The organism is Sphingomonas pruni NBRC 15498 (assembly GCF_001598455.1).
Lineage (GTDB): Bacteria > Pseudomonadota > Alphaproteobacteria > Sphingomonadales > Sphingomonadaceae > Sphingomonas > Sphingomonas pruni.
Genome location: NZ_BCYZ01000019.1, coordinates 1 through 55792 on the forward strand (window position 1 = coordinate 1; position 55792 = coordinate 55792).

A 55792-nucleotide genomic window follows, 5' to 3' on the forward strand; every position below is an offset into this window, starting at 1 on the left:
CGGGGAGGAATTCTGAGTGGCCCATCAAATCTTCCAGCCGCAATGGATCGCGACCAGACCGCCGAGCATCGGTTCGACCTTGGTCTGAACGAATCCCGCCTCGCCGATCATTTCCTTGAACCGCTCCATGTTCGGAAAGCGGCGGATCGACTCGATCAGATAGCGATAGCTTTCGGCATCGCCGGCGATCGCCTGGCCGACCTTGGGCACTACATGGTGCGAATAGGCGTCATAGACGTCGCCGAAACCCGGCCACAGGGTGGTGGAAAATTCCAGGCAGAAGAAGCGGCCGCCGCGCTTGAGCACGCGATGGGCCTCGCGAAGCGCCTTGGGGATGTCGGTGACGTTCCGGATGCCGAAGGCGATCGTGTAAGCGTCGAAGAAGCGGTCGGGCCATTGCAGTGTCTCTGCATTGGCCTCGCTCCACACCAGGCCGTCGATGCCGCGCTTGGCGGCACGCTCGATCCCGACCTCAAGCATCGCCGGGTTGATGTCGGCAACGGTGATCGCGGCGCCCGATTTCTCCATCCGGAACGCGATGTCGCCGGTGCCGCCGGCCATATCGAGGATCGCCTCTCCGGCACGCGGCTTAACGCGGCGGACGAACACGTCTTTCCAAACGCGGTGCAGCCCGCCCGACATGGCGTCGTTCATCACGTCATATTTGCTGGCGACGCTGGCGAAGACGCCGCCGACGCGGCGGGTCTTTTCCTCGGGGCTGACATCTTCGTAGCCGAAGGAGACTGTATCGGTCATGCGCGCGGCTCTAGCGGGCGCTTGTGGCGGGGGCAAACCCAACCTAGCTGGGTAATGTGCCTGAACTTCCAGAAGTCGAAACGACCGTTCGCGGCCTCGAGCCCGTCCTCAAGGGTCGGCGGCTTACCCGCGTCGTCACGCATCGCGGCGACCTCAGGCGGCCGTTCCCGCCCGATCTTGCCCAGCGGATGACCGGGGCGACGGTTACGGGGCTGGGGCGCCGCGCCAAATACGGGCTGGTCGAGACCGACCGCGGCGACACGATGATCTTCCATCTCGGCATGTCCGGGCGATGGCGAGTCGATCCCCACGAATTGCTGCCGCACGATCATCTCGTGATCGATACCCAGGAAGGACGCCGCATCGTGCTCAACGACCCGCGGCGATTCGGGTCGGTCGATCTGGTGCCGACCGAAGGCCTTGCGGACTTCCCCGCGTTCAAGGCGCTGGGCCCCGAGCCGCTCGGCCCGGACTTCACCGCGCCTTATCTCAAGGCTGCGCTCAAGACCCGGTTCGCGTCGATCAAGCAGATGCTGCTCGACCAGCGGATCGTCGCGGGTTTGGGCAACATCTATGTGTGCGAGGCGCTCTATGCCGCACGCATCTTGCCTAAGCGCGAAGCGGGACGGATCAGCCTCGCGCGGCTCGAACGACTGGTGCGCGAGGTTCGTGCTGTGCTCGATTCGGCGATCGCGGCGGGGGGATCGAGCCTGCGCGATTTCGCCCGGCCGGACGGCGAGCTCGGCTATTTCTCCAAGCAATTCGCCGTCTATGGCCGGGAAGGCGAACCATGCGGCTGCGGCGGCGTCGTTCAGCGCTATGTCGAAGGCGGCCGGTCGACCTTCTGGTGTCCTTCCTGCCAGACTTAGTCTCGCGTCGCTTCGAAAGAGATTCGCACAAAGGCGCGAAGGCGCAAAGAAGAGTGAGAGTTCGCGCTGGGGCGCCGAGATCGCGGAGATGTGAAATTGCGCGGGACAGCGAGCCCTTTTCCGACGGCCACGGAGACAGGCTGCTGGCGCAGCCAGCGATAGACCTCTGCGTTCCCTGCGCCTCTGCGCGCACAAAACTTGGCGCCTTCGTGCCTTTGCATGAGCCTCTTCCATCTCAACGCGGTTGACCGAATCCCTATCGCTCGCTAAGGGCCACCGCTTCCGGGCGCCGCCTTGTGCGGTGCCTGTCCCATTTTTGCGAGACTTAGAGGACTTTCATGGCGAACACGCCGCAAGCGAAGAAGCGTATCCGTCGCAACGAGCGTCGCGCGGAAATCAACGGCAACCGCGTCGGCCGTATCCGTACGTTCGTCAAGAAGGTCGAATCGGCTTTGGCCGCCGGCGACAAGGAAGCCGCCGCCGTTGCGCTGGCTGCCGTGCAGCCCGAGCTGCAGCGTGGCGTCGCCAAGGGCGTGCTCCACAAGAACACCGCGAGCCGCAAATTCTCGCGTCTGACCAAGCGACTCGCCTCGCTCTGAAATTACCCGATTTGGTAGCGGGGATGGCGCCCGCCGGTGAGAAATTCACCGGCGGGCTTTTTGCTGTCGGGCGCTCCCGCCATGCTGCTCTGCAGCGATCTCCATACCCGGCATTCGAACGAATCCCATAACCATGGGAAAACCTAGCGATTCGCAAATGTTTCACAGAAACGTCACGTGAAATTTACCCGGATTCAGTGGGTTATTTAGAGAATCCCTGATTTCTGCGGGTCAGGGCGAGTCAACGTTTTTATTTTAATATTTCTGTCATCGTCGGGCTTGATCAGGGGCGTCCGAGCTTCATAATCGGCCTTCGCAGCACCGGTCAGGTGCTCGCCGAATCATAGCAGTTCTCGCGGTCAGGCGGATGCGTTTCCGGCTGGGGGAGTCGTCTGTCTGAAAAAGGGCCGGTCGCGGGGGCGTTGGCTGGTGGAGAAGGGGTTGTTGCGGGTGGCGGTTTCGTTGGCAAAGGACGGTGTTGTGCCCGGGGAAGTTCTCAATGCCTGGGCGCGAATCCGCAAGAACCTGAGGGAATCGGCTGGTGCGCGTCTGTTCGAGCAATGGCTCAAGCCGATCGAGCTCGACGACAGCGACGACGAAACGACCGTACGCCTGACCCTGCCATCGGCATTCACCGCCAATTGGGTCCGCAACCATTATCAGGACCGGCTGGTCCAGGAATTTCGCGCCGCGATCCCGGCGATTCGCACCGTCTCGATCGAAGTGCGCCAGGCATCGGCGCCGGCGGTGTTGCGCATCGCCAGCGACGAGCCAGCCGAAGCGCCTGCCGCGCCCGTCGAAGCCGCCGAGCGTCCCACGCTCGACCCGCGCCTGACGTTCGAGCGCTTCGTCGTCGATCCGTCGAATCGCGTCGCCTTCAATGCTGCCAGGGCATTGGCGGAACCGGGCGTGCCTCGGTTCAGCCCGTTGTTCCTCCATTCGGGCACCGGTCTCGGCAAGACTCATCTGATGCACGCGATCGGCCATGCCTATCTCGCGGCGGTTCCCGATGCGCGCGTGTTCCTGATGTCGGCCGAACGATTCATGTTCGAATTCGTCGCGGCGATTCGCGCCAACGATACGCATGCCTTCAAGACCCGGCTGCGCGGCGCCGATCTGCTGATGATCGACGATCTGCACTTCATCTCGGGCAAGAAGCCGACCCAGGACGAATTCTTCCACACGATCAACGAGCTGACCGCGGCCGGCAAGCGCCTGGTGATCACCGCCGACCGTCATCCGCAGGGACTCGACGACGTCGAGGCGCGGATCGTCTCGCGGCTGGCGATGGGCCTGGTCGCCGACATCAAGACGCCGGACGCGACTCTGCGCCGCGCGCTGCTCGATCATCGCCTCGGCGAGCTGCCCGAGGTGAAGGTGCCCGAAGACGTGCTTGAGCTGCTCGCGCACAAGGTCACCGGCAGCCTGCGCGAGGTCGAAGGCGCGCTCAATCGGCTGGTCGCCTACGCCCAGTTGACGGGCGAGGAGATCAACCTGGAGTTCGCCCAAGCGACGCTCGGCGACGTGCTGCGCGGCGGTACCAAGCGAATCACGATTGACGAGATCCAGCGTGCGGTGTCGGCGCATTACGACCTCAAGCCGGTCGACCTGGTCTCGGCGCGCCGCGCCGTGGTGGTCGCCCGCCCGCGCCAGATCGCCATGTATCTCGCCAAGCGCCTGACGACGCGCTCGCTGCCGGAGATCGGCCGCAAATTCGGCGGCCGCGATCATTCGACCGTGATCCATGCGGTGCGCCGCATCGAGGAACTGCGCGGCAGCGACAACGAGATCGACGGCGCGGTGCGCAGCCTGATCCGCCAGCTGGAGGGCTGAAGTCTGGTCGTGGGTGCGGCGCGGCGATAACTGAAGCGCCTCCCCGGCGAAGGCCGGGGCCCAATTGCCAGGCATCCTCGACGGCGGGATGCCATCTCAACGACGTCGATACTGGGCCCCGGCCTTCGCCGGGGAAGCGTAAAGGCAAGGGCCGCTTTTCAGCTTTGCTGAGATGAACTCTGGGCAAGTATGCGAATTCTCAGCGTGGCTTGCCCAACGCCGCCACTGCGCGCTCGTGCAGCCGCGCGATCGCCGCGAGGTGGATACCGGGCGCGGTCGCGAGCACGCCGAACGCTTCGGCACGCGGCGTGTTGAATCGCAGCTTGCGCCCGACCGCGTCGCTCACCGCACAGCCAGCCTCGCGCGCGATCAGCACGGCGGCGGCGATATCCCATTCATTGCCCCAGCGGATCGTCGCGAGCAGATCGGCCTGGCCCGCCGCGACCATCGCTATGCGCAGGGCGATCGAGTTGGGCTTGGTGACAGCGACTAGATCCGCGTCCACGCTGGGCAATATATCGGTCGGGGTGCGTGCGCCGGTGAAGATCGTGCGTCCGCTATGCATTGTCGGCTGACCGTTGAGGGTCGTACCCTTGCCCGTCTCGGCGCGCCAGACCTCTCCTAGGGCGGGAGCATCGAGCACCGCCGCCACCGGCTGCTCGCCATCGACCAGCGCGATCGACACCGCCCAACCCTCGCGCCCGCGAATGAAGTCGCGCGTGCCGTCGATCGGATCGACCACCCAGCAGCGGCGATGGTTGAGCCGCACCGCATCGTCGACCGTTTCCTCCGACAGCCAGCCCGCATCGGGCGCGAGCGCGGTCAGCCGTTCGCGCAGCAGGGAATTGACGTCGAGATCGACCTGACAGACCGGGTTGCCCGGGGCCTTTTCCCAACGGGCGAAGTCGGTCCGCCACCGCGCAAGCGCATAGGCTCCCGCTTCGGCAGCGATCGCCGCAATGTCGTCGACCAGCTCAGCCACCCGCTACCGTCATTCCATCGACTCGGAGCGTGGGGACATTGGTCGCATATCGGAATTCAAGGTCGTCGGCGGCGGTCAGCTGGAGAAACATGTCCTTCAGATTGCCGGCAATGGTGAATTCGTCGACCGGCGTGGTGAGCACGCCGTCCTCGATCAGGAAACCCGCCGCGCCGCGGCTGTAATCGCCGGTGACGCCGTTGACGCCCTGACCGATCAGCTCGGTGACATAGACGCCGTTCTTTACCCCGGCGATCAAGTCGGCGCGGCTGACTTTGCCCGCGACAAGATAGGTGTTGGTGGTGCTGACTCCCGGTGCTCCGGCGCCGCCGCGTGCGGCATGGCCGGTAGGTTGGAGCCCGAGCTGGCGCGCCGACGCCGAATCGAGCAGCCAGGTCGTGAGGATTCCGTCGCGGATCAAGCTGGTCGCCGATACCGCCAGGCCTTCGCCATCGAACGGCCGCGAGCGCAGGCCGTGCGGGCGGAGCGGATCGTCGATGATCTCGATCCCGCTCGCGAAAATCTGCTCGCCCAATTTGCCGAGCAGGAAGCTGGTGCCGCGCGCGATCGCCGCGCCCGAAATGGCGCCGGTCAGGTGACCGACCAGCGAGGCGCCGACGCGCGGATCGAACAGCACCGGCATCGGGCCGCTCGCGACCTTGCCGGGATCGAGCCGGGCGACCGCTCGTTCGCCGGCCTCGCGCCCGATCGTCTCGGGCGAGGGAAGGTGCAGGCGGTGCCGCGCCGAGCGATGGCCGTAATCCCGCTGCATCGCGCCGCCACTGCCGGCCAGCACGCTGGCCGATACCGAATGGCTGGTCGTGGTATAGGCGCCGGCGAAACCGTGGCTGGTGGCGAGCGCCCAGGCGACGCGCGAGGCCGACGCGCCGCCGCCTTCGCTGTTGGTGACGCCGGGCACGGCGCGGGCGGCGTCCTCCGCGGCGAGCGCGGTTTGCTTGAGTATGGCGGGGGCGGGATCGTCGGCATCCTGCAGATCGAGATCGGGAATCGGCCCCGTCATCAGCCGATCCTGGGGCGCGAGGCCGGCCCATTTGTCCTCGGGCGCCTCGCGCGCCATCGCCACTGCGCGCTCGACCAGCGCGTCCATCGCGGCTGACGACAGATCGGAGGTGGAAACCGACGCCGACCGCTGCCCGACGAACACGCGCAGGCCCAATTGCTCCTCTTCGGAACGGCCGACATCCTCGAGCTCGCCGAGACGCACCGACACTTCAATGCTGGCGGAAGCGCCGAGCACTGCGTCGGCGGCATCCGCGCCGGCTTTGCGCGCGCGAGTGACGATATCGAGAGCGCGGTCGCGCGCGGCATGGGGAGTGAGCATGACCGGCACTTAGGAAGCGCAGGCGCGCCGGTCAAAGGGCGCCGGTAAAACGGATCGAGATTGGCCGCTGGCGGTCGTTCAAAAACTCGTCTGTCCGACGACGAAACAGGCGAGGAACACCAGCAGCCCGGCGAATCGGTTCGAGCGGAAGCGGCGAAGCGCGCTGGTGCCGTCGGCGGGGTCGAGTGTCGCGACTTGCCAGGCGAAATGCAGCGCGGCCGGCGCCAGCGCGACAAGTACCAGCGGGTCGGGCCGCAATTCCCACAAGGCCAGTGCCCAGCAGGCGACCGCCAGCGCATAGAAAGTGCCGACGCCCGATCTGACCCGGCTGCCCAAAGCGCGCGCCGAGGAACGGACGCCGACCAATGTATCGTCCTCGATATCCTGGAGCGCGTAGATCGTGTCGTAGCCGATGACCCAGAAGATCGACCCCAGATACAATATCGGCCCCGGCATCATCAGCGACCCGGCGATCTCGCTCCATCCGACCAAGGCCGCCCAGGAAAAGACGATGCCCAGCCACGCCTGCGGCCACCAGGTGATGCGCTTCATGAAAGGATAGGCGGCGACCGGCGCCAGGCTGACCAGCGCGACGATCGCGGCATGACGGTGCAGCTGGAGCAGCACGACCAGCCCGATCAGGCACAGGAACACCAGCCACATCCATGCCGCCTTGAGCGACACTGCGCCCGACGCGAGCGGGCGGCTCCGCGTGCGTTCGACCTGGCGATCGAGATCGCGGTCGACGATGTCGTTATAGACGCAGCCGGCACCCCGCATTGCGATGGCTCCGAGTGCGATCCACAGGATCAGGTCCCAGCGATCGATCGCGCCATGCGCCAGCGCGATGGCCCAGGCGCCCGGCCAGAACAGCAATTGCCAACCGATCGGCCGATCGAATCGCGCCAGCAGCGCCAAAGCGCGCGGATAGGGCGGCAACCGCCCGACCAAGCCGCGATATTGGGTGTCTGGGACGATCTCGGACTCGGGTGCTGCAGTCATCACTCATTCACTAGCGACGTGCGAATTGCCGCACCAGCGCCACGCCTTGCCCCACGACGGACAATTTCTATTTCTAGGTCGAGGGGGCGGGGGAGTGCGTTTTTGGAGTTTGCGATGTCGACGATCATGCCCCGACTTCTGGCCTGCGCCGCGCTGACGCTGACCGTCGTTGCGGCGTCTGCACAAGCCGGCCCCGAACCCGATCCGGCACGCGCCGGCGCGGCGTGGACGGGCACCTGGACCAACATGAACAACACGATGCACGTGCGTGCCGGGCGCTGCGGCGATGCGATGTGCGGCACGGTGATCTGGGCCGACGACAAGACCAAGGCCGATATCGCCTCGCGCGGCCGATCCTTGATCGGCACGCAAGTGTTCCGCGAATTCCGTCAGACCGGCCCCAACGAATGGAAGGGCAAGGTGTACGTTCCCGCGCTCGACCAAACGATTTCAGGGCGGATCGAACTGACCGATTCCGACAGTATCACCGCCAGCGGCTGCGCCTTATTCGGCTTCGGCTGCCAGACGCGGCACTGGAAACGGATACGCTAGGCCGGTTAACACGTTAAGGGACCAATCCATGGTCCATCTTTCCGTCGCCATTGCCCGGTTCGCAGAGACGCTGTTCTGGGGCATCGCCCAGGCGGCGGGGCTGGCGCTGATCGGCGGCGCTTTCGGTATCGCGGCGTTGGCGGTCGGCTGGCGGATGATGCGGCGGAAGCCGCGGCCCTGATCTAAGGCATCCCGCACATTCCCCCTCCCGCTTGCGGGAGGGGTTAGGGGAGGGCGTGTTCTGAGGCGATGTCCTGCAGAAACAAACCCTCCCCCGACCCTTCCGCAAGCGGGAGGGGAAAAGAGTGGCGCCGCTAGCTCCCGAGAGACGAACTCGCTAAGTCGCGGGGCATGGCAGCAACCCCCGCTTGGCCGCCGCGATCGACGCCGCGCTTGTTCGTCGAGACCCCGCTTGCCGAGGGCATGGATGTGCGCGTCGAGGGCGGACAGGCGCATTACCTGTTGTCGGTACTACGGCTGAAAACGGGCGATCCCGTCAAATTGTTCGATGACGCCACTGGCGAATGGCTCGCTATCACCAGCGCGGTCGGCAAGCGCGACCTGAACCTGACTATTTCGGCGCATCTGCGCGAGCGCGAGCCGGTGCCCGACCTGTGGCTGTGCGCGGCGCCAATCAAGAAGGGCCGGATCGACTGGGTCGCCGAGAAAGCCTGCGAGCTGGGCGTGGCGCGGCTGGTGCCGGTGCTGACTCGCCGCACGGTGATCGACCGGCTCAACCTCGACCGCCTGCGCAGCCACATGATCGAGGCGGCCGAACAATGCGACCGGACAGCGCTGCCCGAATTGGCGGAAGCAGTGAAGCTGGAGGCCTTGCTCCGCGACTGGCCGGCCGACCGCGCATTGTTCTTCGCCGACGAGACCGGCGGCGCCCCTGCGGCCGAGGCTATGGCGGCGCATCGAGGACCGGCGGCGATCCTGATCGGACCGGAAGGCGGATTCGACGACGCCGAACGCGAGGCGATCCGCGCGCTGCCCCAGGCTGTCGGGATCGGTCTCGGCCCGCGCATCCTTCGCGCCGAGACCGCGGCGGCGGCGGCAGTCGCGATCTGGATGTCCGCTGCGGGAGATTGGTGAACGTCCCCCCGGAAGACTAGCGCGGCGCCTATTGCGTAGCTACATGCGCGCCATGACGACGAAGACCGTTACGGACACGAACGCAGCGGTCATCGAAGACCGCCAGCAGCTGATCGATTTTTTCGCAGGAGGAGAGAAACCGGCCGAGCGCTGGCGGATCGGTACCGAACACGAGAAATTCGTCTATCGCACCGACGATCATCGCGCGCCGTCCTGGGATGAACCCGGCGGCATCCGCGACCTGCTCAACGGGCTGACCGAGTTCGGCTGGCGGCCGGTCGAGGAGAATGGCAAGATCATCGCGCTGACCGGCGCGGATGGATCGGTCAGCCTCGAGCCCGCCGGACAATTCGAACTGTCGGGTGCCCCGCTCGAAAACCTGCACGAGACCTGCGCCGAAACCGGCCGTCATCTGCAACAGGTCAAGACGCTCGGCGACCGGCTGGGGCTGGGTTTTCTTGGCATGGGCATGTGGCCGGACAAGGCGCGGCAGGATCTGCCGATCATGCCCAAGGGCCGCTACGCGATCATGCTGCGCCACATGCCGCGGGTCGGCAGCCTGGGGCTCGACATGATGCTCCGGACCTGCACGATCCAGGTCAATCTGGACTATGCGTCCGAAGTGGACATGGTGAAGAAGTTCCGCGTCGGGCTCGCGCTGCAGCCGCTGGCGACCGCTTTGTTCGCCAATTCACCGTTCACCGAGGGCAAGCCCAACGGCATGTTGTCGTTCCGCAGCCATATCTGGTCGGACACCGACCCCGCGCGCACCGGCATGCTGCCGTTCGTGTTCGAGGACGGCTTTGGCTACGAGCGCTACGCCGACTATGCGCTCGATGTGCCGATGTACTTCGTCTATCGCGACGGCCAATATCTCGACGCCGCCGGCCTCAGCTTCCGCGATTTCCTGGACGGCAAGCTCGACATCCTGCCGGGTGAGAAGCCGACGATCGAGGATTGGTCGGATCATCTCTCGACTGCCTTCCCCGAAGTTCGGCTCAAGACCTTCCTGGAGATGCGCGGCGCCGATGGCGGCCCGTGGGGGCGGATTTGCGCGTTGCCGGCATTCTGGGTCGGACTGCTCTACGATCAGGGCGCGCTCGATGCGGCATGGGACCTGGTCCGGCATTGGACCATGGCCGAGCGCGAGGAATTGCGGAACTCGGTGCCGGCGCTGGCGCTCGATGCGCCGCTACCGGGTGGCGGCAAGCTGCGCGACATTGCCGGCCAGGTGCTCGACATCGCCCATGCCGGACTGACCGCGCGCGCGCGGACCGATGCCGGCGGAACCAACGAGACCGGCTTCCTCGATCCGCTGCGCGAGGTCGTGCGGTCGGGCAAGGTACCCGCGCAGATCCTGCTCGACCGCTATAACGGCGAGTGGAACGGCGACATCTCCAAAATCTATGACGAGATGAGCTTCTGATGGCCCCATCGCGGCTGATCGCTGCGATGATTTTTGGTGCGGTCGCAATCGCCGGCTTGTTCGGCTCGCTGCTCTATACTGGCCGGATGGCCAAGGTTGTCGGCGCGATCGAGGGCAGACGGCTCTCCCATCGTCGGCCCGCGGTATTGACATGGTCGGATTACGCCCGGCTCTGTCCCGGGGGCCCCTATTGGGCGCGACTGTGGCAGGCCAACTGGGTGTTCGTCATCGGCCTGATCGGCTTCATGCTTTCTCAGGGATAGCGGCTTCGGCCGCGCCGGACACCGTCTTGCCGGTCAGCCAGCGGAAAAAGCGCGGCACCAGGCCGTTGCGCTCCATCCACTGATAATATTCCTCATAAGCCGGGTCGGCGCGTAAATGACGTTCCTCGGTCCGCGCGCGCCAATAATAGATGCCGGCGACGATCGCCATGATCGCGGTCGATCGCACCGCGTCGAGCCAGCTGCCGGTGGTCAGGAACGGCACGGTCGCGATCAGCCAGAACAGGTTCTTGGACAGATAAGCGGGGTGGCGCGAAAAGGCATAGGGTCCGTTGGTCAGGATGCCGCGATTGGTCAGGTTGGAAAAGCGGATGCCGAAGGTGACCGTCGCCCAGGCGTAGATCGCGGTGAGCAGCACCAATATGGTGCCGATGCCGACCAGCAGCACCGGGTAATTGGCGAACCAGGTCGACCAGCCGGCTTCGCCATAGGTCCCCGGATGATAATCGAGCGGGCCGTTATCGCCCATCAGCACGAAGGGCGGGTAGCAGATCAGCGCCGCCATCCACCCCGCGGCGTAAGGGTTGGCGGTGCGGATGTGCGAATCGAGCGGGCGCAACGCGAGCAGATAGCCTGCGGTCGCGAACGCGACATCGACCAGAAACATGAAAGTGATCAGCCAATTGGCCAAGGCCACCGGACTGGCGAGCACCCGGCTGAAATCGCCGCGCACGAAATCGCCGAACCCCGGCGGTACGATCGCGAGCATGAAGGCGGTGAAGAACATCTTCACGCCCCAGCTTTTGAGGTGGTTCCAGATCGCTTCCTGATCGATCGGCTCCTTGAGCCCCATCATCCAGGCGCCCAAGGCCCAACACCCGTCCTTCGGCTCGACCATGCGGCGATCAAGCCACAAGGTGTAGGGGATCGAGGCGACGAACAGGACCGGCGCAGCCCACATCAGGCACCACATCGAGAATTGGAAATTGCCTTCCCAATAGAAGCGCCCGACGGCGTAGAGACAGGCGATGCCGGCCCAGGTCAGCCACAGTCCGGCCAGCTTGGTGATCGAGATGTCGAGCGTATCGCGCCAAGGCTTGGGATTGGCCCAATCGATCCCGGTAGAAGGATTGCGGTGGACCTTGTCGACGAATACGGACCACAACACCATCGGCAGTCCGGTCGCCGCGACATTGGCCAGCGCGGCATAGGTACCGTCCATCCCGAACCAGCGCGCGATCGCGATCCACGTGAACAGCCCGGCCAGCCCGGATATGCCGGTCCCGGTGGACACGGCGGACTTGGGGCGCGGATCGGCCTTGGCGGCCGTGCCCAATGCTGGGTCGTGATACATACGCGCGGGGATACGCGCGAAATGGTAAGCAAGCCGTGAAGGATGTTGGACCGCAAGCAGCTAAAGCACGCACATCACTTGCAAAGCAGGCGCCTTGTACGGCCCTATGTGATCGGTTTTGGCCAGGGTCCGTTCCAGCATTGCTTGGGATCGCGAGGCCGAACCATTGCCGGCTCGTTTGGCCTGATCCAGACCGGCAACCGTGAGAGAGATGCTACATAGTCGGTAGCACCGCCGGGTACGACGCCGAGATAGCTGCACAGCGGCGCAGGGGACCGAGGAAAGAAGATTGCGCGGCCGATCTCCGTGGCCGGCGTTGCCAGGCCGATCAGGAAAGCACCAAGCACGATCCGACGGCCACGTCGGCCAGAGGCGTCAGGCGGGGTGCTGAACAGGTCGGCGATCAGCACGGAAAGAATGGCCAGTGCGGGTATCGAAACCCTCATCACGAAGTCGATCCCTCTGCCCACCTTTCCGAGCGGTGCGAGCAGCAGGATGATCGCGACGATCGCGAACGTCGTTCGGCCAAATCGGTCGGTTCTCGCCGCGAGTTTGAGCCCGACGAAGAACGGCACGATCTCTAAAAGCTCGATCGCGAGATATTGAGGAATCACGGGCGGCTCGAAATGTGCACCGACCGTATCCGCCGCAGCCGTAAGATAGGCGAGCGAAGGGAGGGAGAGCAGGACGGCGAGCGCCGGTGAGGCCAGTTCCCGGACGTGCAGTTCACGGCGCAAGACGACGCTCACCGCGGCGTGTGCGGCAAAGGGGAGCAGGCCCATGAAAGCAAGCGGCGACAACAGCGCCGACAGGGGGACGACACAGAACAGCAGTGCCGCCGGTGCCTTATCGTCGCGCCACAACAGATAGCACAAAGCCCCGATCCAGCCGGCCAAAGAGTGTTGGGGCACCCAGAACGCCTGGGTAATATGGGAGGAGAATTGGTAGATACTCCATTGTTCGATATGGCTGTAGATCGGGTATCCGGTGAGCAGCGCGCCGATAACGTCCATACCGCTGAAACCAAGGAATACGCCCAGCGCGATCAGGCGCGCGCGTGTGCCGGTGAACAGGGTCGAACCGAGCGCCAGCACGGCCGTCAGCAGCAGGGTGTTTTGCAGCAACTCCGCAAGTTCGGCAGCCGGAAAGCCATATTGTTTGCCGATCCAGGCCGGGACCAAATACATGCCTAGCGGCAAGCGCAGGATCTTCGGATCGGCTCCATCATAGACGACGGGCCAGGGGTAGTTGACGAGGTCGCGCAATACCGCGCCACGAACCTGCCAATCCACATTGGCGTAAAACAGCCGTCCTTCGCCGCCCAGGATATAGACAACCAGCGAAACGGCGAAGCAAATACCCAGGAGCTTCCACGGCAATCTTGCACTTGTAGCGGCGGTGCGTCGCGTCAGCGGCCAGAAAGCCACGGGCAAGGCGACCAGCGCCGACACGACGAGTATCGGCGGGACAAGGCCAAGGAAATGCCAGAGCATGACCTGGTCGAACACCAGGAACGAGACCAGCGCAGATGCGAGCGTGGCAGGGCGAATGCCGTACCCGACGATCGCTGGATCATCGCGCGCGTGAAGCGCCGGCCCGGGGGCAAGAACGGAGCGTCCCTTATGGTCCATACGGCTTAGTGCGGGGGTTTGGTGAACGATCCGTTAAGTATGAATGGTTGAGGCCTTCCAGGGCGCCTGACCCTTGCGCCTCGCTGATCGTCGCGCTAACCGGTGCGCCGCACCAGCCGGATGCGGGTATAGCACAATGGTAGTGCAGCAGCCTTCCAAGCTGAATACACGGGTTCGATTCCCGTTACCCGCTCCAACTTCCTCGTCGACGATCGAGCGACGTCTGCTGACGCCGGCCTTTTGCCGAGCGGAGCACAGTCGGCCATTCGCGGAATGGGCCGATAAGGGTCCGGTGAAATACGAACAGCCGAGGGTGCGCCACATCGTTCATGAATGCGGAGCGCGACGGGCCGTGCGTTCAATTGGCTCGATCTCGGCGAGGAGGGCAAGATGATCGACCATATCGGCATTGGCGCGAGCGATTTCGAAGCGTCCAAGCGCTTTTACGACGCGGCGTTGGCGACTCTGGATTTCGGCATGATCATGGAAGTGATGTCGGAAGAAAGCGGCGGCTATCATGGCATCGGCTACGGCAAGGACGGCAAACCGTTCTTTTGGCTCGGCGACGACGGCCCTCGCGGTACCGGCATCCATGTCGCTTTCTCAGCGGCTTCGCGGTCGCAGGTCGATGCCTTTTACGCCGCGGCGCTGAGCGCCGGCGGCAAGGACAATGGGGCGCCCGGCCTTCGCCCGCATTATCACCCCAGTTATTATGCCGCGTTCGTCATCGATCCCGATGGCTTGAACGTCGAAGCTGTGTGTCACGCGCCCGCGTGACGTTCCGACGAGCCGGCCGCCGCTAGCCCTTTTTCTCCGCCGCCGCCCTTAGCCCGTCCAGCGTCGCGGTGGGGGTGATCGCCTGGCTGTCGAGATGGCAATGCAGGATCGCGGGCTTGCCGCTGGCGAGCGCGCGTTCGAAGGCGGGGGCGAATTCGGCGGTGGTCGTCACCGTCTCGCCATGGCCGCCATAGGCGCGGGCAAGGGCGGCGAAGTCCGGATTGGTGAGGTTGGTTGCCGAGATCCGGCCGGGGAAGGTCCGCTCCTGATGCATGCGGATCGTGCCGTAAATGCCATTGTCGATCAGTACGACGATCAGCGGGATGCCGTGATGGACGGCGGTCGCGAATTCCTGGCCATTCATCAGGAAGTCGCCGTCGCCGGCGATGGTCAGCGCGATGCTTTCGGGCTTTTGCCGCTTGGCCATTACCCCGGCGGGCAGGCCATAGCCCATCGACCCACTGGTCGGCGCCAGCTGGGTGCCGAAATCGCGGAAGCGGTAATAACGGTGGATCCAGCTCGCGAAATTGCCCGCGCCGTTGCAGATCGTCGCATCGGGCGGCAGCCGGTCGCGCAGCCACGCCATGACGTCGCCATATTGAAAGTCGCCCGGCACCGGCGGTGGGGTGTCCGACCAAGCCAGGTAATCGGCGCGTGCCGCCTCGCGATTGGCGGACCATGTTGGATTGGCCTCAATGCCATCGAGCGCGGCGAAGAAGGCTGGCGGAGTGGCGTTGATCGCGAGCACCGGCTGGTAGACGCGGCCGAGTTCTAGCGGATCGGGATGGACGTGGACGAGCTGCTGCCCCGACGCAGGAATGCCAAGCAACGTATAGGATTGCGAGGCGATTTCCGACATCCGCCCACCGATCAGCAGGACCAGGTCGGCGGCCTTGATACGCTCGATCAGCTTGGGGTTGGGCGCGAGACCGAGGTCGCCGATGAAATGCTCGTCGGTTGCGGGGAAGAGCGGAGCGCGGCGGAATTGCGCGGCGACGGGCAAATCGAAGCGGTGCGCGAAGTCGACCATCGCGTCGCGCGCCTCTGGCGTCCAGCGCGAGCCGCCGACGATCGCAACGGGGTTTTTGGCGGTCGCGAGCAGTTCGCCGAGCCGGTCGATATCGGCCGGCGCCGGGGCGGTTTCCACGGGATCGACGCGCGGGGCGTCGGCCACTTCCGCCATCTCGTCGAGCATGTCCTCGGGGAGCGCGATGACCACCGGGCCGGGGCGTCCCTGCATCGCGATGCGGAAGGCGCGGGCGATGATCTCCGGAATGCGCGCGGCGTCGTCGATCTCGACTACCCATTTCGCCAGCGCGCCGAAGGTGGCGCGATAGTCGAGTTCCTGGAACGCTTCGCGATCGCGCATGCCGCGCTCGATCTGGCCGACGAACAGGATCATCGGCGTCGAATCCTGCATCGCGATGTGCAGGCCGGGGGACGCGTTCGTGGCGCCGGGGCCGCGCGTCACGAAGCAGATGCCGGGGCGACCGGCCAGCTTGCCATAGGCTTCGGCCATCATCGCAGCGCCGCCCTCTGCGCGGCAGGTGAGCAGGTCGATTCCACTGCCGATCAGCGCATCGAGCACCGACAGATAGCTTTCGCCGGGCACGCAGGTCGCGCGGTCGACGCCCTGCGCCACCAATTGGTCGACGAGGATGCGTGCGGCTGTCCGTCCCGAAGTCTGGCTCATGCGATGTGTACCGCCTTGGTGGTCAGATGCGCCATGATTCCCTCCGGTCCATCCTCCGAGCCGAAGCCCGATTCCTTCATCCCGCCGAACGGCGCGTCGGGCCAGGTCATCCGGACCTGGTTGATCGCCAGCATCCCGGCCTCGACCGTCTCGGCGAGCAGGTTCTGGCGGCGGCCGCTCTCGGTGAAGCAATACGCCGCAAGGCCGAAGGGCAGACGATTGGCTTCGGCGATGGCGTCTTCGACCGTGCCGAACGGTCGGATCAGCGCGAGTGGGCCGAACGGTTCGTCATTCATCGCCTTCGCTTCGAGCGGGATGTCGGCGATCACGGTCGGCTGGAAGAAGAAGCCGCCATCCTTCGCCTCGCGCTCGCCCCCAGCCAATACCCGCGCGCCGCTGGCCCGGGCGTCTTCGACCAACGCCGCGATCGTGTCGGGCCGGCGAGGATTGGCAAGGGGCCCCATCTGGCTGGCGGCATCAAGGCCGCTACCGATCTGCATCTTCTTGGTGCGCTCGGCGAAGCCCTGGACGAACTTCTCGTAGATCGTTTCCTGGACGTGGAAACGAGTCGGCGCGACGCAGACCTGGCCGGCATTGCGGAACTTGTGCGTCACGAGAATATCGAGCGTCTTTTCGAGATCGCAGTCGTCGAACACCAGCACCGGCGCGTGACCACCCAATTCCATCGTCATCCGCATTACGCTATCCGACGCCAGCTTCATCAGATGCTTGCCGACAGGCACCGATCCGGTGAAGCTAAGTTTGCGCGTGACCGGCGATGCAAGCATGTGGCGCGAGAGCACGTCGGGTACGCCGAACACGATCTGCGCGACATTGCCGGGCAGGCCGGCATCCTGGAAGCAGCGCATGATCTCGACCGCCGAGCCCGGGGTCTCTTCGCTCGGCTTGAGGATGATCGAGCAGCCCGCGGCGACCGCCGGCGCGATCTTGCGCACGACGTTCAAGGCGGGAAAGTTCCAGGCGCAGAAGGCGGCGACCGGGCCGACCGGGTGGTGCAGCACCATCGAGCGCATACCCGGCGCACGCATCAGCACGCGGCCATAGACGCGCACCGCTTCGCCGGCATGAAATTCCAGCATCGCGGCGGCGGCCATGACTTCGCCCTTGGCCTCTGCGACCGGCTTGCCTTCTTCCATCGTCGCAATGCGCGCGATCGTATCGGCACGTTCGCGGACCAGGGCGGCGGTCTTGTTGAGCAGGGCAGCGCGCTGCTCGGGCGTGACCGCACGCCACGCCTCGAACCCCTTTTGCGCAGCGGCGAGCGCCCGGTCGAGGTCGGCTGCGGTCGCCAGCGGCAGGTCGGCCTGGCCCGCGCCGGTCGCCGGGTTGAGCACCGAATGCGTGTCGCGGCCGTCCCCGCTCAGCCACTCGCCGTCGATATAGAGGCCGAGTTTGGCGGAATAGGTCATGGCGGACTCCTGAAGGCGGGGGATTTGCCGCCCATCTAGGGTTCCGATCCGTTCGGGGCAATCGTAACGCTGGCGGTCGTTTTTGTTTTCAGCGGAGCTGAAAGGATTGCGGCACCGGCCCGCTCCCCCACCCGGCCTCCCATACAATATCCTGATTGGGAGGCCGGGTGGGGGAGCGGGCCGGTGCCGTTCCAGCGAAGCTGGAAAAGTCTCCGCCGTCAGGCAACAGGTGCCGGATCGTCCTCGACCAGCTCGCGCCATAGCATGACCAGCACCGCCATCGTCGCCGGTCCGACGAACAGGCCGAGTAGTCCCAGCGTCTCGACGCCGCCAAGGATGCCGACCAGTGCCCAGAAGAACGGCAGGCGCGTCGCGCTGCCGATCAAGGCGGGGCGGACGAAATGGCCGGCGATGAACTCGGCCGCGAAGCCGATTACTACTACGGCGATCGCGGCGCCGGGCGATCCCTGACCGAGCAGCAGCAGGGCAGCGATGCCGAAAGCGACCGGCGCGCCGAACGGGATCATCGCCGCGATCGCGGTGACCGCGCCGAGCAGGATCGGATGCGGCACGCCCAGGAAGAAATAGACGATGGTCATGACTACGCCAAAGCCGAACCCGACCAGCACCAAGCCGTCGATCGTCCCGCGTACCGAGGCCAGCGCCTGCTGACCCATCCGTTCGCCCTGCGGACCGAGCAGCTTCGCGCTGGCGGTGCGAAACTGGGCCGCCAGCGCATCGCGGTCGCGGATCAGAAAGAACAAGGCGATCAGGGTGAATCCGAACACAACCGCACGATGGATGAGTCCGAAACCGAGCAGCCGCGCCTGCGCGCCGAGAAGGCTGTGGCTCAAGGTCTCGAAATGATGATGCGCCGCCTCCGGATCGGACAGGTTGGTGCGCCACCAATCGGTCGCCTCGGCGCTGAACGGGAGGTTGGCGAGCCAGCCGGGCGGCGACACGCCATATTCCTGCGCCGCCTTCACCCAGATCGCGACGTCATGCGCCTCGCGCGCCGCCTGCGCGATGCCGATCGCGATCGGCGCCAATACGATCAGCGCGAAGCCCAAGGTGAAAGCGGCCGCGACCAGATTGGGCCGGGGGAACCGCCGTTCGGCGCGCTGGACGAGCGGATCGACCGCAACGGCGATGACCACCGCCCAGACCAGAACAGGGAGGAAGGCGTGGATGACCCACAGGCCAAGCAGCCCGAGCAGGATGATCAATGTAAGCCGCGCTGCGGATTGGCGCTTGGGCGGTAAGGACGTGCCGGTCATTCGGCTATAGCCTCCAGGCTGAATCCGCGCGCGAAGCGGCGTTGTTCGATCCGCCCCGCGTCGAGCACCCCGGACAATGCTTCCAGCGCGGCGTCGAGATCGTGGCGGCGCCCGCACAGGAACATGTCGACCGCGGCGTATCCGCGCTCGGGCCAGGAATGGATCGAAATATGCGATTCGGCGAGCAAGGCGATCCCCGTCACGCCCTGGCCGGTGCCGAACCCGTGGACCTTGAGGTCGAGCAAAGTCGCATCGGCCGCGGTCACCGCCGCGCGCAACGCCGTCTCGATCCGCGCCTCATCGTCGAGATGATCGCAGTCGAACAGGTCGGCTAGAAGATGCGTCCCGCTGAAATCCACGATGCTGTCTACGTCAGCACTGACCGATAGGGAATGGAGAGATGCGTCATCGCATCCTCGGCGGCGCGGATGCCGCGATACTGCGCTTCCTCGAACAGGGACAGGCCGCTCAGGTCCGAATGCGCGAAGAACAATGGCGGGCGCGGGGCGGCGGCGGCTTCGCGGCGGCCATCCCAGAAATAGCCCGGGACGGGCCGGATCATGGCATGGCCCCAGCGCCATACGTCGATCCGCCGGATTGCGCTCCTCAGGTCCGGATTGGTGCGGAGCAAGTCGTCGCGGACCATGTCTTGCCAATAGGCCAGCGGGCGGTCGAGCAGCTCGCGGCGCGCATCGGCGGGTGGCATGTCGGACAAAGGCAGATACCAGCTCAGCACCGTCGCGCGCGGCACGCGATCGAGCGATTGATGCGTGTCGACGACATAGCCGAGCGATCGGCTGGTCCAGGACACATTGTCCCACGCGACCTCGAACCCCGGTCCCGCCGGCATCCGGTCGACCGTGACCGCGGCGACGACCCAGGGCGCATAGTCGAACCCAGTTGTGGGCGGCGCATCTTTGGTCAGCCGCGCGCTGACGAAATGCGGAGTCGCCAGCACGACCGCCTCGGCTTCGACGCGGAGGCCGCGGCCGCTCGCGACGTCGAGTGCGTCGATCTGTACGCCTTTATCAGTGCGAGCAACCCGGTGGATGATCTGCCCGCAATTGAGATGATCCTTCAATCGCGCCGCCATGCGGCCGACGAGATGGCCGTTACCCTCGGGCCAGGTCAGCATCGTGTCGGGATCGGCATTGGCGGCATGGCCGCGGCGGCTGGCGAAATAATGCACACCCGCCCAGGCCGAGACCTGGTCTGGCTCGGTCCCGTAATCGTCGCGGCAGGCGTAGCGGACGTGCGCGCGCAGTATCGGTGATTTCCACCCTTGCTGGTCGAGCCATTGGGCGAAGCTCAGCCGGTCGAGCGCGAGCAGATCGGGATCGCGCGAACTCAATTCCATCGGGATGGCGAAAGCAGGACGTCCCTGGGAATCTCGTCGGTCCTGATAGGACTTCATCGCGGCGAAGAACGCCTTCAAGTCGTGGACGTCGGCCTCGCTCAGCCCCTTTTGCGGGACCAGCCCCTCCTGCCATTTGCCGAGATAGAGCAGGCGCTCCTCGGGGTCGGCAACGAGCTGATAGGGATCGTAGACCGGCTTGCCGTCCTGCCAGCCGGTGATGATGCCGAGCTGTTCGAGCAGATGGATGACGCCCTTCGCCTCGGCATTGGGCAACGGCAGATAATGCGCGCCGAGCGGATAGGCGGAGACATTGTTGCGCCCGCTCCGCGCATTGCCGCCGGTGCGGTCCTCGAGTTCGAGCAGACGGAAATCCTGCACGCCGGCATCGGCCAGCGTCCATGCCGCTGCGAGCCCGGCGACGCCGCCGCCAACGATCGTGACCTTGGTCCGCACCGTTTCGCTGGGTTCGGGGAATTTGCTGCCGCGCAGGCGGTGTCCGCGGCGGAAATCGGCGCCACCCAGCGCGCCGGGGATCGTCTCGTCGTGTGGGGCGAGCGCGATCGCGCCGGCGCCGATCGCCGCTGCGCCCGCGACCGATCCGGCGATCACATTGCGGCGCGACCAGCTCATCAGCCCTCGAACACCGACCATTCGGCGTCGAATTCGCGGACCAGGGCCTGGTTGTCGAGCCGGTTCACCGGGGTCGGGCGCCGCGCCATGTCGGGCGGGAAGAAAAAAGCGAGGGTATCGACCCTGGGGGTCAGGAATCGCAGTCCCGCAGGCAGTGCGCCGGGCGCACCGATCGGGCCGTTCGAGGCGAGGACGAAGCCCCATTCGCCGAAGCTCGGGACATAGACGTGATAGCCGCGCGTGGTCAGTCCGGCCGCTTCCAGCGTGGTGGCGACGGTCCAATAGGCCTTTGGCGCGACCAGCGGCGAGGTGCTTTGGACGCTCAGCATCGCGCGGGGATTCAGCGCGCGGGCCAACTCGCGATAGAAGCTCACCGTGTAGAGCTTGCCGATCGCGAAATTGGTCGGATCGGGGAAGTCGACCAGCACAGCATCGAATTTGCGCTGGTTGGTCCGCAGCCAGCTGAAGGCGTCGGCGGTGACGACATGGACCTTGGGCGACAGCAACGACCCGTGATTGAGCGCCACCAGCATCGAGCTCTTGCGAAAGAGCGTCGTCATCGCCGGGTCGAGATCGACCAGCGTCACCGATTGTACGGTCGGATATTTGAGGATCTCGCGCACTGCCAGGCCGTCACCGCCGCCGAGCACCAGCACGTCGCGCGGGCTGGCGACGCGGCTCAACACGGGATGCACCAACGCTTCGTGATAGCGATATTCGTCGCGCGACGAGAATTGCAGGTTGCCGTTGAGGAAGAGACGGAGGTCCTCGTTGCGCTTGGTGATGACGATGCGCTGGTACGGCGTCGCGTCGGCGTAGATGATCGGGTCGCCATAGGCCGCGACCTCGGCCGTGCGCTCGATCTTCTCGGACGCGACGAAGCCGGCGGCGAGGGTGATCGCGACCAGAACCGCGACGAGCAGTTCGATCGTCATCCGGCGCCGCTGCGGCAGCATCACGATCACCGCGATCGCGACGCCGACGTTGAACAGGCCGAACAGGAAGCCGGTACGGATCAGGCCGAGATGCGGGACGAGCAGCAACGGGAACAACAACGAAGCGGCGAGCGCGCCGACATAGTCGAAGGTCAGCACTTTCGAGACCAGGTCGCTGAACTCGAGCCGATCCTTGAGTATGCGCATGAGGAGCGGGATTTCGAGCCCGACGAGGAAACCGATCGCGAGCACCAGGCCATAGAGCGGCAGGCGGAAGTCCTGGACGCGATCGAACAACAGGAACAGGAGCGCCGCCGATGAGCCGCCGATCGCGGCGATCAGCACTTCGACCCGGACGAAGGTCGCGAGCTCGTTCTTGCGAACGTAGCGCGAGCACCATGAGCCCATGCCCATCGCGAACAGATAGGTCCCGATGATCGTCGAGAACTGGGTAACGCTGTCGCCGAGCAGATAGCTCGCCAAGGTTCCGGCGAGCAGTTCGTAGATCAGGCCGCAGGTCGCGACGACGAACGCCGAGGCCAGCAGCAATGCACCAGTACCGGAGGGGATGGCGCGGCGGCCCTGTTGCTCGATCATATTGGTTCAGCCGTCATGCCGGACTCGTTCCGGCATCCAAAGTACAACAACGGCTGGATTCCCTTGTGGAGGGCTGGTGTTCGAGCGGGATCGTGTCCCCCGGACACGATCTTGGCTTGCCGGGGGCAAGCCAAAGCTCGAACACGGAACACGTCCGGGGTGACGAAGCGCGTCGTTTGACTGGAAAGATTCGATCCTGCCGTTCAACCATGAATGGCGGCGGCGATGATCATGGCGACGGCGATCGCGATCGATCCGGTGAAGATCGCCAGCGCGACGTTCTTTTCGCGGCAGATCTCTCCCCACATGTCGACCGGGCTGATCTTGTCCCACAGCCAGAAGCCGCCGATGAAGATCACCAGGCCGATCGCGGCATAGAGCAGCGTTGCGACGAGCACGGGGATGGAAATCATGGTCCAATCCTTTCGTTACTTGTGGGTGGGGCCGAAAGAATGGTGGCGGCCGGACCCGCCGAACCAGCCCGATCCGCTGTAGCCGCCATCGCTGCAGTCATCGTCGCTGCAATCGTCGCTGGAGCCTGAATAATAGCCGCCGCCGCTGGGGCTCGACCCGACAATCGCCGATACCGGCGGTCGCGCGCCGGCGGCGACGAAGGGGGAATAGCCGTCGCTGATCGCCTTGCCCGCGAAGATCAGGACGCCGAGGCAGTAAAGGCCGTACAGGAGGACATGCCGGTTCATCAATTCGCCGTTTTCCCTCTCATCGCGGCTTCAGTCGTCACTTGCGTAGCCGGGCGCCTTGCGGCGCTTTTCGAATCCGAAATGCTTGAACAGCACGATTACCGGCCAGGCCACGATCATCAGAAAAGCAAGAAACGACACGCCGCCGAATGCGCCGCCGCGTTTGACCGTGATAGTGACCGGCGCCGTTGCGGCGCCGGGGTCCGCTCCCGTCGTGGCGATGCGGTCGCCGGGGTCTCTGGACCTGTGGGCGAAAAAGGCCCGCTCTTCATCCGTCGTCGGTACCGAGTCGCCGCCGCGCCTGTTCCAGCGGTGCGCCACCAATGTGACGCTCAGATCGTATCGACCGCCCGGCATACTCGACAGCGCCACCTCGTCACGCGGATCGCCATGACTCCAGGCCCCGTTGCTGTCGTTGCCGGCGTAGTGTTCCACGGTCGTGTAAGAGCGGACGCTGCGCTGCGTCGCCTCGTTGGTCAGCGTATAGTCGACATTGACCCAGGCATTGTCGATCGATCCCGCATCGGCCTCGATCGCGACGCGTGACCGACCCGCAGGCAAGACGATCCCCCGGATCACGACATTTCGTCCCGCAGCGTCGAATGCCACGCGGGACGTGAGCTGGATGATCTGCTGTTCGTGACCGCCCGCGTTGGAAACCATGCCGAGCAGGAACAGGGCGACCAGGCCGACAACCACCGCTTCGGCGAATTGCCGCTTATAGGGGGATGGCTCATGCGGGGCGGGGTAGCGGTAATTGCGGCGGCGCGGGGGTATGCCGAACGCCTTTTCGGCGACGCCCCAATCGAGCATGTCGAGCCGGGTCCAGGTCCGCTCCGTCTCATATTCTTCGCAGGACAGCATCGTACCCGGACGGACGAAGTCCGTCTCTGTGACGGTTTCACCTACAGCGATGCGCCAGTAGAACTCGCCGACGACGAAGGTGACGCGCACCGGATAGGGTCGGCCAAACCGTGAATAAGGGCGCCGATCGAGCAAGAGAAGGCTGCCGAACATCGTCTTGGGCAATTGGTCGAGCATGATACCCAGGCTGAATCGGCGTCCGTCGTCGACCAGAAAAGCATAGCCCTCATACGGATTGAACAGCAGATATTCGGCCCAAAAGACGTCCTCGTCCGTCCGCTCCATATAGCCGACGACTTCCCACACGTGGCCGTTGAGCGTGCCGCGGGTGCCGAGCGGGATTTGCGGTTGCTTGAGCGCGTGATTGGCGCGCGCGATGACCTGGAGCTCGGGGCTGGTCGCGTCGAGCGTCGAGCCGCAATGTTCGCACAATATGCTGACCGTCAGACCTTGCGCGCGCACATTGACGATACCGCCGCAATTGGGACAACTCAGCGCCCGGACGGTCGAGCGCGGCGGCGCTGGCGGCGCTGGCGGCGCGGGCGCGACGGGCACCGGCGACGGTTGTCCGGGAACGGGCACCCCATCGCTCATGCGGCGAATGCCGGCATTGGCCAGCCCTCGAACGACCGCAGGCCGGTGACGTGGAGACCGTCGAGCGCCGTGTAGCGGCCGGTATAGATCTCGACCTCACCGTCCGTATCCTTCTGGATGCTCGCGCATCCGCCGTCGGGAGTCATCAGGTCGACGCTGACGGCGGACAGGCCGAGCGGCGCGTGGAACGGCAGCTCGCCTTCGCTGGCGACGCACGTCACTTGCTTGGCATCACTCGCGATATATTCGATGCCGTTGATGGTGATCGGCGTGCCGACCGCGATCAGGCGGCCCGATTTGACCTGGTCGACCAGGACTGACGCAATCGCGTTCTCGGCGACCTGGCGGAGCATCATGTAGCGCCCCGAGGATTCGCCGACCCAGCCGGTCGATCCATCATCGAACAACGCGAGCCATTCGTTCCACGCGCCGTCGGCATAGCGCCAGCGGACGCGGCCGACCAATTCGAAGCGACGGTCGCCATCGCGCCCGCGCACGCCCAATTGCAGCGGACTGACGTCTTCGGGCACCTCGGCGACCTTGCCGATCGCCTGAAGATTACCGCCGGTGCGTAACACCGAGCTATGGCAATAGTCGCACACCTTGACCGGCAGGTCGTTCGACCCGAACCGAATCGGGGCGCCGCAATTGGGGCAATTGGTTTCGATCACTACGTCGCGATCAAATCTTGGCGAGCAGGGCAGTCTTCTTGGCGTCGAACTCTTCTTGCGTAATCGCGCCCCCCACCATCAATTTGTGCAGCTTCTCGATCTGTTCGTACGGATCGGCTTCGGGCGGCGACACGCCCGCTGCGCCGACGCCGCGCAGTCCGCTCACCATTGTCTGGCTGAGCGCCAGGCCGGCCGCGGCGCTGGCGCCGATCCCGCCCAGCCCCCCTGGATTGGCCGCCGCCGTCTGGATCGAATCCGCCGCCTGGAACTTGGCATATTGATCGAGGTTGCCGAGCACCCGCATCGAGCTGCCCTTGTCGAGATATTCCTGGACGTCCTCGGGAAGCGACACGCTCTCGACGAAGAAGGTGCGGCACGTCAGGCCCCATTCCTTGAACCCGGCATCCACCTCGGCCTTGATCTTCGCCGACAGCGCCTGCTGGTTGCCGGCCAGGTCGATGAACGCGATCTCGCTGCCGCCGAGCGCGGTCGCGATCGCGGTATTGATGACGGCACGCAATTGCTGGTCGAGGTCGGTGACGGTCAACCGGTCGAGTGAGCCCATCATCTTGACCGCGAACGTCGCGACATCCTCGATCCGGAACGAATAGCTGCCGAAGGCGCGGATGCGCAGCGGCCCGAATTCCTTGTCGCGCACGGTGATCGGCTGCGGCGTGCCCCATTTCAGCCCGGTCTGCTCGCGCTGGGTGAAGAAATAGACGTCGGCCTTGAACGGGGATTTGAAGCCCTTGTCCCAGTTCATGATCGCCGTCAGCAGCGGCAGGTTCTGCGTGGTCAGCGTATGCTGGCCGGGCTCGAAGGCGTCGGCCAGCTTGCCCTCGTTGTAGAACATCGCGACCTGGCCTTCGCGCACGGTCAGCTGGCCGCCATTCTGGATCTCGCGGTCCTGCATCGGATAGCGGATGGCAAGGACGCCGGGCTCGTCGACCCAGTCGATCACGTCGACCAGTTGCTTCCTCAGGAAATCACCCAGACCCATCGCGTATCCTCCAAAGATACCCCCAGTTTATCAGGCTTTGGCGTCTTCGCGAGAGCCGAATTTTTGGCGAGCGGGAGTTCCGGACACATACAGCCGATCCACGTCGATAGCGCATGTGTCGATTCGAAGGCCGGATGCCCCGTTCGTAACAATACGAATGCCCGGAGGGATAACGGCCTGACACGATAGTGGGCATGTCGAGCTCTCGATCCCTCAAGCTCTCGCGTCGCTCGCTGATCGCCGCCGGTGCGGCCTTTGCCGTAGGCGGAGTGTTTCCAGTCGCGCGGGCTGCGTCCACCTCGGGGCGCTTGATCGAGTTGCCGGCCATCGCGTCGGCGCATGCCGCGCCGCGTCGGATCACTGCCTGGCTACCGGCAGAATACGATCGAGTGAGTTGGGGATTTCCGGTCATCTACCTGCATGACGGCCAGCTGATGGCCGACCCGAAGGGGGGTACCATCCAGGCGGCGATCGCCGGCACGCTCACGGACCTGGTCGAGCGACGGACCGCGGAACCGGCGATCATCGTCGGAATTTGGAGCGGCGCCGACCGTCTTCGTGAATTCTGCCCCGCGGCATTCATGCCGGCGCTGCCGGCGACCACGCGAACAAGCGTCGAAGACGCGTGCCGGGGCCCTGCTTTGTCCGAAGGCTATGTTCGTTATCTGGCCGAGGAGTTGAAACCGGCGATCGACCGCTTGTTCCGCACTCGTCCCGCCCCGGCCGATACGTCCGTCCTCGGAACCGGAATGGGCGGGATGGCGGCGCTTTATGCGGTGGGCCGGCGCCCCGATCTGTTCGGCAATGCCGCCTGGATCGCCGGTGCGCGCCCGCTCGTTCCCTATGGGGAGGCGGCCCTGTCCGACGAGGAAGTCACCGGCGTCGAACGTGCGTTCGAATACGCTTTCGACCGCATCATCCCCGAGGCGGGACGGCACCGCTTCTATCTCGATTATGGCGACTGCGGCACCGATCTGTTCGCGTACCCATTCCAAGCGGCGGCGGACCCCGTACTATACGATCGCGGCTACCGTCGGGGCAGGGACCTGCTGCGCGAAGGCGCCCCGCATCCTGATTTTCGTCGCGTTTCCGATGACGAAAAACTTCGCGCGGCGCTTTCGCTTCTTCTTCGCCCTAGCGGCTGTTCGCCGCGTCCCGGCCAAGATTAAGCGTTGAACCGGCCCGCGATCAGGAGCCTTCCCGGGCCCATCCGCGCGAGCACGGCCGCGAGATCGCTTTCCGACACGGCGAAGCATCCCTCGCTACGCCCCAGCACGCCGGTACCGCGTGCGATCTCGGCGCTGACATATTTGGCCGAATGGATCACGATCGCACGCGCCTCGGCATTATTGTTGGTCTCGTCCAACCCAGCCAGCCGCACCGACCGGCCATGCTTGCCGTTATAATAATCGACCGTCCGATAGGCGCCTTCGGAGGTGCAATAGGATCCGGGATCGTTCGAGAAGCGCCGCAGCCAGCCGCTATGCGCAGGGTCCGAGCCTCGGCCATGCGCGACCAGGAAGCTTTCGACCGTCCCGGACGCCATATTCACCAGATGAAAACGCTCCGCCGAGGACGGCGTGGAGAAATCGGCGATCGCCACGATGTCGGTCTGCGTGATCTGTCCCGCCCTGCGGCGCAGTTCGGCGTTTGCGATGCCGATCCACCGCTTGCTGGAATCCGCGGCGAAAGCCCGCGGCGTAACGAGGCCAACGGCCGCCGCGCCGGCGGCAGATGCCAGAAATGTTCGACGATCCATACTCAACTATCCCGCTCAAGAGCGAGTAATTTAGGGTCCGGGGCGGCCAATTCGCTAGGGTCGAGATTTCTGCCTGCCCTACTTCGGCAACGCTTTGTCGGGCGCGCTTTCGAGTAGCGCCCCGCGCGACTGCGCCGTTGCGGCAAGGGAATCCGGAAGGATGAGTACGGTAGCGCCAGGCTCCAGAATGCCCGCGATCGTCTCCTTCATGCCCGCGGGCAGCGTCACATCCTGCCCGGTCTCGGAGGCGAGCGGCTTCGCCGGATCTTGTCCGGGCAACGGCAACCGCATCCAGTGATCGCCCGCGGCATCGCGTGCCTGCAGCATATAGGCGGCGGGCCGCTCGACCGGATTGGCCAAGCTGGCCGGCGCGGATCCGATCTCCTTGCCGTTGCGCAGCACGATGAGCTTGCGGTCGCTCGCGCTGATTACCACCGTGACGGGGCCGCCAGGAGCAAGCTCGGGAAACCAGGTCACGCCATCGCCCGCCGGCGCCACCTCAGGCGATTGCGTTCCCAGCGTCGGCGCCGGGACGAAGCGTGGCAGTTCGGGGCTGTCGGTGATGACCACCACCGTTCCGAGCCGTGTCTCGCCATAGAGCAATTTGGCAAAGGGGTGGGGCAGGCGGATGCAACCATGCGAGGCGGGGTAGCCGGGCAGGGTGCCGCCGTGCAGCGCAACACCATCCCAGGTGAGGCGCTCCATGAAGGGCATCGGTGCGCTGTCGTAGAGGCTCGAAAAGTGCGTTACCTGCTTTTCGAGGATGGTGAACACGCCGGTCGGTGTGCGGCGCCCGGCACGTCCGGTCGATACGGTCGACACGGCGATCGGCACGCCGTTGCGATAGACGACGAGGCGCTGGGTGGTCCGATTGATGATGATCAGCATCGGTCCTGCGGGGGCGAGTTGCGGCGCCCATAGATATTGACCCGCCTTCAACGCGCGGACGGCGTCCATGACGGTGCCGCTCTCCAGCGATTGGGCGCGCGCCGGCGGCACGATTGTCGAGCTCAGCCCCGTCAGCAGAGCAAGCGCGCAGATTGCGCTCATCCCTGTGCCCCGCCGTTGGCTGGACCATGATTGCCACATTGCGAACATCGCCTCAGGCCGCGAGCTGATCGAACGCCTCCAGGGCGTGCGCCGCATACATAACCGACGGCCCGGCGCCCATGTAGATGGCAGTCGCCATCGTCTCGAGTATCTCCTCGCGGCTTGCCCCTTTCTTGGCGGCGCCTTCGGCATGATAAGCGATGCAGGGCGAGCAGCGCGTTGCCACCGCGATCGCCAGGGCGATCAGTTCCTTGGTCTTGCCGTCCAGCGCAGTGCCGCCATGTGCTGCCCTGGCCATCTCCGAAAAGCTCTTCATGACGTCGGGCGCGCCATGGCGGAGGTCGCGCACGCCGCCATTCATGTTTTCGATCAACTCACGCCAGTCCTCGATCACATCAGCTCTCCGGTAAAAGTCGTCAGGCGTCGCCGCCGGCCGCCAGGGGAGGTCGGCCGACGGCGACATTCGGCCCCGGGGATCGCAGGTCGGGGCCGATGGGACATTCAGGCCTTGATCGCGATCGTCCGCTTTTCCGCGGCCGCCTTTTGATCCTTGCCGATCGTGACGGTCAGCAGGCCGTTCTTGAAGGACGCGGAAACGGAGTCGCGATCGGCATCCTTGGGCAGCGTGATCTGGCGGCTGAACGCGCCATAGCGCCGCTCGCTCATCAGGCAGCCGCCTTCTTCGCTGTCCTTGCTTTCGGATTTCTCACCCGCGATGCTCAGCACGCCGGCCGTGAGTTCGATCGTCACGTCCTTGTCGGTCATCCCCGGCAGTTCGGCGGTCAGGCGATAGGAATCGCCGCCATCGACAAGCTCCATCGGCGGGACTGGCGTGCCGCGCGATCCGAAATTGAAGATGCTGCGCGCCGGTTGCCCGAAATCCTCGAACAGGCGGTCGATCTCTCCGCGCAGCCAGGTCATCGGCGTCTGATCGAGAAATGGCGATGCCGGTGCCTGGCGGGCGGCGATGGGCTTGGTGATCTCATTCATGACGGGTCTCCATTCTTCGGGTCGCTCAAGCGAAGACATTCTTCTTGGAATCGACCCCGATCGGTTTGGACGGGACCGGGCGCTGTTCCGGAGCGATCGTTCGCGCGTGCAAAGTGGGGGTGCCAGCTGGTGGGCACGATGAAAGCGTCCCACCAGGCCGTCAGCCATTCGAGCGGCTTCAGCAACATCTCGTGACATACCAGCCAGAGATCCTCGGCATTATCGCGTCGCGCCTGTCGGGGCGGCTGAACCATCGCTATTTCTCCGCGTCGAGCAGGCACTGGGCTACGAGGGAGCCTCGGCCGCCACCATTGGGAATGGTACTTAGCGGCGCGGCTGGCTGGATCGGCGTCAAGGAATCAGAACGGCGGCGCCTTCCAGACGACCCTCGCGGACCGCTGCCAGCGCCTCGTTCGCCTCTTCCAGTTTGAACCGGGTGACGCTGGTTCGAACGGGGACCTTGGGAGCGATGTCGAGAAAGACGAGTCCGTCCTCGCGCGTCAGATTGGCAACGGAGAGGATCGATCGCTCGCCCCACAGGTCGGCATAGGGAAAGCTTGGAATGTCGCTCATGTGGATCCCCGCGCAGACCACGCGGCCGCCTTTCCTGACCGCCTTGAGCGCGATCGGAACGAGCGCGCCGACGGCCGCGAAGATGATCGCCGCATCGAGCGGTTCGGGCGCTGGTTCGTCCGAACCCCCGGCCCAGCGGCAACCGAGCTTCAGTGCGAAGTCCTGGGCTTGCCGGTCGCCCGGTCGGGTGAAGGCATAGACAGCGCGTCCCTGCCAAACGGCGACCTGCGCGATGATATGCGCCGCCGCGCCGAACCCGTAGAGGCCGATCGCCTTGCCCTGGCCGGCCATGACCAGGGATCGGTAGCCGATCAATCCCGCGCAGAGCAGCGGTGCCGCTTCCGCGTCATCATAGGCCGGGGGTATCGGCAGGCAGAAACGGGAATCGGCGAGAACGTGGCTTGCATACCCTCCATCCCGCGTGGCCCCGGTGAAGGTCGGCTGGTCGCAAAGATTCTCGTGCCCCGACCGGCAATAGGGACAAATACCGCAGGTTCGCCCGAGCCAGGGCACGCCGACCCGATCGCCGATGTCCAAATGGGTGGAACCCGGGCCGACGGCGATCACGCGCCCGACGATCTCGTGGCCCGGAACGACCGGGTAACGCGCCGTGATTTCGCCGTCCGCCACGTGCAGGTCGGTGCGGCAAACACCGCAGGCGGCGACCTTGATCAAGACGTCCGTGCCGATCGGTTCGGGAATCTGACTGGTGGTTAGCCGAAGCGGTCGACCTGGCGCATCGATCACCATGCGAGTCATATATGCCATCGTCGTGCCTCGACATTGGCTCGGGGCATTCGACGACCGGTCATGAATGCTTCCGCGAGCTAAGGCCTACTGTACCTCAATGCGAGCGAGGGCGGTGTTCGTAACTTCCCTCATCGCCCATGCGTAGAACTACCAAGTTCTCCGCCGGCCTGCCTCGCCTAACGGTTGGCGATCGGGGCACAGGAGCCAGAACCGAGTGACGACAACTCCAACGCTCTCCTTTCACGGTGCGGCGCACACCGTCACGGGTTCCTGCATGGAATTCTGCCATGCGGACAAGCGTATTCTGGTCGATTGTGGCCTTTTCCAGGGGTCCCGGACGTTGGAAACGTTGAACCGCAGCCCCTTTGCGTTCGATGCGAGGCAAGTCGACGCCGTCATCCTGACGCACGCACATATCGACCATTGCGGACTGCTGCCGCGCCTGGTGGCTGAGGGCTTCGCCGGCGACATCTGGTGCACCGAACCGACGGCCGCGCTGCTCGAATATATGCTCGCGGACGCGGGCCGTATCCAGGAAGGCGATGCCGCGCGACGCAATCGGCGCAAGGATCGCGCCGACCTCCCAGACATCGTGCCGATCTACACCGAGCAGGACGCGATCACCGCATGGAAGCAGACGAGGGAAGTCGCACTTGAAGAATGGTTCGAGCCCGTGGCTGGCTTCAAGGCGCGGCTGTGGAATGCCGGCCACATCCTGGGCTCGGCGTCTGTTGAACTGTCGGTCGGGGACACGCATATCCTCTGTTCGGGCGACCTCGGGCCGAAGAACAAGGCATTCTACGCCGACCCCGAAAGCCCGGCGGCGTTCGATCATGTCATCTGCGAATCTACCTATGGCGACCGCAGGCGCGACGTTGTGACGCTCGCCGAGCGCAGGACCTTGCTGGAAATCGAGATCAAAGCCGCGCTGGCGCGGGGCGGAAACCTGATCATTCCCGTTTTCGCGCTCGAACGAACGCAGGAATTGCTGCTCGACCTGGCCATGCTGATCGAAACGAAGCGCATCGCGTCGGTTCCGGTGTTCATCGACTCGCCGCTCGCCACTCAGGCGACCGGCGTGTTCGCAAGATATGCCGACACGCTGGAGGATTTGGGTGGCGAGAACATCTTTCGTAACACCGCCTTTCATTTCGTCGACGCAACCGCGGAGTCGATCCGGCTCAACAGCGTATCTGGGGCAATCATTCTGGCGGCGTCGGGCATGTGTGAAGCCGGGCGCATCCGGCACCACCTCAAACACAACCTTTACCGGCGGGACGCGACAATCCTGTTCGTCGGATTCCAGGCTGAGGGCACGCTGGGCCGCGTGATCCTCGATGGCGCCAAGCGGGTAAGGATCTGGGGTGAGGACATTGTCGTGCGCGCGCAAATCCGGCGGATCGACAGCTATTCCGCGCATGCCGATCAAGGCGACCTCATGGCCTGGCTCGAAGCTCGTCAGCCGATCGCCGGCAGCTTGTTCCTCGACCATGGCGAAGCCGCGTCGATAGAGGCACTTCGACAACTCGCTTCGACACAGCGGCTCGCGCCCGTCGTCATCGCTCCCGAATTGGGAGAGACCTATAGTCTCGCGGCCGGCCAGCCGGCCCGGCGCACGAAGACGGGCGACCCTCATTTGCAGGAGGCGATCGGACGGGATTGGCAGAACAGTTATGCGGACTTCGCGGCGAACCTGAAGCGCGAACTCGCGGAGATCGCGGACGCGCGATCACGCGAGCGCGCCGTCGCCGACATGCGAAAAGTACTCGACAGCTACAAGGAAGCCCGCGCCGAGCAGGCGTTTCGGCGGCGCGGCCACTGATGCATATTGTTACCCTGTCAGGCCGCGCGCGGCCGATGAGGGTGGCGGCGGCTGCGATGCTTCGATTAGCGCATGCCGACGGTAGAGGTTTGCCTTGACCGATCTGCTGATCTTCTTTGCCATCGTTTTTGGAGTGAACCTGCTCCCGGCGTTCGGGCCGCCGACCTGGTCGATCATCGTGCTGTATTGCCTGAACACTCGACTACCCATCCCGGCTCTCGTGATCGTCGGTGCCTTGGCGGCTGCGAGTGGTCGTTTCCTGCTCGCTCAGAGCTTCCGGCTATTGGCCGGACGCCTGTCCGACAGAACGCGGCGCAATCTTGCCGCCGCGCACGCCGCGCTCATGCAGCGTAAACGAAACCTCGTCCTGGGTTTGGGGCTTTTCGCGCTCTCTCCATTGCCGTCGGCCCAACTCTTCGAAGCCGCGGGGTTGGCGCGAATGCGGATTCTCCCGTTCACCGCCGCCTTCTTCGCGGGCCGACTCGTTTCCTACTCGATCTATGCGCTGAGTGCTGGGCAAATCCGCGAGACCAGCATTGGTGACGCGTTCCGCCGCCACCTTACCAGCCCGGTGGGCATCCTTCTCGAACTGGCAATGCTCGCAGGGCTCGTTGCCCTCGGCCGAGTCGATTGGGAGCGATGGTTACGTCGTTCCGGCTAACGCGCCGTTTTGGCCTCACTCCGCCCCTGCTTTCGGCGGTCGCGCTTTCTCGAAACGCGCGGCCACGTCAACCCTATACCCGGCGAGATTTGGCACGCTGAAACGCGCCGATGTGCCTATCGGGAACGCAACGGGACGATGCGGAACGCGATCGTGCCGGATGGCACGCCCTCGGGCAGGTTCAGCGAGAGATTGCGCGTGACGACCCGGGCGCCGTTGGATCTGTCGATCCGTGTGGTCCCCGATGCGTTCAGCGGCACCTTGTGCCCGTCGATCGACAGGCTCGCCTTGGCCAGCGCCGGCGCATAATCGGCATAAACCTCATAGCCAGCGGGATTGTTGCAGAATTCCTTGAGTGCGCCGAGGGACACCTCGCCCGGTCCGGTCGGGGTGACGGCGATGTCGGTTTCGGCACGGCAGATCACCGGCACGACGCCACTGATCTCCACTGCGTAGCCAGACGTCGTGGAGGTTTGCGGCGCAGTCTTCGCCTTCCCGCTCGTCGCGGCGCAGGCGAGCGCGGCGACCGCGGCGCTCAATGCCTTCCCCATATCGGCAACCCTTGCTTGTTATTTTCTTTTTGGGCGCCAACCACTCCCGCACGATTCCGTTCCCCGATATGTCGCTAAAGATCGAAAAATATCATTTCGATACCGACATGTAGACGGCCTTTCTCGGATGGAGTGCGGGCAAGGAAGGCCGTCTGCCCCGTCGATCGGCTACGAATATCGCCGGCGTCCGCTGCCTCTCCTGCGGTGGGATCAACGCTGCGCCTCCCGCCTCCCCGAGGCCGTGGCAGGGGTTATGGCATCAGCCGTTTACGCCCCTGCGAAAGGTGCCAGCGCATCGCGAGCGCTGCGCCGTCGGCGTCCCGGGCCCGGATCGCTTCGACGATCGTCCGGTGTTCGGACAGCATCGCCTCGATTGCCTCTGGAGGCCGCGACCGGGATATGTCGATGCCCGCCTTCATCACCCGATCCATGTCCGCGAACATATGATCGAACGCCGAGACGAAAGCAGGGTTGGATGTGCCGAGCGCGATCGCGCGATGGAGTGCCATATCCTCCAGATGCGCCGGTCCGCTCGACAGCAAGGCCTTTTCCAGACGTGCCATCTCCTGCTCGATGACCTGCATCTGCTCCGCCGAGCGGCGCGCGGCCGCGAGCCGCGCGGCCTCCGCCTCCAGAACGAACCGTACCTCATAGCTGCCAAGCGTCGAGGAGAGTTCCTCCATCGGCATATGCGCGACCAGCCGCTCCGACGGGCGCCGCTTGACGAACGAACCGGCGCCTCGCCGCGCTTCGGTGATGCCGTCGGAGGCCAGCCGGACCAGGGCTTCGCGGACGATCGTGCGCGAGATGCCGAACATCTCGGCGAGCGCAGCTTCCGACGGCAAGCGGTCGCCGACCTCCAGCCGGTTCCGATTGATGATCTCGACGATGCCCGTATAGGCGCGGTCGGCCAGGCGGCTCTCGCTCATCTTTTGGCTCTTCGGGCTTTTGACCGTGCCGCCGCTGTGGACCCCCAGTGCATCACAGCAGGTAGCTCGCGCCCAGCACGCAGGCCAGACCGACCACCGACACGACCGTCTCCAATACCGACCATGTGCGGAACGTGTCCGCCGTGCTGGTGCCGAGATATCCCTTTACCAGCCAGAAACCCGGATCGTTGACGTGCGAGAATAACACCGATCCGGCACCGATCGCGAGCACGACCCATTCCGGCGACGCGCCGCTTTTCGCGACGACTCCGCCCATGATGCCGGCGGTCGTGATCGTCGCCACCGTGGCGGAGCCAGTCGCCAGCCGAATGCCCACCGCCACCAGCCAGGCGAGCATGATCGGCGATAAGGCACCGCCCGCTGCGACCTTGGCCAGCAAATCCGACAGTCCGGCACTTACCAGCACTTGCTTGAGCGCGCCGCCCGCGCCGATCGACAACAGGATCGTACCGGCCGGGTTCATCGCGTCCGTCCAGATAGTCCTTTGCACCGCCGCATCGCCGACGCGGCGCCCGAACAGGAGCGGCAACGCCACGATATTGGTCAGCAGCAGCGCGAAGACCGGGTTGCTCGCGAAGGTAAGCCAGCCGACTGATGAGGCGGCATGGGCTGGCAACAAGGCCGGTATCTGGCCGGCCGCGATCAGCACGACCGGCATCAGGACAACCGCGAGCGATATTCCCAATGCCGGCGCGGCTTGCAGAGGTTCGCTAAGTTCGATCGACGGAGCGCTCAGCGTAACTCCTCGCGCGGTCAGCCGTGACAGCAACGGGCCGGCGATGACCGCTGTCGGGATCGCCACGACGAGACCATAGAGAATGGTCCGCCCGAGATCGGCATTGAGTGCGGTGACGGCCAGAAGCGGTCCCGGATGCGGTGGTACCAAGGCATGAACGACGGAAAGACCGGCGAGGGCGGGAAGCATCAGCCGCAATTTGCCGGCATCGCCGTTCGGGCCGTTGGGCAGGTTCGCGGCGGCGGTTGCGAGGATGGGCAGCAGAAGCACCAATCCCGTCTCGAAAAACAGTGGCAGCCCGATGATCAATGCGACCAGCAAGCTCGCCCAGGGCGCACCGGCATTGCCCGCCAGCCTCAAGCCGCGGCGCGCCAGCGACGCGGCGCCATCCGACAGTTGAAGCATCGCGCCCAAGGACAGGCCAAGCGCCACGACCAGACCCGTTCCGCCGAGAATATCGCCGCCGCCCTTTTGAATCGCTGCCGCCGTGGCGACGGGCGACATGCCAGCGCCCAAGCCGGCGACGAACGCACCGCATAGCAACGCGATGAAGGGGTGAAGGCGGCCCTTGACGATCAAGACGACCGACAGGCCGATGCCGAACACGGCCGACAGGATCAGGCGGATATCTTCGGGCGTCATGATCGGGCGCGCCCGCATCGGGTCGGCGAGCAGCCCGCCCTTCTCGCGCGGGCAACATCCTTCGCCATCCTTCTTCCCCTCCGATATGATGTTTGGTCGCGACTGCCAGCTTCGATCGAAAATTTCTGTATGACAGATTTCGCCTGGTCGCTACGAAAAGGCGCTGTTTGATGACCAAAAGACCCGGAAAGAGGTTGAATCTGTCCAACCAATCATGCTCCTTGCCCCAAAACTGGGAAGATCAAGGCCAGACAAGTTCACCCAAGGAGCCGATGTGACCGTACGACCTGTGACTGCTCCCGCATTGCTATTCTCCCGGCGCGCGCTCGTCGGAGTTGCGATGGCGCTTGGCACGCTTCCTTCCAGGCTTCTGGCAGAGAAGACCGGCGAACTGATCGCCGGCACTTATGCTCAAGAAGGTGGTCCCGGTCTGGTCCCGTTGGAGGCAAGTCCGACCGGCTGGGTTGCGGGCCGTCCGTTGGACACGATCCGCAACGCGTCATTTGGGGTGCGCGCGAGCGCGACCGGCATTCGATACCTGCTCGACGAGCAGGAAAAGGGACGTGTCGGCGTCTACGATCGTGGTTTGCAGCGCCTGGGCGACTTTTCCACGCGGGGTGCCGACCCCTGCCATGCGGCGCTCAGTCCGGACGGCGGCATGTTGGCCGTCGCCAATTATTCCAGCGGGAGTGTCGCAATTTGGCGGATCGATCGCACCACCGGGCGGCCGATCGGTGAGGCGCAACTCACAGTACATACCGGCGAGGGCCCCAATCGCGCGCGGCAGGCAGGCCCGCATGCGCATTGGGTCGGTTTTGCCATGGGCGGCAAGCTGCTCCACGCGGTGGACCTGGGCGCGGATGCGATCTTCGCGCACGCACTTGATCCGCAGTCCGGCGCGATCGTGTCCACCTCGCTCGCTTATCGGGCCCCGGCCGGGTCGGGCCCGCGTCACCTTGCGCGCCACCCCCGCCTGCCGATTGTCTATCTGGTCTCCGAATTGGCTAATACGGTGACGATCCTCGCGACCCATCCGGATGGCAGTTTTGCCGCGAAAGGGGCCCTCTCGACCTTGCCGGCGGAGTTCTCCGGACCCTCGACCGCCGCGCACATAGCGGTCAATAAAAGCGGCACGCGACTCTACGTCTCCAATCGCGGTCACGACAGCATCGCGGTATTCGCGATCGGCGCGGACGGCGGGTTGACGCTCCTGCAGCATGTCGGCTCCGGGGGGCGAGGTCCACGCCTGTTCCTGTTGATCGAGGAACGTGGCGAGATGCTGGTCGCCAACCAGCGTTCGGGGAATGTTTCTCGCCTCTCGCTGGGCAAGGATGGACGCCTCGGCGCGGCCGCTTATGGCACCGCGATCCCCGGCGTGGTGTTTCTTTCCGCCTAAGCCGCGAGCACGCACGGCCAAGTTGGGTCATCGCCCGGCGCAGGATTGCGCCGACCGGTCGCATATGGACCCGGCGCGGCCGGCTGTTCAGCTTCGCGCCAAGCGGCCTTTCGTAATCGGCGGTTCCAGTCATGTCCCATGATGAGGAGTGTTTATGCGTAGCGTTTGGAGTGTGGTGTTCCTGGGTGTGTCGCTCGTCGCGAGTGGCTCGGCCAATGCTCAGAGCTGGGGCGTTTATGTGGGAACGGGCGGTGGATATCCGGGCTATCAACGCGGCTATGACGAGGAGGACGGCTTGGCGCGGTTCATCTGCTCGGGCCAGCGTGCGCATATGCTCGAAGACCGGCTGCGCCATGAGGTTGCCGAAGACGAGATCGATGGCGACGATGCTGATCGCATCCATGCGGCGATCGATCGCCTCGAAGACAGGCAACGCCATGAGTGCCGCGAGGGAGATCGCAGGGCGATCGGCGACATAGCCTATCGCTATGATCGCATTGCCCGATGGATCGACGGCGAAGCGCATCGCGGCTGGTAGGTGAGCGACGCAGCGCGCAGGACGGGGGCGTTCGACTCAGCGCCAGAACCGGCCGGCATCGACCAGGGCAGCATGGGCTTCGCCGGCCGCTTCGAGCAGCTTCTTGCGGCTGCCCGGGAAGAGCACGGCCAGCGTGTTGGGCGAATTGGCGATGCCGAGCCCGTTCAGGACCGGGGGCGCCGTCACTAGGTCGTTGAGCCCCCCCAATGCCTCCTGCAGCGCCTCCAATGCCGCGATGAATCTTTTGTAGCGGCGGCGCTGCCGCTTGCGATCGAACTGGGCGGCGAAGAACTCGGCCGCATAGCGCAGTTTCTTGGCGTCCTTGCGGAGCTCGTGTCGTGCTTGATCGTCGAGGTCGACGAGACCTTCGCCGCCCCGCTTGACCTTGCGGCGCAGGCGGTCGAGCGCGGTGCGGGCGAATATGCTTGCGCGCTGGTCGCGAAACTCCGCGGTTTCGACTGCACCGAGCCATTCGCCGCTCGCGCTCCATTGCGCCAGGTCGAGCATCAACCCGCGTGCCTGGGCGGATACAAGGATTGCTTTGACCTGAGCATAGGCATCGTGCCGTGCCGCCTCGAGCCGATCGCGCAGCGCACCGGGCGGCGCGCGCGAGACCAGGACGTCGATGCTTCGCGCCGGGCCGAGCGCATTGGCAAGCCAGCGCAACGTCTCGCGCAGCTCCGCGCTGGCCTCGTCGGCGATCAGGACCTTGAAGATCGACAGCGCCGACCGCAGCCGGCGCAACGCGACGCGCGCCTGATGCAGCGCCTCCGGCGTCTGTCCGATCAGGAGCAGGTCTTCGTTCAGTCGGAACTGACGCAGGCATGCCTGGACGATGTGCTGCAATGCCTGCCCGGCCGTCGTGTCGCGATGCAAGTCGATCGCGTCGGCCCTGAATGCCGGGACCGCCGGATCGACCAGGCCATAGCCGCGTTCGGCCTTGGTCAGGACGCCTAGCCGGAGGGGCGCGGCGGCATCGAGCTTGCGCGCGAAGGCGAACAATGCGGCGACATCGCCACTCTTCAACTCCAGCTCGATCTCGCAGATCGAGGATCGGCGATCGCCGGCCACCACCGCGCCGCGGTCGAGAACCATCTCGATAAGGGCGCCGTTCGTTTGGATGTCCCATGTGCGGCGTTCGACCCGGACTTCGAAGACCGGGGCCAGCGCGTCGGCCCGCTCGCCGAGCAGCGCCCGGATCGGCGTGGTATGGTCGATGACCGGCATATCGTCCGGCACCGCGCATTCCCATTCGGGCCGGGCGAACAGGCCGGCCGAACTGCCGCCACGGGCCTTGACCGTCTGGGTCCGCTTGCGAACGGCGTGACGGATCCGCAGCGAGAGCCCGGCCTTTAAGAGCGAATGATCGGCGGTGTCGAAATAGAGCGACCTTTGCCGTGCTTTGCGCGGCTGGCCGCCAAGCAGATCCGCGTCGGTCAGGATAATGGCGTCGCGCGGCCGCAGCGCGAGCTTGAGCTCGACCTCATCCGGCATCGCCTTGCCCTTCCGGTTCGGTCGCGGGCGCCCGGCCCTCCGAATTGCCGAAGAGATCCCACGTCACCATGAACAAAGCTGCGATGACGGGTCCGATCACGAAACCGTTGAACCCCATCAGTTCGAACCCGCCCAGCGTCGCGACCAGGACGACATAGTCGGGCATCCGCGCATCGCGGCCGACCAGAATCGGGCGGACGACATTGTCGACGCTGCTGATGATGAAGAACCCGCACAGGAAAAGGATGCTGCCCTGCCAGATCGCGCCCGTGGCTAGCAGGTAGATGGTCATTGGCACCCAGACCAGCCCGGTGCCGATCGCCGGGAAGAGCGAAAACACCCCCATCGCCACCCCCCAGAGGAGCGCGCCGGGCAATCCCAGCAGCCAGAAAGTGAAGCCGCCGACCAGGCCTTGCAACAGGGCGACGATCAGGCTGCCCTTGGTGGTCGCGCGGATCACCTGCACGAACTTGGCGATCAGGATGGTGCGCTGCTCGGCGGGCAGCGGAATGCTGCGCTCGATCCGTGCCGCCAAAGCGTGCCCGTCGCGCAGCAGGAAGAAGGTCAGGTAGAGCATCACGCCGAGGGAAAGGAAGAAGCCGAACGCGCCCTGGCCGATGCTCAGCACGCGCGACGCCACCGCCTGGAAGCTGTTGGCAAAGCCCTGGCTGATCTTGGCGCGCAGCCCGCCGACATCGCCCAGGCCGATATCGGCGAGCCAGCTTCGGGCCCAATCCGGCAGGTGCGCCTGCATTTCGACAAAGAGCCGGCCGAAATCGATTCCACCGCTCCGCACCCGGTCGTAGAAGACGCTCGCCTCATGCAGCAATGCGGCGCCGAGCAACATCGCGGGCACGACGACGACGACGGTGATGATGATCAACGTCACCAGCGCCGCGCCATTGCGCCGCCGCGGCATCGCGGCGAGGAGCCGCGCGTTGAGCGGCTCGAACAGGATGGCCGCGATCACTGCCCAGAGGATCGCGCCAGAGAAGGGGGCGACCAGCCACACGAATGCGACCGTTGCGCCCGTAACGAGCGACAGCAGGAAGACGCGCGACGGCGTCATGCTGAGGCGCCTGCCGTCACGCACGGGACGACTGCCGGTGCGCGCATCGGTCGAAGGCGAAACCTCCCGCGCGGTGGAACCGGCGGGGGTCTATCGCCAATCGCCGTCGCTCAGGCCAGTTTGATGAAGAGCGTGTCGACAGCGCGGTGCGCGATCGCAGGCATGCATGTGCAAGATGCTCTCTCGCTCCAGCCATTTTCACCGTTTAGCGACATTCCCCGCGGTCGCACAACCGATGCACTCTTCAGCTGCTGGCAGCGCGTTTAACCTCTCGGCGGCGATGGGCTCGCCACAGCTAGTGCAGATTCCGTAGCCGCCTGAGTCCAGCCGGGCGATCGCCGCTCTGATCGACTCGATTTCTGTGAGTGCGGAGTTCTCCAAGGAGTCCAACGCCTCGTCATCCTCTCGGTCGATCGCCTGTTCGGCGAAGTCGTCGTCGAGTGGTTGGCCGAGCTCGTCTTCAATGCGGCTCACCTGCGCCGTCAGCACGGAAAGCCGCTCTGTGAGACGGCTGCGAGCCTCTGTCTTGTTTAGCATCATACCTCAGTGCGATAGAAAAAGCGGGTAGGGCGAATGCGAGAGCAACTCGCGGGTTACCCCGCCGAACACCGCCTCGCGCAGTCGCGAATGGCCATAGCCGCCAGCGACGATCAGGCCCGCGCCATGACGACCGGCCTCGGCGATCACGGTGCGCGCGATGCCCGAGGGCAGGGGCGGGACACGCTCGACACGCGCATGGACTTCGTGGCGCGACAAATAGCGCGCCGCGTCCTCCGCCCAGCCATCGGCTCGGTCGGTCTCGACTTCCACCAGAAATACTCGCTCCATGAGTTTGAGGAGCGGAATGGAATTACGGAGCGCCGAAGTCGCCGCCATCGACCCATCCCATGCGATGACCGCACAGCGATCGTCGAATTTCCGCACATCCTGCGGCACAGCCAGAATCGGTTTGCCTGCCCCCGTGATCAGGCCGCCCGCGACACTGTGCATAGGAGTGACCGGATCCTCGAGTTGCCGGTTGACGATGACGAGATCGGCGAACTGCGCGGCGCTGCATAAGCTTCCCACCAGGTCGCCAGTGCGTTCCTGCCAATCCCACGACACGTCCTCGTGAGCGAGCCGCGCTTCGACCTTCACCCGATTGGCGGCTTCCACCTCGATTTCGCTCTCGACGATCGTGGCGCTGATCGTGCTGCCGACCGAATCGTCGACATAGGCCGGCGGCAGTACGACGACATCGAGACAGGTCAGATGCGCTTCGAGCCGCCGCGCCAAATCCAACGCAACTTGCAGCCGGGCTTCTTGTCCGGCGTCTTCATGCGCAAGTACCAAAAGGGTCTTCATGACGTGCCTCCGATTTGCTTGGTCGGAGCGTAATCGCCGACGCGAAGGGCATGCTATTGGTGGATTTACGGACTCCCGGGCCGACGTCGTCACGCTCAGGCGGGTGTCCGGTGCTGATGATCGGCAACAGGAATGGTCGGCGCGACGCGGTCCGCCGCTTCCAGGTTCGTCACCAACAGGTCGAACGGCATGATTTCGAGCAAATAGGCCACATGACTGCGCCGGAAAATTGCTTCGAAACCTCGGTGCCGATGAGTGGAGGCAACGATCAGGTCCGGATGAAGCGCTGACCATTGCTCGATCAGCACCGAAGCCAAATCACCGGGCCGAACTACTGGGACGACCGGAATCGCGACGTCGGGACGCGCGGCGAGAGCCGTCGCGATCACCCGTTTCAGCGCTTCCAGCGCGACCGCCAGGCCCTGCGCCGTCGTTCGTTTCGAACAGGCATGTACCGCGTACACTTCGCTGGCGGATTTGATTTGCAGCGCAAGGTCGAGGACATGCCGCGCATCCTCCTCCTCGTCGAGTAGGGCAAGGAGCCGCTTATACGGTCCTGTGGACTCCGCCTGCACGGCCAGTACCGGAATCGATGCCTGCCGCGCGACGTCGACGATCAAGTCGAACGGACGGTCGTTGATTTGATTGGGGTCGATCGCATTGCGCATCACGATCAATTCGGCGCCGAGCATTTCCGCCTTCTTCACGATCTCCGCAGCCTGGGCCGGCATCGGTTCGCTGAACGACAGCGATCCGATGCAGGGGAAGCGTCGGCCGACTTCTTCGGCCAGGATCTGGGGGGAGGGGCGACGCGGGGTGCCGCGGCGAAGGCGATCGCGCAGCCTCAGCACGTGCAGGTCGGCGCAATTCGCGGCGGCGATTTCGCATCCCCGCTCGAGCGCGACGTCCGGGTCGAGCGCCAGATCGCTGGCGACCACGAGTTGATGCACGGCGATTCTCCTCGGGGCATCTTTTCGCCCGGGAGGCATGGCGCGCCATCGGGAAGTGTACTTAGGGCGTGGTTCCGGCCGGGGATTGCTCGCCACACGCCTCGCACAAGGCGTCGAAGATCGACCGGACCATATCGTCGGCAATGCGGTAATAGCGCGTCTGCGCATCCGCCCGCACCGCGACCGCGCCGCCATCGCGCAGCACGCCGAGATGCTGCGAGACCGCCGATTGGGCGAGGCCGGTCAGCTCGACCAGTTCGTTGACCGATGCTTCTCCCGCCGACAGGCGGCAGAGCATGATCAGCCGCTCGCGATTGGCGAGCAGGCGCAGGATGGCCGCCATGCGGTCGGCATTTGCGCGCAAGTCGTCGATCGGATCGGTGTGTTTCATGGCGCCAAGGTGAGGGGTCGGCCGTCGTCGCGCAAGACGATGTAGATCGCCGGGATGACGAGGACGGTCAGCAGGGTCGACGAGGCCAGCCCGAACAATAGGGAGATCGCCAGGCCCTGGAAGATCGGATCGGTCAGGATCACCGCCGCGCCGATCATCGCCGCCGCCGCGGTCAGCACGATCGGCTTGAAGCGTATCATGCCCGCCTCGAGCAACGTGTCGCGCAGCGATTTGTCCGCGCGCCGGGCATGGCGCACGAAATCGACCAGCAGGATCGAGTTGCGCACGATGATCCCGGCAAGCGCGATGAACCCGATCATCGACGTGGCGGTGAACGGCGCGCCGAACAGCATGTGCCCGGTGACGATGCCGACCAGGGTCAGCGGGATCGGGGTGAGGATCACCAGCGGCAACCTGAAGCTGCGGAATTGCCCGACCACGAGCACGTAAATGCCGAGCAAGGCCACCATGAACGCCGCACCCATGTCGCGGAACGTCACCCAGGTGATTTCCCACTCGCCGTCCCACAGCAAGGCCGGCCGGGTTTCGTCCTCCGGCTGTCCGTTGAGGCGGATTTCCGGCTTGGTCAGCCCGGCGCTTTTCCAGTCGAAATGCTCGATCGCGTCATCGACCGCGAGCATGCCGTAGATCGGGGCTTCGTAGCGGCCGGCGAGTTCGGCGGTCACCATGTCGGCGGCGCGGCCGTCGCGCCGGAACAATTGCGTATCACCGGTGGTCATCGACGCTGTCACCACTTCGCCGAGCGGGATCGGCACTGGCCCATTCGGCCCTTGCGTGGCGGCGATCGGCGTGGCCGCCAGGGTCGACGACCAATTGCGCTGGGCCTGGTCGAGCGACACTTCGATCGGCAGCGGGTCGCGCTGGTTGCCGCGCGGCGCATAGCCGACGACCTGATCGCCGAGCAGCGCGGCGATGCTGTCGAACACCTGGCGTTCCGACAGCCCGTAATAATCGAGCTTGGCGCGATCGGGGATCAGGCGGAGTTGCGGGCGCGGCGTGCCGAAGCTGTTGTCGACGTCGACGATATAGGGAACGCCCTTGAACAGCCGCTCGACCGTCGTCGCCGTGGCCCGGCGAGTGGCTTCGTCGGGGCCGTATATCTCGGCGAGCAACGTCGCGAGCACTGGCGGTCCCGGCGGTGTCTCGACCACCTTGATCGAACCGTCGGCGGGCAGGGCGATCGCCTTCAGGCGGTTGCGCAGATCGACCGCGATGGCATGGCTCGACCGAGAGCGGTCGCCCTTAGGCTCGAGCGTCACCATCAGGTCGCCCATTTCCGGTCGGTTGCGCAGGAAATAATGGCGGACGAGCCCGTTGAAATTGAACGGCGCCGAGGTGCCGACATAGGCTTCCATCGACGTGACCTCGGGCACCGCGCGGGCGACCGCCGCCGCCTGGTCGATCACCCGCGCGGTGTTTTCCAGGCTGGTGCCCTCGGGCATGTCGACGACGAGCTGGACCTCCGATTTGTTATCGAACGGCAACAGCTTCACGGTGACTGCCTTGAAGTAGAACATCGAACAGGCGACCAAAGTCGCCACGCCGACCGCAGCCAGGAATATGCCGGCCGACCGCCGCGTCGCGATCACGCGGGAGGCGACTCGCGCATAGAGCGCGCCGAGCTTGCCGCCATGGGCGTCATGATGCTCCTGGCCGCCAAGCGACTTGCGCGCGAAGCGGATCATCAGCCACGGCGCGATGATCACGGCGACGAAGAACGAAAAGATCATCGCCGCGGACGCGTTGACCGGGATCGGCGCCATGTACGGCCCCATCAGCCCGGAGACGAACAGCATCGGCAGCAAGGCGGCGACGACAGTGGTCGTGGCGACGATGGTCGGGTTGCCGACCTCGGCGACCGCATCGATCGCGGCGTCGATGCGGCTGCGCCCGTCGCCCATCGCCCAGTGCCGGGCGATATTCTCGATCATCACGATCGCGTCGTCGACCAGGATGCCGATCGAGAAGATCAGCGCGAACAGGCTCACCCGATTGATCGTGAAGCCCATGATCTTGGAGGCGAACATGGTCAGCAGGATGGTCGTCGGGATGACGATCGCCGTCACCCCGGCTTCGCGCCACCCGATCGCGAACCCGATCAACAGAACGATCGACACGGTCGCGAGGCCGAGATGGAACAGCAACTCGTTCGCTTTCTCGTTGGCGGTCTCTCCGTAATTGCGCGTGACGGCAACGGTCACGCTGTCGGGGATCAGGCTGCCGCTCAGCGAGGCGACGCGACGCACGATGGCATCGGACACCGTGACGGCATTGGCGCCGGGGCGCTTGGCGATGGCCAGGCTGACGGCGGGCGCCTGCGACCACGCGCCGTCCTGCTTCGCCCAGCGCCACGCGCGCGCCTGGTCCTGGCCCGGGCTCTCGGTCACCGTCGCGACATCGCGCAGATAGACCGGCTCCCCGCTGACCGACCGCACGGTCAGCAGTCCGACATCCGCCGCGCTCGCCAGCATCCGCCCTGCCACGACGTCCGCCGCGCCGCCACGCTCGCGAACCGATCCGGCGGGGAAGGCCCGGTTGGCCTGCGCTGCGGCCTCGACCACCGCGCCCAGTGCGACCCGTCGCGCCGCGAGCTTGGCCGGATCCGGAACGACGCGGATTCGTTGCTGCTGGCCGCCGATAATGAAGGACAGGCCGACATCGTCGACCTTGGCGACTTCGGTCTGCAACCGGCCGGCCAGGTCGCGCAGCGACTGGTCGGTCCATCGGCCCGGGGCATTCGCCTTCGGCGTCAAGGTCAGGACGACGATGGGCACATCGTTGATCCCGCGTACCGTGACCTTGGGCGCCGGTATGCCGACGGGAATACGGTCGATATTGGCGTTGAGCCGTTCGTTGATCCGGATCGCGGCATCTTCGGGATTGGAGCCGACTAGGAAACGCGCGGTCACCAGCACGCCGTTATTCTCGGCTTGGGTGTAGACGTGCTCGACGCCATTGACGCTCTTGACGATCGTCTCAAGCGGCTTGGCCACGAGTTCGACGGCGTCTCCCGCCGACAGGCCCGGCGCCGCGACCTGGATATCGACCATCGGCACGCTGATCTGCGGTTCTTCCTCCCGAGCGATCGTCATCGTCGCGATCAGCCCGACCAGGATCGCCGTCAGCAGGAAGAGGGGGGTCAGCGGCGAATTGATCGTCGCCCGCGTGATCCGTCCGGAAATGCCCAGCACCACCGTCAGCGACCCGGACCAACCAGCGTGTCGCCGGCGCCGGCGCCCGACAGGATCTCGACCTTGCCGCCGTCCGCCGGCCGCGTCTGGACCGGCACGGTCGATTGTTGCCCGTCGGCTGCGACCATCACGACATAGTCGATTCCAAAGCGCGTCGTGACGAAGGCTGCCGGAACGATAAGGGCTTGACGCTCTCCGATCCCGACATGCGCGGTGACGCGGCGTCCGATCAGCGTACCGTCGAGCCCAGGTACCGCGACGTCGACTCGGACCTGGCCGGCCTCGATCGCGGGATAGATCTTGTTGACCGTGCCGCTCAGGCCATGTCCGTCGGCGACTCCGGATACCGTCACCAATGTCCCGGGACGGACGCGTCCGCCGAGCGACTCGGGAAGATCGAGCCGAACGACGAGCGGGCCGGACGTAACGGTGGCGATCGACATGCCGGGAGTGACCGCCGATCCGGCGGGCACGTCGGCGACCAGCACTCGGCCGCTCGATGGCGCCAGGACGAGACCCTGGCCCGCGACGGCACCCACCGCCGATTGCTGCGAGCGCGCGGCGCGAACCTGTGCGGATGCCGTGCCGACCGCTGCTTGGGATTGGTCGAGTCGCGCTTTCGCATAGACGCCGCGCCGATACAGATAGTCGACGCGTTGAAGGTCGGCCTGGGCCTGCCGCAATTGCGCTTCGGCCGCCGCGGCCTGGGCGCCATAAGCGGCGGCCTGATAGCCGAGCTGGTTGTCGACGACTCGGCCGATCGGCTGGCCTTTCGTTACCATATCCCCCTTGCGGACGAGCAGCGTCTCCAGCACGCCGGCGATCCGCGCCCGCGCATCGGCGCGATCGGTCGTCGTGATTTCCCCGCCGACGTCCTTCCAGTCCGTGGTCGCAGCCAATTGCAGATGAAGCCGCGGGCCGCTCGCCGTCGAGCGCGTTTCGACCGGCGTGGCGCGATCCCCCCCGCCGCAGGCGGAAAGCGATGCCAGCGCCGCTGCGGCGACGGCGGTTCTGAAGGACAGGGTGGTCACGCGTTGATCCTCTCAGGCTCCGGTCACGAGCGGCAGATTAGCCGCCTTCCAGGCCGCGATCCCTCCGCAAAGATGCGTATCGACCGCCACGCGTGCCGCGGCGCACTGTCCGAGCGCGGTGGCCGATCGCCGGCCGCCGGCGCAATTGAGGATCAGGACCTTGCCATCGGCAGACGGTAACGAAGTGGGATCAAACCGCGACAGCGGCATATTGACCGCGCCTACGATGTGGCCGGTCGCGAATTCAGCTGGCTCGCGCACGTCGACCACCAGGGCAGTCCCCGCGTCGAGCATCGCCTTCAACGCCCGCGGCTCGAGTTCATTGATGCGCGAGCGATTACCCAAACCAAACATGAAACATCTCCAATCAGCAGTTGCGAATATTAGATATAACGTATATTAGGTTATTGCAATATATTACGAGGAGGCCGAGGTGGCGGTACCGAAAATCGTTGTTCTGGGAGCGGGGCTGGGCGGCACGATCGCCGCCTATGAGTTGCGCGCGAAGCTGAGGGACCGCGCCGAGATCGTGCTGGTCGGCAACTCCGAGGATTATTGGTTCGTGCCGTCGAACCCATGGGTAGCGGTCGGCTGGCGCGAGCCGGAGGCGATCCGGGTGCATTTGCCGCCGGTGATGGAACGCCACGGCATCGGCTTCACCGCCGCCGGCGCAACGCGCCTTCTGCCCGGCGAGAATCGGCTCGAGCTCGGCGACGGGTCGACGATCGCCTATGACTATCTGGTCATCGCCACCGGCCCCGATCTGGCGTTCGACGAGATCCCGGGATTTGGTCCGCAGGGACATACGCTCTCGATCTGCCAGACGCATCATGCCGCGGAGACGCATCGGCGCTTCGAGGAATTGTGCGCCAACCCGCGGCCGATCGTCGTCGGCGCGGCGCAGGGTGCCTCATGTTATGGGCCCGCCTACGAATTCGCGATGATCCTCGATACCGAGCTCAAGCGCCGCGGCGTGCGCGACCGGGTGCCGATGACCTTCGTGACGCCCGAACCCTATATCGGCCATCTCGGGCTCGACGGGGTGGGGGATACCAAGGGCCTGCTCGAAAGCGAGATGCGCGACCGCCACATCAAGTGGATCACCAATGCCAAGGTGACCGGCGTCGATGCCGAGGTTATGCATGTCGAGGAAGTCGACGATGACGGGAAGACCAAGCGCACCCACGACGTGCCGTTCGGCTTCGCCATGCTGTTGCCGGCTTTTCGTGGCGTCGAGGCGGTGCGCGGTATCGAGGGACTGAGCAACCCGCGCGGGTTCATCCTGGTCGACAAGCATCAGCGCAATCAGGCCTTTCAGAACATCTTCGCGCTCGGCGTGTGCATCGCGATTCCGCCGGTCGGGCCGACGCCGCTGCCGGTCGGCGTGCCCAAGACCGGCTTCATGATCGAGAGCATGGTGACGGCGATCGTGGAAAATCTCGGCGAGATTCTCGACGGGAAGGAGCCAACCCACGAGGCGAGCTGGAATGCGATCTGCCTCGCCGATTTCGGCGATGGCGGCGTGGCGTTCATCGCCAAGCCCCAGATCCCGCCGCGCAACACCAATTGGGCGGCCGAAGGCAAATGGGTCCACCTGGCCAAGGTCGGGTTCGAAAAATACTTCCTGCGCAAGATCCGCAAGGGCGAAAGCGAACCCTTCTACGAAAAGCTCGCTCTGCATGTACTCGGGGTCAAGAAACTGCGCTTCGACTGAGGAGGATTGCCATGAATATCGATCGTGCCGTGATGGCTTTTGCCGGCTTCGTCGTCCTGTTGGGCACCGTGCTCAGCCTGACCGTCAACGTCTGGTGGATCGCGCTGGCGATCTTCGCCGGCGCCAACATGGTCCAGGCGAGCTTCACGGGATTCTGTCCGGCCGCGATGATCTTCCGCGCGCTCGGTTTGCGTTCGGGTCAGGCGTTCCGCTGATTGCGTCAGCCGTCCGACGGCACCATTTTTAAGAAACTCGGATTTTCCGCGACGCTCGTGGATGTGCGCGGCTTCTTGAAATGGTGGACAGGGCTGGATTCGAACCAGCGTACGCTTGCACGGGCAGATTTACAGTCTGCTGCCTTTAACCACTCGGCCACCTGTCCCCAGGTCTTCGCCCTTCGCGGGAAGGGCGGTCGCTTCGAAAAGCGAGGGCGCCCCATGCCCAAGCCGCGCGCCCATGTCAACGCGGTGGCCGCACGTTTTCGGCGCTGTGCAAACCGGGCGTACGATATACGTGGCACACCCTTGCGCGGGTGACCCGGCAACAATAGCGTGCGCGGTATAACAATCCCCGGGGAGCATAATCGTTCATGCGCAAGATGATCGTCGCCTTTGCCGCGGCCGCCGCCGTCGCCATTCCCGCGTCGCTGCATTCCAACGACCTGTCGATGGTCAACCGGATCATGGACGAAGGCTTCAACCGCTCTCAGGTGATGACCACCGCCGAATATCTCGCCGACCAGATCGGGCCGCGGCTGACCAATTCGCCCAATATGCGCAAGGCGGAAGCATGGACCTCGTCCAAGTTCAGCGAATGGGGGCTGACCAACGTCCATAAGGAAGGGTTCGAATTCGGCCGTGGCTGGTGGATCGAGAATTCGTCGGTGCGGATGACCAGCCCGCGTCCGATCCAGCTGACTGCGATCCCGATCGCCTGGACGCCGGCCACCAACGGAACGGTGTCGGGCGAAGTGATCGTCGCGCCGATGGCGACCCCCGCGGACTTCGCCAAGTGGAAGGGTAGGCTGAAGGGCAAGATCGTCCTGGTCACCAAGCCCGATGACGGCTCGGAGCCGGGCGACGCGCCGTTCAAGCGCTACACCGCCGAAGACCTCGCCAAGCTCGATCAGTTCGTCCAGCCCAAATACGATCCGGCCGCGGCCGAACGCGGCATGAAGCGGCTCGAATTCGCCAAGAAGCTCGATGCTTTCCTGCAGGAGGAAGGCGCGGTCGCTTATGCCACCAAGTCGCGGCTCGACGGCAAGCTCGTTCATGGCGAAGGCTATCTGTTCGGCGCCGGCGATACGGTGAAGACCCCGGGGGTAGAGATCGCGGCGGAGGATTATCGCCGCTTGGTCCGCCTCTCGATCGTCGGCGCAAATCCGACCGTGTCGATCAACAACGACGTCCGCTTCGACGACAGCGACGTCAATGCCTACGACATCATCGCCGACATCCCCGGCAGTGCCAAGGACGGCAGCTATGTGATGGCCGGCGCGCATCTCGATTCCTGGGTGGCGGGCGACGGCGCCGCCGATAACGGCGCGGGCAGCGCGATGATCATGGAAGCCGCGCGCATCCTGTCGACCTTGAAGGCCAAGCCCAAGCGGACGATCCGCTTCGCGCTTTGGGCGGGCGAGGAGCAGGGGCTGCTGGGCAGCCTGGCCTATGTCGAAAACCATTTCGCGACGCGCGGCAACCCGAACGACCCCAAGCTGACCGGCCTCGCGCGCTATCAGGGCTGGGCCAATCGCTGGCCGATCGCGACCAAGGCCGATTGGTCGAAAATGGCGGCGTATTTCAATATCGACAACGGGTCGGGCAAATTGCGCGGCATCTATGCCGAGAACAATCCGGCGGTGGTGCCGATCTTCAAACAATGGCTGGAGCCGTTCAATTCGATGGGCGCGTCGTCGGTGGTGATCCGCAAGACCGGCGGTACCGACCATGTCTTCATGCAGGCGGTCGGCCTGCCGGGCTTCCAGTTCATCCAGGATCCGCTCGATTATGGCAGCCGCATCCACCACACCTCGATCGATACCTATGATCACCTGAAGGGCGACGATATGCGCCAGGCTGCGGTTGTGCTGGCGGCGTTCCTGTGGAATGCGGCCAATGGCGACGCGCTACCGCGTCCGCCGCTGCCGACGCAGCCGTCCAAGAGCGATCCTTTTGCCTATGCCGATGAGTAATCTGAGCAAAATCCTCCCCAAGCTCGCTTGGGGAGGGGGACCATTTGCGCGAGCAAATGGTGGAGGGGCCGCAGCCGCGCTAGCGGCGAGGACGAGCGCTTTTCGTCGCGCTGACGCGCGCCGCCCCTCCACCGTCGCTGTGCGACGGTCCCCCTCCCCATCTGCGATGGGGAGGATTTAGCCATGGCGCGCAGAGGCCATCGCCCTTCCCAAGCGCCCGCGTCGCGGCCCCGTTTCTGGGGCCGTCATGCTGTGCTGGCCGCGCTCGCTAATCCCGAGCGGACGGTCAGGAAGATGTGGGCGACGCGCGAGGCGCTGGCCGGGCTCGATATCCCGCCAGTGATTCCGATCACCTATGCCGACGCCGCCGATCTCGGCCGGCTGGTGCCGGGCGACGCGCCGCACCAGGGGCTGGTGATCGAGGTCGAGCCGCTCGAGGACATCTGGCTCGGCGACCTGCTCGAGCAAGGGCAGGGCGAGGATGACCGCCGCCCGCTCGTGGTGCTCGACCAGGTTACCGATCCGCACAATGTCGGCGCGATCCTGCGCTCGGCCGCCGCCTTCGACGCGCTCGGCATCGTCACCCAGGACCGCCATTCTCCGCCCGAATCGGGCGCGGTCGCGCGCACCGCATCTGGCGCGCTCGAGATCGTGCCCTGGGTTCGCGTGGTGAATCTGTCGCGTGCGCTGGACGAGATCGCCGAAGCCGGGTTCTGGCGCGTCGGCCTGGCCGGAGAAGCGAGCGAAACGCTGGGCAACGTGATCGGCGGCGCCGCGCGGATCGCGCTGGTGCTGGGGGCCGAAGGCGAGGGGATGCGGCACAACACGATGCAGCATTGCGATCAGCTTGCGCGCCTGCCGATATCGCCTAGGATCGAAAGCCTGAACGTATCCAATGCCGCGGCGATCGCGCTGTACGCGGTGGCCGCGCGCGACTGAAGGGGGGATGGGGAATGACGGCACGGATTACGCGTCTCGCGCTGGTGCTCGTCGCGCCCCTTATGCTGGTTGGCTGCCTGCTCGCGCCCGGCAAGTTCACCTCGACACTGACGATCAACGCCGACCGCACCTTCACTTATAGCTATCAGGGTGAAGTCTATGCCTTCGACCTCAACGAGGCGATGAAGGACATGCCGTCTGGCGGCGATGACGACACCAAGAAAACGGACGGCGTCTCGCTGCAGAATATCGGCTTCGACAAGGATCAGACGAAGGACAAGGACAGCGCCAAGGACGCGGCCAAGGCCAAGGCGGAAGCCGACGCCAAGAACCGCGAAATGGCTGCCACGCTGTCCAAGGAGGCGGGCTTCCGCAAGGTCGACTATGTCGGCGACGGCAAGTTCCTGATCGACTATCAGATCAGCGGGAAGCTCGATCACACCTATCTCTTCCCGTACAATCTCGATGCCGGAATCATCATCCCGTTCGTCGCGGTCGAAATCCGCGCCAACGGCACTGCGCGCGTCAAGGCTCCCGGCTTCGCCAACGATTCGAAGGATTCTTCAGGCGGCATGGGGCCGGACGCGAGCAAGGCGTCGGCCAAGCTGGACGGGACCTTCATCCTCGACACCGATGCCGAGATCGTCAGCCAGAATAACGAGGACGGGGTGAAAGTCGTGAACGGCCGCAAGACCGTGACGTGGAAGGCAACCCCGCTATCGAACACTGCGCCGATGGCGGTGGTGCGGTTCGCGGGAGCTGCGAAGTAAGGGCTGACAGTGTAATTATCTGCCACGTCAGCCCGGCCTTGTGCCGGGGTCCAACGGGAAGCAGGCTGAGGGCTAGAAGCTCTAGCTCTTCACCGCGAGGCTCGTTGGATGCCGGGACGAGCCCGGCATGACGAACTGGACGTGGGAGCTATGCGCCCGCCTCAATCCTCTTCGGCGATCCGTACCTTCAGCCCGTCGAGGTTATCCCCGAACTCAATCTGGCACGACAGGCGGCTGTTCTCGTCGCGATCGGCCGAGGAATCGAGCAGGTCGTTTTCGTCCTCGCTCATCGGTTTCAGTTTGGCCGCAAATTCCGGGTCGACATGGACGTGGCAGGTGGCGCAGCTGCAGCAGCCGCCGCACAGCGCCAGGATCTCGTCGATCCCGGCGTCGCGAATCACTTCCATCACCGACAGGCCAGCTTCGCCAGTAATTTCCTGTTCTTTCCCGTCGCGTGTCACGACGATAAGCTTGGGCATGTCTTTCCTCCGTCCGGTTGCCAGCGGCCATGCCGCGCCCGGACGCATCGATCAAGGTTTCGTAGAAGGTTTGCCATGGTTCAGACTGCCACGTCGTTGAACGCCGCGCTCGATGCGCTCGCCGCGATCGAACCCGGCTTCGGGGTCGCGCTGCAGCGCGCGGGCTATCCGCCACCGCGCGTGCGCGACCGCGGCTATGCCACCTTGCTGCGGACGATCATCGGCCAGCAGGTGTCGGTGGCGGCGGCGCAGTCGATCTGGAACAAGCTGGAGACGCAAGTCGGCGACCTGACCGATCCCGGCACGATCGCCGCCGCAAGCGACGAGCAGCTCCGCGCCGCCGGCCTGTCGCGGCAAAAGGTCAGCTATGCGCGCAGCCTGGCTGATGAGGTGACCAGCGGGCGGCTCGATTTCGCGCAACTGCCGGTGGATGACGAGGAAGCGATCGCGCAGCTGGTCGGGATCAAGGGGATCGGCCGCTGGTCGGCGGAAATCTATCTGCTGTTCGCCGAAGGGCGCCCCGACATCTGGCCGGCAGGCGACCTGGCGGTGCAGATCGAAATCGGGCGCATCCTGGGGCATGACGAGCGCCCGGCCGAAAAATTGATGCGCAACCTGGCGGAAGCCTGGCGCCCGCATCGCGGCGCGGCCGCGATCCTGGCGTGGCATCATTACAAGGTCGACATGGAAGTGATCTAGCGCCGAGCGGCTTGTTCACGGCCGGCGAGGTCCAAGCCTGCAAAACGTGCGCGGGCGGCGTCGATGAAGGCGCGATGGTTGACCGAGGTTCGGCGGGTGCCTTGATAGACCAGGTGGACGGGGATCGGCGGCGGCGACAATGCGTCCAGGACCGGCACGAGGCGGCCCGAGGCGATCGCGTCGATCGCCTGATAGGACAGGACCCGGGCTATCCCCGCGCCGGCCTCTGCCGCCACGATCGCGGCGTCGGCGGTATTCAAGGTCAGGCGCGGTTCGATGCGGATCGCGGTCTTGCCGGTCGGCCCGAAGCGCCATTCATGCGCGCGATCGATTTCGGTGAACGAAATCAGCGAATGACCGTGCAGCGCCGGTACGTTGGCGGGTATGCCATGCGCCGCGAGATAGTCCGGACTGGCGACGAGCATGCGCCGGACTTCGGCGACTTTCAGTGCGTGGAGCGAACTGTCCGATAGATCGCCGATCCGCACCGCCACATCGACCCCTTCATCGACCAGCCGGACGATGCGATCGACCAGCGTGAGTTCGACGTCGAGGGCGGGATAAGCGCGCAGCAATCCTATCGCGATCGGCAATACGTGGAGCCGCCCGAAGGTGACGGGCGCCGCGATCACCAGCTTGCCGCCTGGCGTCGCACCGTCGCCGCGCAACGCAAGCTCCGCGTCGTCGAGTTCGACCAGCGCCGATCGGCATCGCTCCAGATAGACGGCGCCCTCGTCGGTCAGGCGCACCGAACGCGTCGTCCGGCGCAGCAACGGTCGGCCGAGCGACTGCTCGAGTGCCGCCACCGCGCGGCTGGCGGCGGTCGGCGAGACGCGTAGGCGCCGCGCGGCTTCCGCAAAGCTCGCCTGGTCGGCGACGGCGACAAAGGTGCGCAAGATCTCCAGC

At 65.1% G+C, this 55792-nt stretch carries 56 protein-coding genes and 2 tRNA genes (1 of these 58 cut by a window edge); 21 read left to right on the forward strand and 37 right to left on the reverse strand.

What is annotated here, in order from left to right; translation table 11 throughout:
* Positions 1–24: 24 nt before the first annotated feature.
* Positions 25–756 (reverse strand): class I SAM-dependent methyltransferase, encoded by a 732-nt coding sequence (locus SPR01S_RS07680; RefSeq protein ID WP_066587485.1) that lies wholly within the window; start codon positions 754–756, stop codon positions 25–27.
* Between the two features lie 56 nt (positions 757–812).
* Here SPR01S_RS07680 and mutM point away from each other — a divergent pair, with 56 nt between their 5' ends.
* From mutM to dnaA, 3 genes are all read left to right on the forward strand, one after another.
* Positions 813–1625, forward strand: a complete 813-nt coding sequence (gene mutM, locus SPR01S_RS07685) for a bifunctional DNA-formamidopyrimidine glycosylase/DNA-(apurinic or apyrimidinic site) lyase (protein WP_066587487.1) — start codon at positions 813–815, stop codon at positions 1623–1625.
* A gap of 338 nt (positions 1626–1963) precedes the next feature.
* Positions 1964–2224 (forward strand): 30S ribosomal protein S20, encoded by a 261-nt coding sequence (gene rpsT, locus SPR01S_RS07690; protein WP_066587490.1) that lies wholly within the window; start codon positions 1964–1966, stop codon positions 2222–2224.
* A 480-nt stretch (positions 2225–2704) separates the two neighbouring features.
* Positions 2705–4057: a chromosomal replication initiator protein DnaA gene (dnaA, locus tag SPR01S_RS07695; RefSeq protein WP_245661911.1), complete on the forward strand. Its 1353-nt coding sequence runs from the start codon at positions 2705–2707 to the stop codon at positions 4055–4057.
* 199 nt (positions 4058–4256) lie between these two features.
* Here dnaA and SPR01S_RS07700 read toward each other — a convergent pair whose 3' ends face one another.
* The 3 genes from SPR01S_RS07700 to ubiA all read right to left on the reverse strand — a co-directional run bounded on the left by SPR01S_RS07700 (position 4257) and on the right by ubiA (position 7380).
* Positions 4257–5039 carry a 3'(2'),5'-bisphosphate nucleotidase CysQ gene (locus SPR01S_RS07700; RefSeq protein WP_066587493.1) on the reverse strand — a complete coding sequence of 261 codons (783 nt, stop codon included), beginning with the start codon at positions 5037–5039 and terminating at the stop codon, positions 4257–4259.
* A complete protein-coding gene (locus SPR01S_RS07705; protein WP_066587496.1) occupies positions 5032–6378 on the reverse strand; it encodes a TldD/PmbA family protein in 1347 nt (448 codons plus the stop codon). The genes SPR01S_RS07700 and SPR01S_RS07705 overlap by 8 nt, the downstream gene beginning before the upstream one ends.
* 78 nt (positions 6379–6456) lie before the next feature.
* The gene (ubiA, locus tag SPR01S_RS07710) at positions 6457–7380 is read right to left on the reverse strand and encodes a 4-hydroxybenzoate octaprenyltransferase (protein WP_066587498.1); all 924 of its coding nucleotides are present in this window, start codon (positions 7378–7380) and stop codon (positions 6457–6459) included.
* Between the two features lie 114 nt (positions 7381–7494).
* On the opposite strand from ubiA, the gene SPR01S_RS07715 reads away from it, so the two are divergent.
* From SPR01S_RS07715 to SPR01S_RS07730, 5 genes are all read left to right on the forward strand, one after another.
* Positions 7495–7932, forward strand: coding sequence for a DUF2147 domain-containing protein (locus SPR01S_RS07715; RefSeq protein WP_066587500.1), 438 nt, complete (start codon positions 7495–7497; stop codon positions 7930–7932).
* A gap of 28 nt (positions 7933–7960) precedes the next feature.
* Complete coding sequence (locus tag SPR01S_RS21810) at positions 7961–8113, forward strand: hypothetical protein (protein WP_169803396.1); 153 nt, start codon at positions 7961–7963, stop codon at positions 8111–8113.
* 170 nt (positions 8114–8283) lie between these two features.
* Complete coding sequence (locus SPR01S_RS07720; RefSeq protein ID WP_066587501.1) at positions 8284–9027, forward strand: 16S rRNA (uracil(1498)-N(3))-methyltransferase; 744 nt, start codon at positions 8284–8286, stop codon at positions 9025–9027.
* 52 nt (positions 9028–9079) lie between these two features.
* On the forward strand, positions 9080–10453 hold the full coding sequence (locus SPR01S_RS07725; RefSeq protein WP_066587647.1) for a glutamate--cysteine ligase: 1374 nt from the start codon (positions 9080–9082) through the stop codon (positions 10451–10453).
* Complete coding sequence (locus SPR01S_RS07730) at positions 10453–10716, forward strand: hypothetical protein (protein ID WP_066587503.1); 264 nt, start codon at positions 10453–10455, stop codon at positions 10714–10716. The genes SPR01S_RS07725 and SPR01S_RS07730 overlap by 1 nt, the downstream gene beginning before the upstream one ends.
* Here SPR01S_RS07730 and SPR01S_RS07735 read toward each other — a convergent pair.
* Both SPR01S_RS07735 and SPR01S_RS07740 read right to left on the reverse strand, forming a co-directional pair.
* Positions 10697–12028, reverse strand: coding sequence for a methyltransferase family protein (locus tag SPR01S_RS07735; RefSeq protein WP_066587505.1), 1332 nt, complete (start codon positions 12026–12028; stop codon positions 10697–10699). The two genes, SPR01S_RS07730 and SPR01S_RS07735, sit on opposite strands and share 20 nt — an antisense overlap.
* Positions 12029–12132: 104 nt before the next feature.
* A complete protein-coding gene (locus SPR01S_RS07740) occupies positions 12133–13659 on the reverse strand; it encodes a TgpA N-terminal domain-containing protein (RefSeq protein ID WP_066587507.1) in 1527 nt (508 codons plus the stop codon).
* A gap of 122 nt (positions 13660–13781) precedes the next feature.
* Here SPR01S_RS07740 and SPR01S_RS07745 point away from each other — a divergent pair.
* Together SPR01S_RS07745 and SPR01S_RS07750 are read left to right on the forward strand one after the other, a co-directional pair.
* Positions 13782–13855, forward strand: a tRNA-Gly gene (locus SPR01S_RS07745).
* 137 nt (positions 13856–13992) lie between these two features.
* Entirely contained in the window at positions 13993–14436 is a 444-nt protein-coding gene (locus tag SPR01S_RS07750) for a VOC family protein (protein WP_245661912.1), read from the forward strand.
* A 22-nt stretch (positions 14437–14458) separates the two neighbouring features.
* On the opposite strand, the gene SPR01S_RS07755 is transcribed toward SPR01S_RS07750, so the two are convergent.
* The 11 genes from SPR01S_RS07755 to SPR01S_RS07805 form a co-directional block, all read right to left on the reverse strand.
* The gene (locus SPR01S_RS07755; RefSeq protein WP_066587509.1) at positions 14459–16129 is read right to left on the reverse strand and encodes a thiamine pyrophosphate-binding protein; all 1671 of its coding nucleotides are present in this window, start codon (positions 16127–16129) and stop codon (positions 14459–14461) included.
* Positions 16126–17559 (reverse strand): NAD-dependent succinate-semialdehyde dehydrogenase, encoded by a 1434-nt coding sequence (locus SPR01S_RS07760; RefSeq protein WP_066587511.1) that lies wholly within the window; start codon positions 17557–17559, stop codon positions 16126–16128. The genes SPR01S_RS07755 and SPR01S_RS07760 overlap by 4 nt, the downstream gene beginning before the upstream one ends.
* A gap of 218 nt (positions 17560–17777) precedes the next feature.
* Complete coding sequence (locus tag SPR01S_RS07765; RefSeq protein WP_066587519.1) at positions 17778–18836, reverse strand: AI-2E family transporter; 1059 nt, start codon at positions 18834–18836, stop codon at positions 17778–17780.
* Positions 18833–19195 (reverse strand): adenosylmethionine decarboxylase, encoded by a 363-nt coding sequence (speD, locus tag SPR01S_RS07770; protein WP_066587521.1) that lies wholly within the window; start codon positions 19193–19195, stop codon positions 18833–18835. Before speD ends, SPR01S_RS07765 begins: the two co-directional genes overlap by 4 nt.
* Before the next feature lie 8 nt (positions 19196–19203).
* Complete coding sequence (locus SPR01S_RS07775; RefSeq protein WP_066587523.1) at positions 19204–20823, reverse strand: FAD-dependent oxidoreductase; 1620 nt, start codon at positions 20821–20823, stop codon at positions 19204–19206.
* Positions 20823–22355 carry a polyamine aminopropyltransferase gene (locus SPR01S_RS07780; RefSeq protein WP_066587525.1) on the reverse strand — a complete coding sequence of 511 codons (1533 nt, stop codon included), beginning with the start codon at positions 22353–22355 and terminating at the stop codon, positions 20823–20825. Before SPR01S_RS07780 ends, SPR01S_RS07775 begins: the two co-directional genes overlap by 1 nt.
* Before the next feature lie 203 nt (positions 22356–22558).
* Positions 22559–22768: a DUF350 domain-containing protein gene (locus SPR01S_RS07785; protein WP_066587532.1), complete on the reverse strand. Its 210-nt coding sequence runs from the start codon at positions 22766–22768 to the stop codon at positions 22559–22561.
* A gap of 15 nt (positions 22769–22783) precedes the next feature.
* Complete coding sequence (locus SPR01S_RS07790; RefSeq protein ID WP_066587534.1) at positions 22784–23056, reverse strand: hypothetical protein; 273 nt, start codon at positions 23054–23056, stop codon at positions 22784–22786.
* Positions 23057–23086: 30 nt separating this feature from the next.
* Positions 23087–24514: a DUF4178 domain-containing protein gene (locus tag SPR01S_RS07795; protein ID WP_066587536.1), complete on the reverse strand. Its 1428-nt coding sequence runs from the start codon at positions 24512–24514 to the stop codon at positions 23087–23089.
* Positions 24511–25185, reverse strand: coding sequence for a DUF4178 domain-containing protein (locus tag SPR01S_RS07800; RefSeq protein WP_066587539.1), 675 nt, complete (start codon positions 25183–25185; stop codon positions 24511–24513). The genes SPR01S_RS07795 and SPR01S_RS07800 overlap by 4 nt, the downstream gene beginning before the upstream one ends.
* A gap of 10 nt (positions 25186–25195) precedes the next feature.
* Positions 25196–26185, reverse strand: coding sequence for an SPFH domain-containing protein (locus tag SPR01S_RS07805; RefSeq protein WP_066587541.1), 990 nt, complete (start codon positions 26183–26185; stop codon positions 25196–25198).
* 194 nt (positions 26186–26379) lie between these two features.
* Between SPR01S_RS07805 and SPR01S_RS07810 the strand changes: the two genes are divergently transcribed.
* Entirely contained in the window at positions 26380–27354 is a 975-nt protein-coding gene (locus SPR01S_RS07810; RefSeq protein ID WP_066587544.1) for an alpha/beta hydrolase, read from the forward strand.
* On the opposite strand, the gene SPR01S_RS07815 is transcribed toward SPR01S_RS07810, so the two are convergent.
* The 5 genes from SPR01S_RS07815 to SPR01S_RS07835 form a co-directional block, all read right to left on the reverse strand.
* Positions 27351–27944: a murein L,D-transpeptidase catalytic domain family protein gene (locus tag SPR01S_RS07815; RefSeq protein ID WP_066587546.1), complete on the reverse strand. Its 594-nt coding sequence runs from the start codon at positions 27942–27944 to the stop codon at positions 27351–27353. The genes SPR01S_RS07810 and SPR01S_RS07815 overlap by 4 nt on opposite strands.
* A 78-nt stretch (positions 27945–28022) precedes the next feature.
* Entirely contained in the window at positions 28023–28994 is a 972-nt protein-coding gene (locus SPR01S_RS07820) for a L,D-transpeptidase family protein (RefSeq protein ID WP_066587548.1), read from the reverse strand.
* Positions 28995–29046: 52 nt separating this feature from the next.
* On the reverse strand, positions 29047–29388 hold the full coding sequence (locus SPR01S_RS07825; RefSeq protein WP_066587651.1) for a carboxymuconolactone decarboxylase family protein: 342 nt from the start codon (positions 29386–29388) through the stop codon (positions 29047–29049).
* A gap of 107 nt (positions 29389–29495) precedes the next feature.
* Complete coding sequence (locus SPR01S_RS07830) at positions 29496–29984, reverse strand: Hsp20/alpha crystallin family protein (RefSeq protein ID WP_066587556.1); 489 nt, start codon at positions 29982–29984, stop codon at positions 29496–29498.
* 351 nt (positions 29985–30335) lie between these two features.
* Complete coding sequence (locus SPR01S_RS07835; protein WP_066587558.1) at positions 30336–31325, reverse strand: zinc-dependent alcohol dehydrogenase family protein; 990 nt, start codon at positions 31323–31325, stop codon at positions 30336–30338.
* Positions 31326–31581: 256 nt separating this feature from the next.
* Here SPR01S_RS07835 and SPR01S_RS07840 point away from each other — a divergent pair, with 256 nt between their 5' ends.
* The gene (locus SPR01S_RS07840; RefSeq protein ID WP_066587559.1) at positions 31582–33129 is read left to right on the forward strand and encodes an MBL fold metallo-hydrolase; all 1548 of its coding nucleotides are present in this window, start codon (positions 31582–31584) and stop codon (positions 33127–33129) included.
* Between the two features lie 94 nt (positions 33130–33223).
* The gene (locus tag SPR01S_RS07845) at positions 33224–33790 is read left to right on the forward strand and encodes a hypothetical protein (RefSeq protein ID WP_066587560.1); all 567 of its coding nucleotides are present in this window, start codon (positions 33224–33226) and stop codon (positions 33788–33790) included.
* 116 nt (positions 33791–33906) lie between these two features.
* Here the strand turns inward: SPR01S_RS07845 and SPR01S_RS07850 are convergent, their stop codons facing one another.
* The 3 genes from SPR01S_RS07850 to SPR01S_RS07860 all read right to left on the reverse strand — a co-directional run bounded on the left by SPR01S_RS07850 (position 33907) and on the right by SPR01S_RS07860 (position 36669).
* Positions 33907–34341: a hypothetical protein gene (locus SPR01S_RS07850; RefSeq protein ID WP_066587562.1), complete on the reverse strand. Its 435-nt coding sequence runs from the start codon at positions 34339–34341 to the stop codon at positions 33907–33909.
* A 251-nt stretch (positions 34342–34592) separates the two neighbouring features.
* Positions 34593–35270: a FadR/GntR family transcriptional regulator gene (locus tag SPR01S_RS07855; RefSeq protein WP_066587564.1), complete on the reverse strand. Its 678-nt coding sequence runs from the start codon at positions 35268–35270 to the stop codon at positions 34593–34595.
* A 52-nt stretch (positions 35271–35322) separates the two neighbouring features.
* Positions 35323–36669: a GntT/GntP/DsdX family permease gene (locus tag SPR01S_RS07860; protein ID WP_066587652.1), complete on the reverse strand. Its 1347-nt coding sequence runs from the start codon at positions 36667–36669 to the stop codon at positions 35323–35325.
* 274 nt (positions 36670–36943) lie between these two features.
* Between SPR01S_RS07860 and SPR01S_RS07865 the strand changes: the two genes are divergently transcribed.
* Complete coding sequence (locus SPR01S_RS07865; RefSeq protein ID WP_245661913.1) at positions 36944–38065, forward strand: lactonase family protein; 1122 nt, start codon at positions 36944–36946, stop codon at positions 38063–38065.
* A gap of 154 nt (positions 38066–38219) precedes the next feature.
* The gene (locus tag SPR01S_RS07870) at positions 38220–38603 is read left to right on the forward strand and encodes a histidine kinase (protein ID WP_157082046.1); all 384 of its coding nucleotides are present in this window, start codon (positions 38220–38222) and stop codon (positions 38601–38603) included.
* Between the two features lie 36 nt (positions 38604–38639).
* Here SPR01S_RS07870 and SPR01S_RS07875 read toward each other — a convergent pair whose 3' ends face one another.
* From SPR01S_RS07875 to SPR01S_RS07915, 9 genes are all read right to left on the reverse strand, one after another.
* On the reverse strand, positions 38640–40097 hold the full coding sequence (locus tag SPR01S_RS07875) for a CYTH and CHAD domain-containing protein (RefSeq protein ID WP_066587572.1): 1458 nt from the start codon (positions 40095–40097) through the stop codon (positions 38640–38642).
* Positions 40087–41166: an AI-2E family transporter gene (locus SPR01S_RS07880; protein ID WP_084251033.1), complete on the reverse strand. Its 1080-nt coding sequence runs from the start codon at positions 41164–41166 to the stop codon at positions 40087–40089. Before SPR01S_RS07880 ends, SPR01S_RS07875 begins: the two co-directional genes overlap by 11 nt.
* Positions 41167–41364: 198 nt before the next feature.
* The gene (locus SPR01S_RS07885) at positions 41365–41706 is read right to left on the reverse strand and encodes a TraR/DksA family transcriptional regulator (RefSeq protein ID WP_066587575.1); all 342 of its coding nucleotides are present in this window, start codon (positions 41704–41706) and stop codon (positions 41365–41367) included.
* 3 nt (positions 41707–41709) lie between these two features.
* On the reverse strand, positions 41710–42510 hold the full coding sequence (locus SPR01S_RS07890) for a universal stress protein (protein WP_066587577.1): 801 nt from the start codon (positions 42508–42510) through the stop codon (positions 41710–41712).
* A gap of 95 nt (positions 42511–42605) precedes the next feature.
* Complete coding sequence (locus SPR01S_RS07895) at positions 42606–43460, reverse strand: universal stress protein (RefSeq protein WP_066587581.1); 855 nt, start codon at positions 43458–43460, stop codon at positions 42606–42608.
* A gap of 61 nt (positions 43461–43521) precedes the next feature.
* Positions 43522–43851 (reverse strand): ArsR/SmtB family transcription factor, encoded by a 330-nt coding sequence (locus SPR01S_RS07900; RefSeq protein WP_066587582.1) that lies wholly within the window; start codon positions 43849–43851, stop codon positions 43522–43524.
* Positions 43848–47066, reverse strand: a complete 3219-nt coding sequence (locus SPR01S_RS07905; RefSeq protein WP_066587587.1) for an efflux RND transporter permease subunit — start codon at positions 47064–47066, stop codon at positions 43848–43850. Before SPR01S_RS07905 ends, SPR01S_RS07900 begins: the two co-directional genes overlap by 4 nt.
* A 2-nt stretch (positions 47067–47068) precedes the next feature.
* Positions 47069–48094, reverse strand: a complete 1026-nt coding sequence (locus tag SPR01S_RS07910) for an efflux RND transporter periplasmic adaptor subunit (protein ID WP_066587598.1) — start codon at positions 48092–48094, stop codon at positions 47069–47071.
* Between the two features lie 12 nt (positions 48095–48106).
* Entirely contained in the window at positions 48107–48448 is a 342-nt protein-coding gene (locus tag SPR01S_RS07915) for a rhodanese-like domain-containing protein (protein ID WP_066587600.1), read from the reverse strand.
* A gap of 79 nt (positions 48449–48527) precedes the next feature.
* Between SPR01S_RS07915 and SPR01S_RS07920 the strand changes: the two genes are divergently transcribed.
* Positions 48528–49808, forward strand: a complete 1281-nt coding sequence (locus SPR01S_RS07920; protein ID WP_157082052.1) for an NAD(P)/FAD-dependent oxidoreductase — start codon at positions 48528–48530, stop codon at positions 49806–49808.
* 11 nt (positions 49809–49819) lie between these two features.
* Complete coding sequence (locus SPR01S_RS07925) at positions 49820–50023, forward strand: YgaP family membrane protein (RefSeq protein ID WP_066587604.1); 204 nt, start codon at positions 49820–49822, stop codon at positions 50021–50023.
* A gap of 81 nt (positions 50024–50104) precedes the next feature.
* Here SPR01S_RS07925 and SPR01S_RS07930 read toward each other — a convergent pair.
* Positions 50105–50190 (reverse strand) — tRNA-Tyr (locus SPR01S_RS07930).
* Between the two features lie 207 nt (positions 50191–50397).
* Here SPR01S_RS07930 and SPR01S_RS07935 point away from each other — a divergent pair.
* The 3 genes from SPR01S_RS07935 to SPR01S_RS07945 all read left to right on the forward strand — a co-directional run bounded on the left by SPR01S_RS07935 (position 50398) and on the right by SPR01S_RS07945 (position 53708).
* Complete coding sequence (locus tag SPR01S_RS07935) at positions 50398–51999, forward strand: M20/M25/M40 family metallo-hydrolase (RefSeq protein ID WP_066587608.1); 1602 nt, start codon at positions 50398–50400, stop codon at positions 51997–51999.
* Between the two features lie 183 nt (positions 52000–52182).
* Entirely contained in the window at positions 52183–52938 is a 756-nt protein-coding gene (gene rlmB, locus SPR01S_RS07940; RefSeq protein WP_066587617.1) for a 23S rRNA (guanosine(2251)-2'-O)-methyltransferase RlmB, read from the forward strand.
* A gap of 14 nt (positions 52939–52952) precedes the next feature.
* Positions 52953–53708, forward strand: coding sequence for a hypothetical protein (locus SPR01S_RS07945; RefSeq protein WP_084251031.1), 756 nt, complete (start codon positions 52953–52955; stop codon positions 53706–53708).
* Between the two features lie 161 nt (positions 53709–53869).
* Here the strand turns inward: SPR01S_RS07945 and SPR01S_RS07950 are convergent, their stop codons facing one another.
* Entirely contained in the window at positions 53870–54187 is a 318-nt protein-coding gene (locus SPR01S_RS07950) for a 2Fe-2S iron-sulfur cluster-binding protein (RefSeq protein ID WP_066587621.1), read from the reverse strand.
* 75 nt (positions 54188–54262) lie between these two features.
* Here SPR01S_RS07950 and SPR01S_RS07955 point away from each other — a divergent pair, with 75 nt between their 5' ends.
* Entirely contained in the window at positions 54263–54886 is a 624-nt protein-coding gene (locus SPR01S_RS07955; RefSeq protein ID WP_066587623.1) for a DNA-3-methyladenine glycosylase family protein, read from the forward strand.
* Here the strand turns inward: SPR01S_RS07955 and SPR01S_RS07960 are convergent.
* Positions 54883–55792, reverse strand: partial view of a LysR family transcriptional regulator gene (locus tag SPR01S_RS07960; protein WP_066587626.1) — the 3' portion only. The gene runs 8 nt beyond the window's last position; 910 of the gene's 918 nt are visible here — the last part of the coding sequence; the start codon falls outside the window, past its right edge — the gene reads right to left on this strand; the stop codon is at positions 54883–54885. The two genes, SPR01S_RS07955 and SPR01S_RS07960, sit on opposite strands and share 4 nt — an antisense overlap.

Bases quoted from the DNA above. Each gene is read 5' to 3' on its own strand.
- SPR01S_RS07915 (WP_066587600.1), bottom strand. From the start codon at position 48,448: ATGTTTGGTTTGGGTAATCGCTCGCGCATCAATGAACTCGAGCCGCGG.
- SPR01S_RS07720 (WP_066587501.1), top strand. From the start codon at position 8,284: ATGGCAGCAACCCCCGCTTGGCCGCCGCGATCGACGCCGCGCTTGTTC.
- SPR01S_RS07730 (WP_066587503.1), top strand. From the start codon at position 10,453: ATGGCCCCATCGCGGCTGATCGCTGCGATGATTTTTGGTGCGGTCGCA.
- SPR01S_RS07815 (WP_066587546.1), bottom strand. From the start codon at position 27,944: ATGGATCGTCGAACATTTCTGGCATCTGCCGCCGGCGCGGCGGCCGTT.
- SPR01S_RS07760 (WP_066587511.1), bottom strand. From the start codon at position 17,559: ATGACCTATTCCGCCAAACTCGGCCTCTATATCGACGGCGAGTGGCTG.
- rlmB (WP_066587617.1), top strand. From the start codon at position 52,183: ATGGCGCGCAGAGGCCATCGCCCTTCCCAAGCGCCCGCGTCGCGGCCC.
- SPR01S_RS07830 (WP_066587556.1), bottom strand. From the start codon at position 29,984: ATGAATGAGATCACCAAGCCCATCGCCGCCCGCCAGGCACCGGCATCG.
- SPR01S_RS07755 (WP_066587509.1), bottom strand. From the start codon at position 16,129: ATGAGCCAGACTTCGGGACGGACAGCCGCACGCATCCTCGTCGACCAA.
- SPR01S_RS07715 (WP_066587500.1), top strand. From the start codon at position 7,495: ATGTCGACGATCATGCCCCGACTTCTGGCCTGCGCCGCGCTGACGCTG.
- SPR01S_RS07735 (WP_066587505.1), bottom strand. From the start codon at position 12,028: ATGTATCACGACCCAGCATTGGGCACGGCCGCCAAGGCCGATCCGCGC.
- SPR01S_RS07810 (WP_066587544.1), top strand. From the start codon at position 26,380: ATGTCGAGCTCTCGATCCCTCAAGCTCTCGCGTCGCTCGCTGATCGCC.
- SPR01S_RS07955 (WP_066587623.1), top strand. From the start codon at position 54,263: ATGGTTCAGACTGCCACGTCGTTGAACGCCGCGCTCGATGCGCTCGCC.
- SPR01S_RS07870 (WP_157082046.1), top strand. From the start codon at position 38,220: ATGCGTAGCGTTTGGAGTGTGGTGTTCCTGGGTGTGTCGCTCGTCGCG.
- SPR01S_RS07880 (WP_084251033.1), bottom strand. From the start codon at position 41,166: ATGACGCCGTCGCGCGTCTTCCTGCTGTCGCTCGTTACGGGCGCAACG.
- SPR01S_RS07850 (WP_066587562.1), bottom strand. From the start codon at position 34,341: ATGGGGAAGGCATTGAGCGCCGCGGTCGCCGCGCTCGCCTGCGCCGCG.
- SPR01S_RS07820 (WP_066587548.1), bottom strand. From the start codon at position 28,994: ATGAGCGCAATCTGCGCGCTTGCTCTGCTGACGGGGCTGAGCTCGACA.
- SPR01S_RS07935 (WP_066587608.1), top strand. From the start codon at position 50,398: ATGCGCAAGATGATCGTCGCCTTTGCCGCGGCCGCCGCCGTCGCCATT.
- SPR01S_RS07795 (WP_066587536.1), bottom strand. From the start codon at position 24,514: ATGAGCGATGGGGTGCCCGTTCCCGGACAACCGTCGCCGGTGCCCGTC.
- SPR01S_RS07775 (WP_066587523.1), bottom strand. From the start codon at position 20,823: ATGAGCTGGTCGCGCCGCAATGTGATCGCCGGATCGGTCGCGGGCGCA.
- SPR01S_RS07740 (WP_066587507.1), bottom strand. From the start codon at position 13,659: ATGGACCATAAGGGACGCTCCGTTCTTGCCCCCGGGCCGGCGCTTCAC.
- SPR01S_RS07750 (WP_245661912.1), top strand. From the start codon at position 13,993: ATGCGGAGCGCGACGGGCCGTGCGTTCAATTGGCTCGATCTCGGCGAG.
- SPR01S_RS07885 (WP_066587575.1), bottom strand. From the start codon at position 41,706: ATGATGCTAAACAAGACAGAGGCTCGCAGCCGTCTCACAGAGCGGCTT.
- SPR01S_RS07875 (WP_066587572.1), bottom strand. From the start codon at position 40,097: ATGCCGGATGAGGTCGAGCTCAAGCTCGCGCTGCGGCCGCGCGACGCC.
- SPR01S_RS07945 (WP_084251031.1), top strand. From the start codon at position 52,953: ATGACGGCACGGATTACGCGTCTCGCGCTGGTGCTCGTCGCGCCCCTT.
- SPR01S_RS07705 (WP_066587496.1), bottom strand. From the start codon at position 6,378: ATGCTCACTCCCCATGCCGCGCGCGACCGCGCTCTCGATATCGTCACT.
- SPR01S_RS07835 (WP_066587558.1), bottom strand. From the start codon at position 31,325: ATGGCATATATGACTCGCATGGTGATCGATGCGCCAGGTCGACCGCTT.
- SPR01S_RS07925 (WP_066587604.1), top strand. From the start codon at position 49,820: ATGAATATCGATCGTGCCGTGATGGCTTTTGCCGGCTTCGTCGTCCTG.
- SPR01S_RS21810 (WP_169803396.1), top strand. From the start codon at position 7,961: ATGGTCCATCTTTCCGTCGCCATTGCCCGGTTCGCAGAGACGCTGTTC.
- SPR01S_RS07855 (WP_066587564.1), bottom strand. From the start codon at position 35,270: ATGAGCGAGAGCCGCCTGGCCGACCGCGCCTATACGGGCATCGTCGAG.
- SPR01S_RS07765 (WP_066587519.1), bottom strand. From the start codon at position 18,836: ATGACCGGCACGTCCTTACCGCCCAAGCGCCAATCCGCAGCGCGGCTT.
- rpsT (WP_066587490.1), top strand. From the start codon at position 1,964: ATGGCGAACACGCCGCAAGCGAAGAAGCGTATCCGTCGCAACGAGCGT.
- SPR01S_RS07890 (WP_066587577.1), bottom strand. From the start codon at position 42,510: ATGAAGACCCTTTTGGTACTTGCGCATGAAGACGCCGGACAAGAAGCC.
- SPR01S_RS07680 (WP_066587485.1), bottom strand. From the start codon at position 756: ATGACCGATACAGTCTCCTTCGGCTACGAAGATGTCAGCCCCGAGGAA.
- SPR01S_RS07790 (WP_066587534.1), bottom strand. From the start codon at position 23,056: ATGAACCGGCATGTCCTCCTGTACGGCCTTTACTGCCTCGGCGTCCTG.
- ubiA (WP_066587498.1), bottom strand. From the start codon at position 7,380: ATGACTGCAGCACCCGAGTCCGAGATCGTCCCAGACACCCAATATCGC.
- SPR01S_RS07725 (WP_066587647.1), top strand. From the start codon at position 9,080: ATGACGACGAAGACCGTTACGGACACGAACGCAGCGGTCATCGAAGAC.
- SPR01S_RS07785 (WP_066587532.1), bottom strand. From the start codon at position 22,768: ATGATTTCCATCCCCGTGCTCGTCGCAACGCTGCTCTATGCCGCGATC.
- SPR01S_RS07780 (WP_066587525.1), bottom strand. From the start codon at position 22,355: ATGATCGAGCAACAGGGCCGCCGCGCCATCCCCTCCGGTACTGGTGCA.
- SPR01S_RS07950 (WP_066587621.1), bottom strand. From the start codon at position 54,187: ATGCCCAAGCTTATCGTCGTGACACGCGACGGGAAAGAACAGGAAATT.
- SPR01S_RS07860 (WP_066587652.1), bottom strand. From the start codon at position 36,669: ATGACGCCCGAAGATATCCGCCTGATCCTGTCGGCCGTGTTCGGCATC.
- SPR01S_RS07900 (WP_066587582.1), bottom strand. From the start codon at position 43,851: ATGAAACACACCGATCCGATCGACGACTTGCGCGCAAATGCCGACCGC.
- SPR01S_RS07805 (WP_066587541.1), bottom strand. From the start codon at position 26,185: ATGGGTCTGGGTGATTTCCTGAGGAAGCAACTGGTCGACGTGATCGAC.
- SPR01S_RS07840 (WP_066587559.1), top strand. From the start codon at position 31,582: ATGGAATTCTGCCATGCGGACAAGCGTATTCTGGTCGATTGTGGCCTT.